This window comes from Pseudomonas jinjuensis (genome assembly GCF_900103845.1).
GTDB lineage: Bacteria > Pseudomonadota > Gammaproteobacteria > Pseudomonadales > Pseudomonadaceae > Pseudomonas > Pseudomonas jinjuensis.
In genome coordinates, this window is record NZ_FNIJ01000005.1 from 1 (window position 1) to 56369 (window position 56369).

A 56369-nucleotide genomic window follows, 5' to 3' on the forward strand; every position below is an offset into this window, starting at 1 on the left:
CCCAACCCCCGTCGTCCTCGCGAACGCGGGGATCCAATGGGCCGTGTAGGAGCGGGCCATGCCCGCGAATCGCGCGCATGGCGCGCTTCTACCGGTCGGGGTACGGCTCTGTTTTCGTAGGAGCCAGCTTGCTGGCGATCAATTGGTTTCCCTGTGCACAGCGTTGCCGGCTGATACCTCGGATCGCCAGCAAGCTGGCTCCTACAGGTTCGGTGTGCTGCGGGGATGAGGGTGGATGGCGCTTTTCCATCCACCATTGCGGGGCCGCATGCGCGGCCATGGTGGATCGATGGAGCGTGATCCACCCTACAGTCCGTGCCGTGCGTATAGCGAGTGCCGAAACCTGTAGGAGCGGGCCATCGTGCGTCCTTTTCAGAACAGCTTCAGCACGTTCAGGTACAGCCGCGGCGCCTTGCCGTTGTCGTTGTCCAGCTCTTCGGCGGAGACCTTGCGGGTGAGCGGGAAGGCCACTTCCGGCGAGATGTAGAAGTCCTGCAGCACCTCGAAGTGAATGCCCAGGCCTGCCGACGACAGGCTCTCCGAGCCGGTGTAGTCGGGGTCGTTGTTCCACACCTTGCCGACGTCCCAGAAGCCGTAGTACTGCGTGGGCACCGGATGGTCGGCGATTTCGTGGTGGCGGTTGTACTGCAGCTCCACCTTGCCGGCCAGGCCGTTGTCGCCGGCGATCTCCGAGGGGTCGTAGCCGCGGCCGAACTGGCTGCCGCCGACGCCGAACTGTTCCGGGGTGAGCAGGGCGTTGCCGAACGCCGTCTGCCCGGTGAATGCCAGGTAAAGGTTCAGGCCGTCGGTGATGACGCTCAGGTCCTGGATGCGCTGGGCGTCGAACTGCACCTTGACGAAGTCGGTCTCGCCGCCGAAGCGCGAAGGGTTGAGACGGTCCTCGTCGCTCGCGCCCATGATGCCGAGGCCCTTGCTCAGCTCCGCCTTGAACAGGTTGGCGCCGCCGTAGCGGTCGGTGAAGTCGTAGGCGGCGCCCAGGCGGATGGCGCGGATGCGGTCGTCGCTGGAGGGCGGCAGGTCCGGGTTGTCGAGGTATTCGGACTTGCCGTTGAACCAGGTGAAGGCCGCCGACGTCCTGAAGTTCTCGTCGCGGCTGCGAATCCACGGGTGGATGACGCGTACCGCGAAGGTGTCGCCATTGCTGTTGGCGTTGAGGAAGCTCAGGGTGTCGGCGTTGCCGTCGTTGTGCTGGGCGAGGACGCTCAGCACGGTTCCGTCGTCGCGGATGGGCAGCTCGTACTGGCCTTCGTAGAACGACATCTTGTCGCCTTCCAGCGAACGGCCGTAGCGGATCGCCAGATGGTCGCCGAGATCGAAGGGGTCGTTCAGGCCGACGCCGCCGTACATCTGCCACGGGCCGAAGTAGCGGCTGTCGCGGTTGTCGATGCCGACGAAGCCTTCCCAGCGGCGCTGCTGGTTGTCGATGGCGAGATCGGTGCCGGCCTTGCCCTGCGAAGCCACCAGGGTGCCGCGCGTCTCGTTGCCGGAGATGTCGTTCATCAGCAGCAGGTTGCGCTCCAGGGTCTCGCCCTTGAGCGGGACTTCCTTGCGGATGTTCTCGGCATAGCGCTCCATCGCCCGGTTGCTCGGGCCGTTGATGGTGACCTGGTTGACCTGGCCTTCGATGACCCGCAGGTGCAGCACGCCGTTGTCCAGGCGCTGCACCGGGACGAAGGTGCGCACCAGCACGAAGCCGGCCTTGCGGTAGCGCTGGGTGATCCGCTCGGCCACGGCGTTGACTTCCGCCAGGCTGACCTTGCGGCCTTCCAGGGTCGCCAGCAGCGGCTGGAAGGTGTGCGGCGGATAGCTGGTGGCGCCGTCGAGAATCACCTTGTTCACGTGGAAGGTGGCGCCCGCCGGAGCGGTCATCGTCGGCGGGGTCTCCTCCTGCAGCAGCGGCTGGGCGGACGATGCCGCACCGGGCTGCGCCTGGAGAGTGCCGGGTATTTCCGTGGGCGATACGCGCCGGCCGCTGGCGTCCGGCGTTTCCACGCGGCCGGGGTTGAGCGTCGTCAGCGGCGAGGCCAGGGCGCTGCCGGCCGGCAGGGTCAGGGCAGCGAGGCCGGCGCAGATGGCGGCAGCCAGTGTCTTGTGCAGGAAAGCGGGGGACTTTTTCATTTCATTTGCCTCCCTCGGTCTTCTTCCCGAGGTCGCGCGGAATCACGCTGCGGTTCCAGTCGGGCAGCTGGAAGCGGCCCTCCCTGAGCAGGCCGTTGGCGTAGTTGATGAGGTCCGTCTTGTCGGGCAACTGCTCCTCGGGCGAGCCGTAGGCGCGCGGCTTGCAGACCAGCTGCACGCTGTAGGTGCGCACTATCGCGGGGGTCGCGGTGTGGCTGGCCGATACCGACTGCGGCGACTCGATGGGCGAGCAGCGTTCGCTGGTCGCACCCTGGGTGAGGGCGGGGATGGCCTGCCAGGCTTGCGGGGCCGGAATCGGACCGGGGGTGGGGCCTGGATCAGGGATCGGACCGGGGTTCGGGTTGGGACCTGGGTCAGGGATCGGGCCGGGATTCGGATTGGGACCCGGATCGGGGTTGGGACCGGGATTCGGATCAGGAGTCGGGTCGGGTGCGACCGGTCCGTCGATGCGCAGGTTGCCGTCGATGAAGGTCACGGTGTAGTTGGCGCTGACCAGCCGCGTGCCGTCCTTCTCGAAGATCCGGTAGTTGCCGGCGGCTTCGCCGGGATCGCGATCCAGGGTGAAGGCGCGCTCGTCATCGGCGAACTTCCAGCCCTGGGCCTGGTAGGTGAGGGCGGGGTCCTGCTGGCCGACCTGCTTGGCCTTGTTGTCGACGGTGACTACCAGCGGCGCCGGATCGATGGTGAGCGTGGCGTCGCCGAAGCTCACGTCATAGCGTCGGGAGATGTGGCTATCGGAGCCGACGCTGTGGTTGTTGGCGATGGTGTAGGTGCCGACGTCGCTGGTCGGCGTCGCCGTGGTCGTGGCGGGGCCGGCGGTGATGTCGCTGCGGCCGAGCTGGCCGTCGACGAACTTGTCGACGTCGCGCACGGCCTGCGCGGCGGAGTTCAGCGTTTCAGCCGAATGATCCAGTTGCGGATTGGCCTCGCCGTAGGTGCGGCGCTTGTCGTTGGCATCGATCGCCAGCGTCGCCTTGTCGCTGCTGATCTGCACGCCGTCGGCGGCGGTCACGGAGTTGAAGTAGTGCGCAATGGCCGTTTCGTGCAGCGGGCCGACGGCGGGCTGCCCGTCGACGGTACCGAACCAGCCGGTCTGGTCCACGAACAGCCATCCCAGAACCGCCTCGATGCCGGTGGTTTTTCCGGGCAGGGAGAACACCACCTGCTGGGTATGGTCGGTCGCCTGGTTGTGCTGGATTTCCGCGTCGTTCTGCGCACCGTGGATGTCCCAGCCGATCACGCCCCAGCCGTCGTTCAGATTGCCGGCGAAGTCCGAAACCGCGAGGGTGCCGCCGTTGGCGTTGATCAGGAAGCCGGTCGGTACCGAATTCTGAACCTGGCCGTTGAGGGTGATCCTGGTGAGGCCGTCGCGCGAGCCATCCGGTTCGAGCTTCCACTGGTTCCCAGCCTTGTCCGTGAAGCTCAGGCCATGGACGAGGTAGTCGGAACTGTCCAGGTAGTTGAGCATGTCCTCCTGGCTGATCGGCATCCAGCCACCTTTTCCGTCCGGCCGCACGTAGCGGGACGCCTCGAACAGCACGGCATCGAATTCCTCGCCGTTGTAGCTCAGGTTGAATGTGCTGTATGGGCTGCCGGGGCCTGCGGCGCTATCGGCGACGATCTGCTGGCTGCCGAGATAGACCATCTGCCGCGCCCGCACTTCGCCGAGCGATTCGGCGTTGTACGGCGATTGCACGGTGGACGTCTGGTCGACCGTGCCGCTGGCGTTGGTCTGGGAGAAGCGGAACTTGCCGTTGGTGGCGCGGCCGGCGATGACGCGGGTGGAGTTCAGCGCGCTGTCGAGCTTGACGCCGCCGCCCCAGGCCGCGGTCTGGTCGGCGATCACTGCGGTATTGGCGTCCTGGAGCACCGACGCGCTACCGCTGGTCTTCAGCCAGGCGATGCCCTTGCCGAGGTCGATGATCGCGCGCCTGTTCCAGGCGCCCGTGCTGGTGTCGCCGGGGGCTCCGTCGATCAGGCGGATGTCGCCGGTCGCGGAGATGAACAGGTTGCCGTCCCGCAGCAGGATCGGCGCCGTGATGTGCACCGAACCGCTGTCGCTGGTCGGGTCCATGCCTTCCACGTAGCTGGAGAAGGGTGCCACCGTGCCGTTGGCGATCAGCGCCAGGGTATAGGGCTTGTTGCTGCTGCCATCCTTGCCGACGAGGGCGGCGACGATCGGCGCGTCGATGTTGATGCGGTTGCTCGCCAGGAGCTGCACGTTGCCGGTCTTCAGGCCTTCGGCGATGGCCTGGTTGGAGATGGTCCAGGCGTTGCCGGAGCCGGTGGCATTTCCGTTCGTGTCGAGGCCGGCATTGGTGGTCGTATCCACCACGCTGATGGTGTCCGGGTCCAGCAGCCAGGTGCCGCCGGTCTTGCCGCCGCTGGTGTCGACCCTGGCGTCGGCGGTGACCTGCAGCTGCCTGCCGGAAGTCTCGACCACGCCGCCTTTCTCGCCGCCTTTCGCGCTGGCATTGCCGGCGAAGCGGGTCTGGCCGGTGGACCAGGCGACCACGGTGCCGCCATCGGTCTTGCCATCGGCCTTGAGCTGCGCACCTTTCCCCACTGTGGTGGTTTTCGCCTGCTGCTCGCTGCCCTTGCCCTGGAAGTTGCCGCCGACCAGTACCCGGCCGCCCTTGTCCCGGGTGCCGGAGGCGTCGAGCTTCGCGCTGCCGGCGACGCTGACGTCGTCGCCCAGCACCTTGATGCTGCCGCCTTCGCTGCCCTTGGCCGACAGCGTGCCGCTGACGCGGGTGTGCTCGGCATTGCCGAGCACGATGGCGCCGCCCTGTTCGCTGACCGAGTCGGCGACCACCGAGCCGCCGACGCTGACCACCGACTCCAGGTGCCTGGCCGCGCGCTGGGCGCTCATCGCCACCACGCCGTTGCCCACGTCGATCTGGCCGTCGTTGTGGACGCCGCCCTTGACGTTCGGATCGACGGATTCCTTCTCGCCGGGCGTGCCGTCCACGGCCACGCTGATCAGGCCGTCGCCGTGGAAGTCGAGCGTGGCCTTCGGACCGGTCGCCAGGTGCACCTGGCCCTTGCGCGCCTGGATGACGCCGGCGTTCTCCACCTGCGCGCCGAGCAGCGCCACCAGGCCGTGATCCTCGACGTTGATCCGGCCCTCGTTGCGCACCTTGCCGGACAGCTGGAGATGCAGCTTGCCGGTGTCCCTGAATTCCTGGAGCTGTTCGTCGGTGATGCGGCCGGCCGCAGCCGTGAGCGCCGCGGTGGAGACCTTCGAGTCGGGGCCGAACCAGATGCCGTTGGGGTTGAGCAGGATCAGCTTGCCGTTGGACGTCAGCATGCCGTAGATCTTCGACGGATCGGTGCCGGTGACACGGTTCAGCACCACCGAGGTGCCGTCGGGCTGGGTGAAGCGCACGGTGTTGTCCGGGCCGATGCTGAAGCTCTTCCAGTCGATGGTGGCGCGACGCTGGTTGGTCATCACCTCCATGCTCTTGCCGTCCGGGGAAATGCTGATCGACCCGGGTACGACGGACTGCACTTGCGGCAGGTCGGCGGCGCTGGCCAGCGGCATGACACCTGCCGCTGCGGCGGCGATGGCCAGCCAGAGCAGGTTGCGTCTGATGAAGCCGCCATGGGGCGTGCGGCAGGGGAAATCGGAGTGGGATTGGGTGGTCATTGGATTGCCTCCGGGACGGCGAAGCCGTATGGGAGGCAATGCTCGGGGAGAGCGTCTGACCGAACGATCAGATAATTAGGAAGTTTCTGTAGTGCGATTCCTACAGCGTAATGGCGTCACGGGGACTGGAGCGCCTGGGCGAGACGCAGCACGACCCGGATGGTCTGGCGTCCGTCATCCCATTCGCACAAGGTCAGGCTTCCGTTCATCAGCCTGGCCAGCCGCCCGGAAAGTGCCAGCGCCAGGTCCGACTGGTCCGGCCAGGGCTCGTGGAAGACTCCGCCTGGCATGGGCTCGTCACCGATCTCCAGGCACCAGTGCTGTTCCGTATGCAGGGTCTGCTGCAGCTGCCAGCCCATGTGCTGGGCCGAACCGGCATGTGTCTCGATGTAATGCAGCAGTGCGAGCAGCATCTGCCGATAGCGCTGGACATCGACCCAGGCCATGGCACCGCGTCCGGCGCCGTTGACGCTGACCGGCAGCGAGCCGCGTTCGCGGCGCTTCCGGTTGCATTCGTCGACGATCTTCCCGCTGAGTTCTCCGAGTTCGGCCACGCGGGGCACCAGCATCAGGCTGCCGCGCTCGATGCGGACGATGTCCAGCAGCGTGTCCAGGAACAGCTGTATTTCCATGAGATAGCGGCGCACCTCGTCGAGGCTGGCGGCATGCTGCGCCGGGACTTCGAGCTGCCGGACGAGGTGCAGGGCTGCCTCCACCTTGCGCAGCAGGGCTTCGCCGGAATCATTGAGGAACAGCGTGCGGTTTCGTCTCACGGCGATCAGGTTCTGCCTGGAATCGGACAGGGCTGCCAGTTCCGTGTCGTGGTCGGTGATATCGACGGACGAGCAGAGCATGCCGAGCATGGCGCCTGCCTCGTCCCGATAGGGCACGCCCCAGGCGCGGAGCACCGTGCGCTTGCCGTTCAACTGGAATTCGATTTCGGCGTCGTAAGGCTGCTCCCGCGACACCGCGTCGAGGTAGCGCTGGTGCAGGCGTGACGCTTCCCGTGGGTCGAGGCCCGGAATGTCCGGGAGTGTCGTGCCTATAGCGGAATCGCCGGTGAGGCCATGGACCTCCTGGAATTTCCGGTTGCACGCCAGCAGGACACCATCCTTGTCGCGCAGGGATACCGGCATCGGCATGGCATCGAACAGCTGGCGGAACAGGTCGTGACAGGATTCCTGCCGGCCTTGTCCCGCAGCGGCGCCGCCGCCCGCCATGGGCTTGAGCAGGCCGTTGCGCCAGGCGAATTCCACCAGTTCGGCCAGGGAGCCGACATTCAGCTTCTGATGCAGGCGGGCCTTGTAGGTGCTGACGGTGCGATCGTTGAGCGCCAGGTCGTCGGCGATCTGCCGGTTGCTCCAGCCATTGGCCAGGTAGCGCAGCACCGTCAGCTCGCGGGGCGACAGGCTGCCGAGCTGGTCGCCTTCGGAACGCAGGTCGAGCCCTGGCGCCACGGTGCCCAGGGTGCGTTCGGGGAAGAAGCGATGACCACGGAGCAGGGCGCGGATGGCGTCCTTGAGAATCTCCACGTCCGCCTGCTTGGCGACGAAGCCGGAGCAGCCGGCCTGCAGGCAAAGGCTGGCGTAGTGTTCGTTGCTCCTGCCGGTATAGATCAGCACCGGCACGGCATTGCCTTCGTGGCGCAGCTGGCGGGCGACCTCCAGGCCGCCCAGGCGCGGCAGGGTGAGGTCGAGGATGAGCAGCGCGGGGGCCTCGCGCTGGCTGTGCAGCAGGGCGTCACGTCCGTTGTCGAATTCGACGACTACCCGGTGGCCGTCTTCCTCCAGGCAATGGCGCAGCGCCTGGCGGACCAGCGGGTATTCGTCGGCGATGATGACGTCGGCCATCTCCCGGCCTCCTTGGTGGGCTTCCCGATCCCAGCATAGAAGCTCGGGCTGGAGCCGTGGGGCATGGGGCCTGCGTGGCTGCTCATGGCCCGCTTGACGGCATACCTGTAGGAGCCAGCTTGCTGGCGATCCGGACTTGCCGGCGACCACCGAGCCGCCGATTGGCATGGATGATCGCCAGCAAGCTGGCTCCTACGAAGAGCAGCGTCTCGGCGTGGCATGCGGGGCAGGTGCAACCCACCGATGGTTCGCGAGCAAGCTGAGCTCCTACAAGGGTGGCATCCAGCGTGGATCGGGCACCGGACGCTCCTGCGTCCCGCAGCCCTGTAGGGCGGGTGCAACCCGCCTTCACTGAGGCCGGCGATACAGCTCCGGCCGCAGCAGGTCGAGATAGCGGAACGCCTCCCGTGTCCGCTCCACGCGAGCGCGGTCGAGATCGGCGACCAGCAGCTGTTCGGGCTGGCTGCCCAGCGCCAGTACCTCGCCGTCCGGCGCGACGATGCTGCTCAGGCCGCAGTAGTCGATCCCGCCTTCCTTGCCGTGGAAGTTGGCGTAGGCGAGGAACACCTGGTTCTCGTAGGCGCGGGCGCGCACCACCACTTCGGCGACGAACTCGTACGGGCGCATGTTGGCGGTCGGCACCAGCACCAGGTCGGCGCCGGCGGCGGCCAGGCTGCGCACGGTCTCGGGGAATTCGACGTCGAAGCAGATCAGCAGGCCGATGCGCCAGCCGTCCAGCTCGAACACCGCCGGCGGCTGGTCGGAGGCGCTGAACTGGCTGCGGTCCAGCTCGCCGTAGAGGTGGGTCTTGCGGTAGTTGGCGCGCTGGCTGCCAGTGCGATCGATCAGTTGCACGGAGTTGTAGATCGCACCGTCTTCGCCACGCTCCGGATAGCCGTAGAGAATCCCGATGCCGATTTCCCGGGCGAGCAGGGCGACCGCGTCGGCGGTCGCTCCGTCGGCCGGTTCGGCCAGGGCGGCTACCCGCGCGGCGCCGATGTTGTAGCCGCTGGCGAACATCTCCGGGCAGACCAGCAGGTCCGCCCCCTGTTCCGCTGCCTGGTGGGCGGCCTGTTCCAGTCGCCGCAGGTTGCCGGTGACATCGTTCGGTAATGGCGGACATTGGAACAGGGCCAGGCGCATGGGGTGGTTCTCCTTCAGTCGGGCAGCACGATGGGGCCGAGTTCGGCGAAGCGGTCGCCCGGGCCGGGGTTCTGCGGATGGGAGGTGCCGCCGAAGTGCTTCATGATGCCCCATACGGCGTTCAGCGAGGTCTGCACCGCGCCTTCCACCCAGGCCGGGGTCCAGGACACGTCGTCGCCGGCGATGAAGATGCCGCGCTGTTCGGCGGGCATGTCGTCCTGCATGAAGTGGGCGTACATGCGCTGGTTGTAGCGATAGTGGCCCGGCAGCGCGCCCTTGAAGGCGCCGAGGAAGTGCGGGTCGGCCTCCCAGGACACGGTGATCGGGTTGCCGATGACGTGGCCGGCGATGTCCACCTTCGGGTAGACCTTCTTCAGCGCGTCGAGGGCCAGTTGCACGCGCTTCTCTACCGGATGCGGCAGCATCTTCATGGCGTCGCTCATCCATGAGTAGGACAGGCAGATCACCCCCGGCTTGTCGTCGCCGTTGTCGAACAGGTAGGTGCCACGGGTCAGGCGGTCGGTGAGGGTCATGCTCATCAGGTCGCGGCCGGTCTGCGGGTCCTTGTCCTTCCAGAACGGCCGGTCGACCATGACGAAGGTCTTCGACGACTGCATGTAGCGGGTGCGGTCCAGGGCCATCCACATCTTCTGCGAGAACAGCGATTCCTCGCATTCGATCTGGGTGGTCAGCAGCCAGGTCTGGCAGGTCGCGAGGACCGCGGCGTAGTGGCGGGTGTCGCCCCAGTAGTCGGTCACGGCGAAGCGGCCGTCGGCGTCGCGGGCGATCTTCTTCACCCCCGGGCGCGGCGCGCCGTTGTGCAGCGCGGCGAGGGAAGTGCCGGCCGGCCAGTGCGCGCATTGCTCCGGCACGTGGTTCCAGATGCCGCGCGGCACCTGCTCGACGCCGCCGACGACGAGATGCTGGTTGTCGTCGCAGTTGGTCATCACCACGCGGAAGATTTCCAGCATGGAGTTGGGGAAGTCGGAGTCCCAGCCGCCGGTGCCGAAGCCGACCTGGCCGAAGATCTCGCGGTGCTGGAAGCTCAGCCTGGAGAACGCCTTCGAGCTGGCGACGAAGTCGTAGAAGGTGCGGTCGTCCCACTTCGGCACCAGTTCGTCCCACAGCGCCTTGAGCTTGACCGTGTCGCGCTCGCGGATGGCGTCCTGGACTTCGCCGAAGCGCGCGCCGTCTTCCAGCGCGTCGGCCCAGGCCTGGGCGACTTCGCGGAAGATTTCCGGCAGGTCGTCGAGCTTCTCGGCGTAGTGGCTGACGCCTTCCAGGTCCACCACGGTGCTGCCCGAGGCCGGGGTCAGCGGGTTGGGGAAGGGCCTGGTTTCCAGGCCGAGCATGTCGACGTAGTGGTAGAAGGCCGTGCTCGATACCGGGAAGCGCATGCCGCCCAGCTCGGCGATGATGCCCTCGGCGCCTTCGAAGGGCTCGGAGCGCAGGCGGCCGCCCATCTTCGACGCTTCGTAGACCACCGGCTTGAGGCCCAGCTTCATCAGTTCGTAGGCGGCCACCAGGCCGGAGATGCCGGCGCCGACGATGGCCACTTCGGAACCGTGGGCGGATGGCGGAATGCTGCCTAGGCCGGCCGGGTGTTCGATCCAGTCGTCGAAGGGGAAGGGGAAGTCCGGGCCGAAGATGGTGACGGGCTTCTTGCCGTGGCTGTCGGGATGGCGATTCTTCTTCATTGGATTCTCCCAGCTGGATGGGCGCCGGTCCGGGCTTTCAAGCATCGTCCAGGGCGCAAGGCTTTGCATGGTCGCCCGGCGCAACCGGCGTGCGGGCCGATGGACGGGCAGGGAGCCGCAAGGAGCGGCTCAATGTCGGGCCACACTATTCCAGAGGGCTTCGTTGAAATGAATCCGCGAATCTGTCATATGGACGAGTAATTTCTTACAGATTGATCAGAGAGTTCTGCAAAATGACGAAAAGCGCCGACGCGGCCCTGCTGAACCTGCTGCGCGCCAACGCCCGCGAGTCGGTATCGGAGCTGGCGCGCAGGCTCGGGGTGTCGCGTTCCACGGTGCAGAGCCGGATCGAGCGCCTGGAGCAGCAGGGCATCATCAGCGGTTATTCGATCAGGGTCTCGGACAGCTACGCGCAGTCGCTGGTGCGCGCCCATGTGCTGGTGACCGCGCTGCCCAAGCTGTCGCACCAGGTGGTGCAGGCGCTGGAGAAGATCCCCGAGGTGAAGACCCTGCATTCGGTGAGCGGCAACTTCGACATGATCGTGATCGTCGAGGCGCTGTCGATCCGCGACCTGGATGCGCTGCTGGATCGCATCGGCGCGCTGGACGGGGTGGAGCGGACGATGTCGTCGATCATCCTGTCGACGCGGATCGATCGGTGAGGGGAAACGTCATGCCGCTGCAGGAGCGGGCCATGCCCGCGATTTCATCGACGCGGGAGCGTCGAGGGCGGCATTCCCACGCAGGAGCGTGGGAACGATAAGGGTGGTGACGTTGTAGGAGCGGGCCATGCCCGCGACCCGGTCATGCCTGTCGCGGGCATGGCCCGCTCCTACAGGTTCCTCAGGCCCGGGCGCTGGCCGCCCTGGCCGTCATCTTCTCGATGATCTTCTGCTCGCCTTCGAGGATTTCCTGCAGGGTAGGGCGCGCCACCACGCGCTGCACCAGCGCCGCCAGGCCCGGCCAGCGGCTGGCGTCGACGTTCTCGCCGCCGTGGCGCATGTTGACCAGCTGGGTGACCAGGGCGATGTCCGCCAGGCTGAAGCGGTTGCCGACCAGGTAGTCCTGGCCATCCAGGCTGCGCTCCAGATAGTCGAAGTGGCGCGGCAGCTTTTCCTGCAGCGCGCTGGCGACCGCGGTTTCATCGCATTCCTTGCCCATCAGCGGCTTGAGCAGACGGTTGCGGAATACGGTGAAGGTCGACAGCGGGGCGACCTCGTAGTCGGCGTACTTCTCCAGCCAGCGCACCCGCGCGCGGGATACGGCGTCTTCGCCGCACAGCGGGGCGAGCTCCGGATTGCGTTCCTCGAGGTAGTGGCAGATCACACTGGAATCGGCCAGCACCAGCTCGCCATCCTTCAGCGCCGGAATGCGTCCCAGAGGGTTGAGTTCCAGATACCACTCCGGCGGAGTGAACGGCTGGACGTTCTCCAACTGGTAGTCCAGGCCCTTTTCGGCGAGGAAAAGGCGGACCTTGCGGACAAAGGGCGACAGCGCGGCACCGAAAACGGTAATGCTCATCGAGGGGCTCCTGGTTTGGAGGTGGCCGGGGGAATCGGGATTTCGACGCTTCAATCGTCGTAAAGGTTCTTCTTCTTCCACAGATCGTCCTCGTCGAGGGCGCGCAGCCCGTCGGTCAGGACGCTGTCTTCTTCCGTGGTCGGCCGGGCGCTTTCCAGCACCATGGCGTTGGCGCGTTCGAGCTGCTGCTGGAGCTGCTGCAACTGGGCCTGGTAATGGCCGACCTCGGCCTGCTTGCCGAGATACTGCACGCCGCGCTCGAACGCCAGCCGTGCCTGGCGCGGCTGGCCCTGCTGCAGCGCCTGGTGGCCGAGATTACCGAAGAATTCGATGTGCAGCAGCGTCAGCAGGTGGCGGATTTCCCGCTGCCAGTGCTGCAACTCGTTGCCGGGCAGCTGGCCTTCCTGGGAGAAGCGGCCGAGCTGGGTATGCAGCGCCTCCAGCAGGAAGCGCACCGCCTTGGCCCGGGTCTCGCTGAGAACCGGCTGCGGAGCGTTCTTCACCGCAATGGAGTCGCCCTGGGCGACCAGCGCCTTCAGTTCGGCGATGCGCTCCGCGAGCTGGGCGTTGTCCTTGTCCAGCGCCAGCAGGCGTTCGCCGAGGTTCAGTTCGAAGCGGCCGAGCAGCAGCTTGAGTGCGGGCGACATGAACTGGCCGGGCAGCGTTTCGGATATTTCTGAGCAGCGCCGTGAGCGGTCGAGGAGGTCGGCCTTCTGGCGGGCCTGTTCCAGCTTGCGGTTCTCGACCAGATGATTGACGTAGCCGATGGCGATCAGGATGGCGATGCCGATGACTACCAGAGCGGTAATGAGGAGGGGCGACACCGTGGCAGGCTCCCGGACGACTTTTTTCAGCGAGTGTAATGTCTTGCTGCCATCGCTGATAGCGCCAGCTCACTTTTTGTTCAGAAGTCTTTGATTTAAAAAAATTTTTCTGGAAGGGTTGACGACCTTTCGGCGGCTCCCTAGAATGCGCGCCATTCCGACGCAATGCTGAACGCAAGCGTAGGAATCTGGAAAGTCTGTTGTAAGTTCCAGGCCGCGTCCCCTTCGTCTAGTGGCCTAGGACACCGCCCTTTCACGGCGGTAACAGGGGTTCGAGTCCCCTAGGGGACGCCAATGCGGGAATAGCTCAGTTGGTAGAGCACGACCTTGCCAAGGTCGGGGTCGCGAGTTCGAGTCTCGTTTCCCGCTCCAAATTCTCGGTCAGCGCCACTGGCGATGGCTGAAAAGAAATGGCGTCAACATCCGCGAAAGCGGATGCGCAACAAGTCGATGCGGGAATAGCTCAGTTGGTAGAGCACGACCTTGCCAAGGTCGGGGTCGCGAGTTCGAGTCTCGTTTCCCGCTCCAAATAGTGATCTGTGGATTTCGACTGGAATCTGCAGATCATTCAGAAAAGGGCCGAAAGGCCCTTTTTTCGTTCCGGCGCCGTCTGCCGGAATCCATAACTGCCCCCTGAATCTCCGCCTTATCCGACGTCCACAGGCACTCCGTCTGTTCGGGCGCGCATCCCTGCGCCGGTGCCCTCAATGCGGGCGGACGGCGCGGACCTCGCGGGCGGTGCAGCCGAAGTGCTGGCGGAAGGCGCGGGTGAACTGGGCCTGGTCGGCGAAACCCCAGCGGAACGCCAGTTCGCCGATGGACAGGTGGCAGTGCGGGTCGCGCAGCTGGCGGTGCACCGCCTCCAGGCGCTGCTGGCGCACCCATTCGCCGAGGGTGTAGGGCGTGGTGGAGAACAGCTTGTGCAGGTAGCGCAGCGACAGGCCACAGGCGCTGGCGATGGATTGCGGCGAGAGTTCGGGGTCGCCGAGGTTCTGCCGCACGTACTGCTCGACGCGCGTCAGGTGCAGGGTGCCGAGGTTGGAGCCTTCGCTGCCGAGCACACGCTCGTCCTGTTGCAGCGCCAGCAGCAGGGTCGACATCGCCTGCTCCAGCAGCAGATGGCGGGCGGCGCTCGGGCAGGTTTCGAAGTGCCGCGCGCAGAGGTCCAGCTGCTCGACGAAGATGCGCCCCAGGCCCTGGGTGGCGTCGAAGCAGTAGCGGGTGTAGCGCTCGTGGCCGCGCAGGTGGCCCTTGAGGGCGCGCTCGGGCAGCTTGAGCACCCAGAGGTCGTTCTCCGCGCCGTAGTGGAAGCGATAGGGCGCGTCGCCCCGTTCGACGATGAAGCCGCCGGGGCCGCAGCTCAGCTGGCGGCCGTCCTGCTCGAAATGCACGTCGGTGCGGCTCGGCACGGTGACCAGATAGAAGGCGTCGTGGTCCTGGCCGATCTGCGCCTTGCTGCGCGAATAGCCGAGCTGGCTGGAGCGCAGGCGCGAAAGGCTGACCGGCGTGCTGGGCGTGCTCCAGCGCTGCAGGTGGCCATCGAAGGGCTGATCGGCGGCGAATTCGAGGCTCAGCGCGAAGTAGGTGTCGCTGATGGCCTCGGCCCAGCGCGCCTGGCGTTCGGGCTGTGCCCAGCTGTGGGTCGATAGTTCTGTGGGCATGGTTCGTCCTTTTTCAAAGAGGCAGCATTGAAAAAAGGAACTGCAAGCAAGCTACTCAAGCAGCTCTTGTTATTGTGCAAACAGCCCGGCAGCGCGAGGCTGCCGGGCTGGTATCACGCCGATGATCGACGTCCGCCAGCGCCAGATCAAGCGCCGCGTGTCACCCGGTAGGTGGCCGACGGCTCCAGGGTGGCCTTCCAGCCCGGGGGCACCACGATATTGGTGGTGTCTTCCTCGATCACGCAGGGGCCCTGTACGGACTGCCCCGGCAGCAGGCGGTTGCCGTTGAACACCGGGGTGGACTGCCAGTCGCCGTCGGCGCTGAAGAGCATCGGGCGCAGGCTGTCCGGCGTCGCCGCCGGCGGCTCGGCCGGGCCTTGCAGCTCCGGCTGCGGCGGGCGCGGCAGGTGGCCGATCACCGAGCATTCCAGGTTGACCAGTTCCACCGGGCTGTCCGGCTCGCTGTAGGAGTAGAGGGTCTGGTGGCGCCCGTGGAAGGACTCGATCAGCTCGGCCAGCCCGGCGGCATCCAGTTCGTGGCGCGCCAGCTCCACGCTGCACTCGTGGATCTGCCCCAGGTAGCGCATTTCCAGGGTGTAGTGGCAGCTGCTGGCCTGGTCGCCGAAGCCGTCCTCGCGCAGGTTCGCCAGGCCCTGCTGGCGCAGGTCGGCGAGGGCGCGGTTGAGTCGCGGCAGGTCCACGTGCTCCGCGTCCAGGCGCATCGACAGGCTGGTGAGCTGGTCGTAGCGCACGTCCGAGAGGATCTGGCCGAAGGCGCACAGGCCCGAGGCCACCTTGGGAATCAGCACGGTCTGCATGCCGATCTCCTCGGCCAGGCGCACCACGTGCATGCCCGCCGCGCCGCCGGCGCCGATCAGGGCGAAGTCGCGCGGGTCGTGGCCGCGTTCGATGGACACGCGGCGGATGCCGTTGACCATGTTCAGGTTGACCAGGGTGGTGATGCCGAAGGCCGCGCGCTCGACGCTGATGCCCAGCGGGTCGGCGATCCTGCTGCGGATGGCGTCCAGCGCGGCCTGGCGGTTCAGGCGGATGCTGCCGCCGAGCAGCGCGCCATCGGGCAGGTAGCCCAGGGCCAGGTTGGCGTCGGTCACGGTCGGTTCGGTGCCGCCCTTGCTGTAGCACACCGGCCCCGGCTTGGCGCCGGCGCTGCGCGGACCGACCTGGAGCATGCCGAACTCGTCGAGGTGGGCGATGGAGCCGCCGCCGGCGCCGAGGGTTTCCACCTGGATCATCGGCACGCCGATGCGCTGGCGGAGGAAGTCCACGTCCTTGCTGAAGTTGGTGCGGCCGGCGTTGGTCAGGGTGATGTCGAAGGAGGTGCCGCCCATGTCCACGGTGATGACGTTGTCGATGCCGAAGGGACGGGCCACCGACAGGCCGGCCTGGGGCGCCGAGGCCGGGCCGGAGTTGATCGCGTTCACCGCGCGCTCGCGCATCAGGTGGCCCGGCGCCAGGCCGCCGTTGGACTGGAAGTAGCGCACCGGCTGCTGCGCGCCGAGTTCCTCGAAGAGCGCGTCGATGCGCTTCACGTAGCGCGCCATCACCGGGCTCAGGTAGGCGTTGACCACCGTCGTGGAGGTGCGGGTGTATTCGCGGATCTGCGGGAACACCTCGTAGCCGGTGCAGACGAACACGCCGGGCAGGGCGGCGCGCACCAGTTCGGCGGCGCGCTTCTCGTGGCTGGGGTTGCGCACCGACCAGACGAAGGAGATGGCGACCGCCTCCACGCCCTCGGCGCGGAAGTACTCGATGGCCTGGTGCACGGCGCGTTCGTCCAGCGGGCTGTGCTCGCGGCCGTCGCCGAGGATGCGGCCGCCGATGGGGCGGCGCAGGTGACGCGGCACCAGCATGTGCGCCGGCGGGTAGTGGGCGTCGTAGCGGTAGCCTTCTTCCTTGTGGCCGAGGCGGATTTCCAGGCTGTCCTCGTGGCCCTCGGTGCAGAGCAGGCCGACCTTGACGCCGGTGCGCTCGATCAGCGCGTTGAGGGCGACGGTGGTGCCGTTGATGCACAGGTCGCTGCTGGCGATCACCTCGGCCGGGGTGCGGCCGGTGGCGTCGGCGATCTGCGCCAGGCCGGCGCGGATGGCCAGGGTGCCGTCCTGCGGGGTGGAGGGGGCCTTGAACAGCTGCACGCCGCCGTCACGGTCGGCCAGGATGAAGTCGGTGAAGGTGCCGCCGGCGTCGATGCCCAGGCGATATTGGTTGCGCATGTCGGATCTCCGGTCAGAACTGGCCGCGGGCGGCGCGGGTGGCGGTTTCGTCGAGGTGGCCTGCGGCGTCGAGGATCACGCCGTACTCCAGGGCCGCGCCCTGGGGCGAGACCAGGCCGTTGCGGACGTCCTGCAGGACCGCGGCGACGGGGCGGCGCAGCGGGTCGCCGTAACCGCCACCACCGGGGTTGATGTTGATGATCCGCTCGCCGGGCTGGATGCTGAGCATCGGGTTCTGGGTGTAGTGGTCTTCCTCGCCGTCGGCGTGACGGTGGATCAGGCGGCCGAGCTTGGGCTCCACCAGCGCATTGCGCGCCCCGGCGGCGCCGGCGGTGGGCAACTGGCGGCCTTCGCCGAAGCCGACCACGGTCATGGCGTGCTCCAGCGGCTCGATCTCCAGACGGGTCCCGGAGCCGCCGCGGAATTCGCCGGCGCCGCCGCTGTCGGCCATCAGGCTGTAGCGGTGGATCAGCACCGGGTAGGCGTGTTCCAGCAGCTCGATGTCGCCGCTCATCAGCGCGCCGAAGCAGCACAGCGGGCCGCAGGCGTGCCAGCCGTCCATCACCTTGTTGGCGCCGGCGCCGGCGATGATCGAGGCCAGCACCATGGTGACGTACTCGCTGTTGCCGTTGCGCGGATCGTGGCCGGCGATGTTGATGCCGCTGGCGTGGCCCCAGGAGGCGGTGACCCGCTGCGGCGAGGCCTGCTCCAGGGCCAGGCGCACGGCGTCGGCCAGGGTTTCCATCGGCGTGGTGGTGCAGTTGACGTGGGGCGCCGGTTCCTCGGCGTTGCACAGGGTGCCCCTGGGGCCCACGTCGACGGTCACGCAGCGGTACAGGCCCTCGTTATAGGGTGGGGCGACCTGGGCGAACATCATCAGGCCGAGATAGACGCCGGAGACCGAGTTGCCCTCGTAGGAGTTGATGAAATAGGGCACCTGGGGCGGGCTCTCGATGCGGATGTGCGCCTCGTCGCCACGGATTTCCACGTGGGCGGTGATGGCCAGCTCGCCCAGCCCGTGGCCGGAGTCTTCCAGCACGGCGGTGCCGCTGTAGCGGCCGTCCGGCACGTCCCGCAGCAGGGCGCGCATGTGCCGGTCGGCCATGTTCTTCAGCTCGGCGATGCAGGCGCGCACCTGCTCCACGCCGTACTTGTCGAGCAGGTCCAGCAAGTGGCGCTCGCCGACCTTGCAGGCGCCGTACTGGGCGTTGAGATCGCCCTCCTGGTAGGGGCGGGCGCGCATGTTGGTGAGCATGAAGTTGATCACGTCCTCGCGGCGCTTGCCCTTTTCCCACAGCTTGACCGGCGGGATGCGCAGGCCTTCGGCGTAGATCTCCCTGGCATCGGGGTTGTAGCCGGCCGGCACCGGGCCGCCGACGTCGGTGAGGTGGCCCTTGCACACGGTCCAGAAGACCAGCTCGCCCTTGTAGAACACCGGCTTGTACATGCAGCAGTCGAGGATGTGGCTGCCCTTGTAGGCCGGGTCGTTGTGATAGATCACGTCGCCTTCGGCGATGTCGTCGCCGAAGAATCCGGCCACGCACTTCATCGCGGGAATCAGCGAGCCCAGGTGGATCGGGATGTCCTGGCCCTGCAGGATCATCTCCGGAAGATGGTCGAACAGGGAGTTGGAATAGTCATGGGCCAGGTTGAACACACTGGAACGGCCGGTCTTTTCCAGGGTCAGGGTCATCTCGCGCTGCGCTGTCTCCAGCGCGCCCCGGACAACCGCAAGGGTGATCGGATCAACTGTTTTCATAGGTCACCAACGTTTCTTCTTGTGCTTCGGGTGGAGCCGCCTGCGGCGGCCCGTGGTGGAAAGGCTACGGCCGGGACGGGGTGGCTGGCTTGTCGCTGGGTGTACCCCTTGTTGCGTTTGGGCGCACTCGGCGGAGCGCGCCCCCGCCGGGGTCAGAAGTAGTAGCCGATGTTGCTGTACAGCTGGTTCTCCCACTGGTCGGTGCCGCCCGCGCCCAGGCTCTGGGTGTAGCTGCTGCCGCCGATGTACGGGTCGTTCTTGCCGTGCAGCCACTCAAGGGCGATCCACAGCGGCCCGAGGGTGAAGGAGCTGCCGGCGATGAAGCGCTGGGAGTCCTGGAAGTCGCGCTCGTCCTTGTCGAACAGGCTGTAGTTGGCATACAGCCTGATGCCCGACAGCCAGCCGTACTGCCCCGGCACGCTGTAACTGAGGTCGGCCACGTAGAGGTTGCCCTTGGCCGCCACGTTGAAGGTGCCGTCGAAGCTGCCGAAGCTCACCAGGCGGTCGTCGCCGGGGTTCTCCGGGGTCATCCGCTGGCGCGCGGCCTGAAGCTGGACGCCCCAGGGGCCGTGCTGCGCGGTGGCGTGCAGGGCGGCGGCGACGCGCTGGCCGTCGCGGTGGGTGTCCTGGTTCTCCAGGGTGGAGGCGAGCAGGGAGGCGCCCACCTCGCCGCTCCAGCCGTCGGCCTGGTAGGCCCGCGCGACGCGGCCGACGAGGATGTCCTGCTCGTGGTTGTCGCTGCCGTCCAGCACATAGTCGTCGGCGCTGGCCACGCTGGTGCCGTAGGTGCGGCCGCCCCGGCTGGTGCCCCGGCCCTGTTCCGCCGGGATCGGGTAGTAGGCCGCCTGCAGGTCCCAGTCGCCGCGTCTGGCCAGGTACTTGAAGCCGATGTCCTGGGTGTCTTCCAGGCCGATCACGTTACCCAGGGTCTCGAAGAAGGTACTGCCGAAGTAGGGCGCCAGGCCGAAGGGCACGGCGGTCTGGCCCACCTGCAGCTGTTGCTCCGGGGTGAAGCGGTAGCCGATCCAGGCGTATTCGGCGAAGGCGATGTCGCCCACCCTGTCGGTGTACTCGTAGGGATAGGCGTCGCCGTAGAAGCGGTACTTGGCGGCGGCGATCCAGCTGTCCGAGTGGTAGTCGGCGGTAAGGAAGAAGGTGTCGAAGCTGAACTTGGAGATGTCCCGGTCGGGGTCGTAGTCCAGCCGGCCGCGGATGGCGCCACCGAGGTCGAGGTTGTCGGTGATCTCCACGGCGGCGGCGGGCTGGGCCAGGCCGAGGGCGAGCAGGGTTGCGCAAAACGAGGTAAGCCGAGTGCATTGCGGGTGCATGAGCCGCTCCGGTGTTCTTGTTGTTGTGGTGAGGTGAGGAGGCCGCCCGGGTGGGCGGCAGGGGATCAGCCCAGGTCGCCCTGGGGCTGGCCGCGGCGCAGCAGCAGGGGCGCCGCGAGGTAGCCGAGGAAGGCGGTGATGAAGGCGGCCGGTGCCGAAGCGGTCGCCAGGGTGGCGTCGCCGGACAGGTGCAGGCCGATGCCCACCGCCGCCGACAGCAGCCAGGCCAGCAGGCCCCGGGCGCGGAACGCGGGCAGGCCCTCCAGCCGGTAGCGGGCGCCGCGGGAACCCAGCAGGTGGGCGAGGGTGATGGCGACCCAGCCGACGATGAACAGGCTCTGGTAGGCCAGCGCCTGGAGGATGTAGCTGAACACGTCGAACAGCATCAGCAGGTAGACCACCACGCCGGTCAGCAGCGCCCAGGCCACGTAGGGCACCTTCGCCAGGCCCAGATGGGCGCAGAAGGCCTGGAGGTTGGTGGCGGCGAGGAAGAAATTGCCGGTGTTGATGCGGGTCTGGCTGATCCACACGAAGAGCAGGCCGCCCAGGCCCATGAGCTGGATGATCGCCAGCACCACCGAGACTTCGGAGAGGCCGCCTTCGGTGGGGATGGTGGCGGCGAGGAAGATGCCGACCAGGCCGTTGAGCAGGAAGGCCACGGTATAGAAGGGCATGCCGAAGTTGATCCGCGCGTGGTAGCGGCTGTCTTCCTGCTTGCCGAAGCGGGCGTAGTCCCAGGTGTACATCATCAGCACCCAGACGCCCATGAAGTAGGTGAAGCAGTTCCACCAGCCGTTCGGCACCGGGCCGCCTTCGGGGGCCAGGGCCAGCCAGGCCGGGGAGTAGCCGTACTCGTCGATGGCCATGACCACGGCGGCGACCAGTCCGGCCAGGTAGAAGGGCAGCAGCACGCCGTTGAGCTTGTCGAGCCAGCGCATGGCGTTGCCGAAGATCAGCAGCACGCTGTAGACCACCACGACGAGGAACGCCGCGTGCAGCTCGAAGCCCGGCAGGTAGTGATGCAGCGCCACCGCCATCACCGAGCCTTCGAAGACGCTGTAGTAGATCGCCGTGGCGCTGAAGATCAGCGTCGCCAGCGCGGCGCCGGTGCGGCCGAACAGTACCTGGGAGAACTGTGCGACGGACAGCCCGCTGGCGATGGCATGGCGGGCGATGATGGCGTTGATGACGCCGTAGCTGACCACCGACAGCACCAGGCCGATCAGCGCGTTCAGCGTGCCGTAGCCCATCGCCAGGGCGGCGGCGACCACCAGGTAGAACATCGCGCTGCAGATGCCCCACCAGGCCATGGTGAGGGAGCCGCGGCTTAGCCGATGCGCCTCCGGGACCGGTTGTTCAGGGGTTGATTGGGAGTTGGAAAGTGCTCCAGCCATGACCGTTATCCTTCTTGTTGTGGGGTGAGGGGCTCCAGAACAGTAAGGAAACGCGGCGAACCGGGATTGGCGTTTGGCGCACGTGTTTTTGCGTTTGAGTGTACATCGGTCGTGATCGGCGCCGATCACGACGGGACTGCAGGGCTTTGGACCGGGGTTATCGCGTGCCCTGGCCGATGCCTTCGGCGTGCATGATCTCGGCGATGATCGGAACGGGGGTCATCAGGTGCGTGCGCATCATTTCGCTTGCGCGCCTGGCGTCGCGGGCGAGGATCGCGTCGACCAGCGCCGCGTGCTCCTGACGCTTGAGCTCCAGGGCCTGTTCGGAGAATACCGTCTGCGTCAGCCACAGGTGGCGATAGCGCTCGGCCTGGTCGAACAGGTAGGTGCGCGCCTGCAGCAGGTGCTTGGAGCCGCAACCGGAGGCGATGGCGGTGTGGAAGGCCTTGTGGCGCTCGTCCCAGACATCCAGGCGCTGCTCGCGGGTCTTCACCTCCACCACCTTGGCCAGGGTATGGGAGCTGGCGAGCACCGAGGCTTCCCAGGCGTCGTCGCCGCGCTCGATGGCCAGGCTGACGATCATTGCCTCCAGGTTGGCGCGGGCATCGTAGATGTCCCTCATCTCGTCCAGCGACATGGATGCGACGCGATAGCCCTTCTGGCTGATGGCGACCACCAGGTGCTCGGCGACCAGTTGCGAGAGGGCCTCGCGCAGCGGCCCCACGCCGAGGTCGTAGCGCTCCTTCAGGGCGCTCATCAGCAGCTTCTCACCCGGCTTGAAAACGCCGCGGATGATGTCCTTCTTGAGCCGCTCATACCCGCTGAAGGCCGAGTTCTGACGAGGGGCGAGTGCTTCCAAATCCAGCTCCTGTGGGGTTTTGCCCCGGATCATACCCAAATGTCGGATAGACGAAAAACAATAGACAAGGCTGTGTTTTGTTGTCGTTTTATAAAAATGTAGACATTTTTAGTTTATGGCGATATTTTCCCTCCTGCCCGCCTGATCCAGGTCAATGCCGGACGGCGCCAACCCACCTTTGCCAGGACACCGCCATGAACGCCTTCACCTCCATCCAGGACCTCGTCATGCCCCTGCCGCTGGAAACCCGCGGCTACTCGGTAGCGCCTTCGGCGCAGTCGCCGCGCCTGCTCGAGCTGACCTTCGCCCGCGAAACCGTGGAGGCGTTCGTCGAGGCGGTGGCGCAGTGGCCGGTGCAGGCGCTGGAGTACAAGTCGTTCCTGCGTTTCCGCCTCGCCCAGATCCTCGACGAGCTGTGCGAAGGCACCCTGCGCCCGGTGCTGCTGAACACCATCCTCGACCGCGCCAGCGGCGGCATGCTGGTCAAGCCCGAAGGCCTGGATGACGTGGCCCGGGCCGAGGACATGGTGAAGTTCTCCACCGCCGTGGCGCACCTGATCGGCCGCTCCAACTACGACGCCATGAGCGGCCAGTTCTATGCCCGCTTCGTGGTGGTCAACAGCGACAACTCCGACAGCTACCTGCGCCAGCCGCACCGCGTCATGGAGCTGCACAACGACGGCACCTTCGTAAATCAGATCACCGACTACGTGCTGATGATGAAGATCGAAGAGAAGAACATGGAGGGTGGCAATTCCCTGCTGCTGCACCTGGACGACTGGAGCGAGCTGGACGAGTTCTACCGCCACCCGCTGGCCCGCCGCGAGATGCGCTGGACCGCGCCGCCGAGCAAGAAGGTCAGCGAGGATGTGTTCCACTCGGTGTTCGACTGCGACGCCGAAGGTCGCCCGACCATGCGCTACATCGACCAGTTCGTGCAGCCGAAGGACTTCGAGGAAGGCATCTGGCTGAACGCCCTGTCCGAGTCCCTGGAAACCAGCCCGGCCAAGCTCTCGGTGCCGGTGCCGCAGGGCTGCTTCCTGCTGATCAACAACCTGTTCTGGCTGCACGGCCGCGACCGCTTCACCCCGCACGAGGGCCTGCGCCGCGAGCTGATGCGCCAACGCGGCTACATCGCCTACCAGAAGCCGCTGTACCAGCGCGGCCAGTAAGTCCCCGGCGTCACCCTTCCCACGGGAGCGAGCCTGCTCGCGAAGGTCCGCGCACGGCCTTCGCCTGCCGGCCCGCTCCTGTGGGGCTTCTTCAGCTGAGCCAGTGCGCGAGGTAATTGGCTGTGTACGATTTCATCATCATCGGCGGCGGCATCGTCGGCATGTCCACCGCGATGCAACTCACCCAGGTCTACCCGGACGCGAAGATCCTCCTGCTGGAGAAGGAATCCGGCCCGGCGCGCCACCAGACCGGGCACAACAGCGGCGTGATCCACGCCGGCGTCTACTACACCCCCGGCAGCCTCAAGGCGAAGTTCTGCCTGGCCGGCAACAAGGCCACCAAGGCCTTCTGCGACAGGCACGGCATCCGCTACGACGAGTGCGGCAAGCTGCTGGTGGCCACCAGCGAGCTGGAGATGGAGCGCATGAAGGCGCTCTGGGAACGCACCGCCGCCAACGGCCTGGAGCGCTACTGGCTGAGCGCCGGCGAGCTGCGCGAGCGCGAGCCGAACATCGTCGGCATGGGCGGCATCTTCGTGCCCTCCAGCGGCATCGTCAGCTACGCCGAAGTCACCGCCGCCATGGGCCGCGAGTTCCAGGCCGCCGGTGGCGAGATCCGCTACGGCGCCGAAGTCGTCGGCCTGGACGAGCGCGCCGAGGAAGTGCTGGTGCGCACCACCGGCAACGAATTCCGCGGCCGCTACCTGGTCACCTGCTCGGGCCTGATGGCCGACCGCATCGTGCGCATGCTGGGCCTGCAGCCGCAGTTCATCATCTGCCCGTTCCGCGGCGAGTACTACCTGCTGCCGAAACAGCACAACCAGATCGTCAACCACCTGATCTACCCGATTCCCGACCCGTCCATGCCGTTCCTCGGCGTGCACCTGACGCGGATGATCGACGGCACCGTCACCGTCGGCCCCAACGCCGTGCTGGCGATGAAGCGCGAGGGCTACCGCAAGCGCGACATCAGCCTCTCCGACATGTTCGAGACCCTGACCACCCCCGGCATCCTCAAGGTGCTGGCGAAGAACCTGCGCCCCGGCCTGACCGAGATGAAGAACTCGCTGTTCAAGGGCGGCTACCTGAAGGAAGTGCAGAAGTACTGCCCGGGCATCGTCAAGAGCGACCTCACCGAGTACCCGGCCGGCGTGCGCGCCCAGGCGGTCTCGCGCGACGGCAAGCTGATCGACGACTTCCTCTTCGTCAATACCAGGCGCAGCGTCAACGTCTGCAACGCGCCGTCGCCGGCCGCCACCTCGGCCATCCCGATCGGCGCGCACATCGTCGAGAAGGTCCGCGAACAGGTCACCGCGCTCGGTGGCAACTTCGTCAAGGCGACCACCCCGGACAACAACCTGCGGGCCGCCGGCTGAGCCGCCCGCCACCCATAACGAGGAAGAACCCGTGCAACTCAAAGACTCCAGCCTGTTCCGCCAGCAGGCCTATATCGACGGCGCCTGGGTGGATGCCGACAGCGGCCAGACCCTCAAGGTCAACAACCCGGCCACCGGCGAGACCATCGGCAGCGTGCCGAAGATGGGCGCCGCCGAGACCCGCCGCGCCATCGAGGCCGCCGACCGCGCCCTGCCGGCCTGGCGCGCGCTGACCGCCAAGGACCGCGCCAACCGCCTGCGCCGCTGGTTCGAGCTGATGATCGAGAACCAGGACGACCTGGCCCGCCTGATGACCATCGAGCAGGGCAAGCCGCTGACCGAGGCCAGGGGCGAGATCGCCTACGCCGCTTCGTTCCTCGAGTGGTTCGCCGAGGAAGCCAAGCGCGTCTACGGCGACATGATCCCCGGCCACCAGCCGGACAAGCGCCTGATGGTGATCAAGCAGCCCATCGGCGTCACCGCGGCCATCACCCCGTGGAACTTCCCCTCGGCGATGATCACCCGCAAGGCCGGCCCGGCCCTGGCCGCCGGCTGCACCATGGTGCTCAAGCCCGCCTCGCAGACCCCGTACTCCGCCCTGGCCCTGGCCGAGCTGGCCGAGCGCGCCGGCATTCCGAAGGGCGTGTTCAGCGTGGTCACCGGTAGCGCCGGCGAAGTCGGCGGCGAGCTGACCGGCAACCCGATCGTGCGCAAGCTGACCTTCACCGGTTCCACCGAGATCGGCCGCCAACTGATGGCCGAGTGCGCCAGGGACATCAAGAAGGTGTCCCTGGAGCTGGGCGGCAACGCGCCCTTCATCGTCTTCGACGACGCCGACCTGGACGCTGCCGTAGAAGGCGCGCTGATCTCCAAGTACCGCAACAACGGCCAGACCTGCGTCTGCGCCAACCGCCTGTACGTGCAGGACGGCGTGTACGACGCCTTCGTCGACAAACTCAAGGCTGCCGTCGCCAGGCTGAATATCGGCAACGGCCTGGAGCAGGGCATCACCACCGGCCCGCTGATCGACGCCAAGGCCGTGGCCAAGGTGCAGGAACACATCGAGGATGCCGTGAGCAAGGGCGCCAGGGTCGTCGCCGGCGGCAAGCCCCATGCCCTGGGCGGCACCTTCTTCGAGCCGACCATCCTGGTCGACGTGCCGAAGAACGCCGCCGTCGCCAGGGAAGAGACCTTCGGCCCGCTGGCGCCGCTGTTCCGCTTCAAGGACGAGGCCGAGGTGATCGAGCTGTCCAACGACACCGAATACGGCCTGGCCGCCTACTTCTACGCCCGCGACCTGAGCCGCGTGTTCCGCGTCGGCGAGGCGCTGGAGTACGGCATCGTCGGCATCAACACCGGAATCATCTCCAACGAGGTCGCCCCCTTCGGCGGCATCAAGGCCTCGGGCCTGGGCCGCGAAGGTTCGAAGTACGGCATCGAGGACTACCTGGAAATCAAATACCTGTGCATCGGCGTGTAACGCGCGTCCGCCCACCCATTCCTGACCTGGAGACAGCATGAACAGCAACCAGAGCCTGCAACAACGGCGCATGGCCGCCATCCCGCGCGGCGTCGGCCAGATCCACCAGATCTACGCCGAGCGCGCCGAGAACGCCACCATCTGGGACGTGGAAGGCCGCGAGTACCTGGACTTCGCCGGCGGCATCGCCGTGCTCAACACCGGCCACCTGCACCCGAAGGTGATGGCCGCCGTGCAGGAGCAGATGGCCAGGCTGACCCACACCTGCTTCCACGTGTTCGGCTACGAGGGCTACGTGGCCCTGGCCGAGAAGATCAACGGCATGCTGCCGGGCGACTTCGAGAAGAAGACCCTGCTGGTGACCACCGGCGCCGAAGCGGTGGAGAACGCCATCAAGATCGCCCGCGCCGCCACCGGCCGCAGCGGCGTGATCGCCTTCACCGGCGCCTACCACGGCCGCACCCACTACACCCTGGCGCTGACCGGCAAGGTGGTGCCGTACTCCGCCGGCCTGGGCCTGATGCCCGGCGGCGTGTTCCGCGCGCAGTACCCGAACGCGCTGCACGGCGTGTCGGTGGACGAGTCCATCGCCAGCATCGAGCGCATCTTCAAGAACGACGCGCAGCCGCGCGACATCGCCGCGATCATCCTCGAGCCGGTGCAGGGCGAGGGCGGTTTCAACCCGGCGCCGAAGGACTTCATGCAGCGCCTGCGCGCCCTCTGCGACGAGCACGGCATCGTGCTGATCGCCGACGAAGTGCAGACCGGCGCCGGGCGTACCGGCACCTTCTTCGCCATGGAGCAGATGGGCGTCGCCGCCGACCTGACCACCTTCGCCAAGTCCATCGCCGGCGGCTTCCCGCTGGCCGGGGTGGCGGGCAAGGCCGAGCTGATGGACGCGGTGGCCCCGGGCGGCCTGGGCGGCACCTACGCCGGCAACCCGGTTTCCTGCGCCGCCGCCCTGGCGGTGATCGAAGCCTTCGAGGAAGAGAACCTGCTGGACCGCGCCAAGGCCGTGGGCGAGATCCTCGGCGCCGGCCTGCGCCGGATCGGCGAGCGCCACGCCAGCATCGGCGAAGTGCGCACCCTCGGCGCCATGGTCGCGGTGGAGCTGTTCGAAGCCGACGGCCAGACCCCGGCCGCCGAGCTGACCGCCAGGATCGTCGCCAAGGCGCGCGACAAGGGCCTGGTGCTGCTGTCCTGCGGCACCTACTACAACGTCCTGCGCATCCTCGTGCCGCTGACCGTCAGCGACGCCGATCTCGAGCGTGGCCTGGCCATCATCGGCGAGTGCTTCGACGAACTGGCCTGACACCTTCAGTCACCCCTGGTCTTTTGCTCAACCCGTCTCTGCCCTGGGTACCGTCCCGGGCAGGACGGGCTTTTTTGCTCCCGCGTCCGGTGATCGCGGGTGCCGATATCGCTCTCACGGGCACGACAAGAACAAAGGTAATGCCATGCAGACACACCAGAACAACTTGAGTCACGGGTTGAAATCGCGGCATGTCACCATGCTGTCCATCGCCGGCGTCATCGGTGCCGGCCTGTTCGTCGGTTCCGGCCGCGCCATCGCCGAAGCCGGTCCCGCCACCATCCTCGCCTACATCCTCGCCGGCGCGCTGGTGGTCCTGGTGATGCGCATGCTGGCCGAAATGGCCGTCGCCTCGCCGGATACCGGCTCCTTCTCCACTTACGCCGACCAGGCCATCGGCAAGTGGGCGGGCTATACCATCGGCTGGCTCTACTGGTGGTTCTGGGTCCTGATCATCCCCATCGAAGCCAACATCGCCGCCACCATCATCAACAGCTGGGTGCCGCAACTGGATATCTGGGTGTTGTCGCTGGCGATCACGCTCCTGCTGACCGCCACCAACCTGTTCAGCGTGAAGAACTACGGCGAGTTCGAATTCTGGCTGGCGCTGGTGAAGGTCGCCGCCATCGTCGGCTTCATCATCCTCGGCGCCTGCGCCATCTTCGGCCTGTTGCCCGGCTCGGGCGTCAGCGGCGTTTCGCGCCTGTGGGACACCGGCGGCTTCATGCCCAACGGCTTCGGGGCCGTGCTCAGCGCCATGCTGATCACCATGTTCTCCTTCCTCGGCGCCGAGGTGGTGACCATCGCCGCCGCCGAATCCGACGAGGCCGGCAAGCATATCTCCAAGGCCACCAACTCGGTGATCTGGCGGATCACGCTGTTCTACATCCTGTCGATCTTCATCGTCATCGCCCTGGTGCCCTGGAACGATCCGCGCCTGGCCAGCGAAGGCTCCTACGTCACCGTGCTCGACACCCTTGGCGTGCCCCATGCCAAGGCCATCATCGACTTCGTCGTGCTGACCTCGGTGACCAGCTGCCTCAACTCCTCGCTCTACACCGCCTCGCGCATGCTCTACTCGCTGAGCCGCCGCGGCGACGCCCCGGCCTGCGCCCAGGCGACCACCAGCAGCGGCACCCCGATCTATGCCGTCCTGCTGTCCACCGGCGCGGCCTTCCTGGCCGTGATCGCCAACTACCTGGTGCCCTCCAAGGTGTTCGGCTTCCTCATGGCCAGCACCGGCGCCATCGCCCTGCTGGTGTACCTGGTCATCGCCATCTCCCAGCTGCGCCTGCGCAAGCGCATGATGGCCAGCGGCAGGATCCTGAGCTACCGCATGTGGCTGTTCCCCTGGCTGACCTGGGGCGTGATCCTGTTCATCAGCGGCGTTCTGGTGCTGATGCTGTTCCGCCCGGATCACCGCGTCGAAGTGGTTTCCACCATGGTCCTGGCCGTCCTCGTGGTCTGCTCCGGCCTGCTGATCACCCGCCGTCGGGCACGGGAAGAGCAGGGGGCCGCAGTGGCGCAGGGAGTGCGGGGCTAGGTCTTCGGTCGAGCCCGGTCGAACAAAGGCACGCCTTCGGGCGTGCCTTTGTTCGAGACCGGAAAGGGCCGCCTGCAGGTGATGGCCGGACGAATGACCGGGGAAGTGGAAAAGTTGGCGTTGGATCTTGCCAAGCACGATTGGCAAGTCCATAATTGCGCCCGCTGTCGCGCTGGCTGGCGAGAAAAACTCTTATTAATCAAGGAGTTAGGTTAAATCTCGGTTGCCGCGCCAGGCAGCTGAAAGAGGCCGCAAGTCCTTTTTCGATTCTTGCCGCAAGGCAATATGCGGGAATAGCTCAGTTGGTAGAGCACGACCTTGCCAAGGTCGGGGTCGCGAGTTCGAGTCTCGTTTCCCGCTCCAGATCATGATCTGCAGACGGTTCATCGAAGTCTGTAAATCGTTGAAAAAAAGGGCCGAAAGGCCCTTTTTTCGTTCCAGCAGATTCCACTGGAATCCAGGGCCTTGGCCCGGACGGCTGGAAAACCCTGGCCCTCCCTGGCCTCGATGGCCTCTCGAGTGCATACCTCCAGGTGCCTGTCCCGGGATCGCTCCTCGGGAAGCGCGTGCGCTTGACACAGCGGCCCCACCGCCAAGACTGTCCGATAGGAAGACCGGATCTGGTTCCGCACCCGACCCGGTTTGGCGCAACGGGGGCGGGCAGGCCCGGGAGCGAACAAGATGAAAATCCGTATCTATCGTTATCTTCCGGACGAAGATGACGCGCCGCGCATGCAGGACTACAGCTACGACCTGCAGCCGGGCGAGGACATGATGGTGCTCGACCTGCTGGAGCACCTGAAAACCCAGGACCAGACGCTGACCTACCGGCGCAGTTGTCGCGAGGGCGTCTGCGGCTCCGACGGCATGAACATCAACGGCGCCAACTGCCTGGCCTGCATCACCAGCGTCTCGACCTTGCTCAACGGCGGGCAACTGCCGTCCGGACAGCCGATCAGGCCGCTTCGGGGCGATGTGGACATCGTCATACGGCCGCTGCCCGGCTTGCCCGTGATACGGGACCTGGTCGTCGACATGAGCATGTTCTACAGGCAGTACGAGCGGATAAGGCCCTATCTCATCAACGACGAGCCGCCACCTGCCATCGAGCGGCTGCAGTCGCCGGAGGACCGGGAAAAGCTGGATGGGCTGTACGAATGCATCCTGTGCGCGTGCTGCTCGACGCAGTGCCCATCCTGGTGGTGGAACCCGGAGCGGTTCATCGGCCCTGCGGGCTTGTTGAACGCCTACCGCTTTCTTGTCGATTCCCGCGACACGGCTACCGAAGAACGACTGGCGGCCCTGGACGACCCGTTCAGCGTGTTCCGTTGCCGCTCGATCTACAACTGCATTTCGTTCTGCCCGAAAAGGCTCAAGCCGCGGGCGGCCATCGGGCATATCGAGAAGATGCTGCTGAAGCGGGGCACCTGACCGCTCTCCATTCGACGCGGCCCCGGAACGAACTCCGGGGCCGCGTCTTTCTTCACGCCGCCGAAATCATCCGTTCGGCCGGCACGATCAGCTGATAGAGATCCTTCGGATTTTCCGGCAGCGGCACCAGCTCGATGTTCTGGCCGATGTTCAGCCGGCGCGCCGTGTCGTGCAGGTAGCGCAGGGCGGAGAAGTCCTCGAGGGCGAAGCCGACCGAGTCGAACAGGGTGATCTGCTCGTCGGACTGGCGGCCTTCGGCCCGGCCGGTCAGCACCTGGTGGAACTCGGTCACCGGGAAGTCCGCCGGCATCTGCTGGATTTCGCCTTCCGCGCGGGTCTGCGCTTCGAATTCGACTATCACCCGCGCCCGGTCGAGGATCGCCGCTTCCAGCTCGGTCTTGCCCGGGCAGTCGCCGCCCACGCCGTTGATGTGCATGCCGGGTTCCAGCATATCCGCCGTGAGGATGGTGGCGTTGGTCTTGTCCGCCGTCACCGTGGTGACGATATCGGCGCCGCGCACCGCCTCGCGTACCGAGGCGGCGGGGATGACCTTCAGGCCCGGCACGCCGGCGAGGTTGCGCTGCAGTTTCTGCGTCGCCGCCGGGTCGATGTCGAAGATGCGGATCTCGTCGATGCCGAGCAGCTCGTGGAAGGCGATGGCCTGGAACTCGCTCTGGGCGCCGTTGCCGATCAGCGCCATGCGGCGGGAATCCTTCCGCGCCAGGGACTGGGCGACCAGCGCCGAGGTCGCGGCGGTGCGGATGGCGGTGGTGAGGGTCAGCTCGCTGAGCAGCACCGGGTAGCCGCTATCGACGTCGGCCAGCACGCCGAAGGCCATGACGGTGAGCATGTCGAAGCGGATGTTCTTCGGGTGCCCGTTCACGTACTTGAAGGAGTACAGCTTGCCGTCGTCGGTCGGCATCAGCTCGATGACACCCTGGGGGGAATGGTTGGCGATGCGGGCGGCCTTGTCGAAGCTCGGCCAGCGCCGGTAGTCCGCCTCGATGTAGGCGGCCATGGTCCTGATCGCCGGGGCCAGGCCGACCCTGCCGACCAGCTTGCCGACATCTTTCACATCAACATATAGCGTCATGGAGTGCACCCTTCGATCGTGCTTGCACGACCCCTGCTGCGGGCTGATGCGATGGTCCGGGTTCGAAGCCCGACGGCACGCTCATCGTATCGGCCGGGTCGCTTTACTTGGAAGTGCTACCAGTCTATCTACCGGAGTGGGAAATTCTTTGCTTTCGAGTGCGCGCTTTCCGTTCAATCGGGAAAGACCGACCAAATTGGTGCCAAATGAAGAAAAAACATTCCAAAGGCGCGGAGCTCGATGCGACCGATCTCGCCATGCTCGATCTGCTCCAGCGCGATGCCAGCCTGTCCAATGCCGACCTGAGCGAGCGCCTGTCGCTCAGCGTCACGCCCTGCTGGCGGCGGCGCAAACGCCTGGAGGACGAGGGCTACATCGCCGATTACCAGGCCAACCTGGACCGCCACCGGCTCGGCCTGGACATCCTGGCGTTCGTCCACGTGCGTTTCGCTTCCCATGCGGACAATGCATCGGATCGCTTCGAGGAACTGGTGAAGGGACTGCCGGAGGTGCTGTCCTGCCACAAGATCACTGGCGACGCCGATTTCCTGTTGCAGGTGCTGGAGAAGGACCTGGATGCCTACAGCGATTTCGTCGAGAACGTGCTGCGCAGGCAGCCGGGCATCGCTTCGATCCAGTCGAGCCTGGCGCTGCGGGAGATCAAGTCGACCCACCGCATCCGGGTGCCGCGGCCGACCTGATCCTGATAGGGCGGGTCAGTGCTTCGGCGCGTCTTCCGGCAGCGCCAGCAGCTGCTTTTCGCGGTTCCAGTCGAAGGTTTCGCCGCGTTCTTCCGCTTCGAAGCGGCGCTCGTCGAGCTGCTGGTACATGGCCAGTTCGTCGTCGGGCATGAAGTGCAGGCAGTCGCCGCCGAAGAACCACAGCAGGTCGCGCGGCACCAGGTGGGCGATCTGCGGATAACGGTGGAACACCTGGGAAATCAGGTCCTGGCCGAGGTACTGGGCGCCGACCGGGTCGCGTGGCAGCTCGGCCAGCAGTTCGTCGAAGCGTTCGAGGAACAGGCCGTGGTTGTCCTCCGGAACCTGCTCGGCTTCGCCCAGGGCGCCGAGAATGGTGCGCAGGTGCTGGAGCAGGGCGAAATGATGGTCGAGATAGGCGTTGGCCATGGCGGTCCTCCGGGGGGCGAAGCTGAAACGGCAGCGGAGTATATAGGTTCGCGCCGCGGAACGCCGGACGGATCAGCGGAAGGGAGCGGACTGGATCACCCGCTGGCGATTCTGGATGGTCTGCCGCTGCAGGTCGATCTGCTGCTGTTGCTGCTGCAGGCGGAACTGCTGCATGTCGCTCTGCTGGCGCTGGATCATCTGGTCCTGCAACTGGCGCTGCTGGTTCTGGCGCTGCTGGGCGTCGTATTCGCGGTTGAGTTTCTGCTGCTCCACCTGCAGGCGCTGGTCCTCGTACTGCAGGCGGCGCGTTTCCTGGTCGCGCTGGCGCTGGTCGGTCTGCCGGCGCAGGACGTCCTGCTGCCGTTGCGTCGGATCGACCAGGTTCGGCAGCGGCTGGTAGGGGATGGGTTTGCTCGGATACAGCCAGCTGTCGGCCCCGGCACCGGTGGCGGCGCCGATCAGCAGCAGGCCGGCGAGCAGCGAAGGCAGGGGACGCATGGCATCGCTCCGTGGGGCTTGGACTCCAGTGTGCACCCGCCGCGTCCCTGCGGCGTGTCGGGCTGACCGTCGGGTTCCGCCAGCCTCAGCGGGCGCCGAGTTCATCCCTGGCGAAGTCGTCGACGTCGATCACCTGCCGGCGCGCGCGTTCCGCCTGTTGCAGGCGTTCCGCCGCCTCGCTGTCGATGGCGCCGGCCGCCAGCGCGGCGCTGATCGGCGATTCGCCCGGAGCCGGCCGCACCCGGCCGTCGCGCAGTGCCTCGTGCAACTGCTTCTGCGCCGGCGCGGCGTCGCGCAGCAGGTCGTAGGCCACCGCCAGCTTGCCGACCGGGTCCTCCGGATCGCCCGGCAGGTAGGCGCCGGCGAGGATCGCCTGCAGCGCCGGGTCGCCCAGCGGATGGCCGAGGATGCCGGCGATCTCCGCGTCCAGCTTGTCGCCCGGGCCGCGATGGCGGCGGCCCAGAGGCAGCACCAGGGCCTTCAGCGCGCAGCCGAGCCAGCAGTTGGGGAAGTTGTCCAGCAGCCCGGCCAGCGCCGCCTCGGCCTTGCACAGGTTCTCTTCCAGCGCCCAGCGCAGCAGCGGTTGCAGGTACTCCGGGTTGTTCTGGTCGTGGTAGCGCTTGAGCGCCGCCGAGCCGAGGTAGAGGTGGCTCAGCGCGTCCCCCAGCCGGGCGGAGAGGCGCTCGCGGCGCTTCAGCTCACCGCCGAGCAGCATCATGCTGAAGTCGGCGAGCAGGGCGAAGGCCGCCGCCAGGCGGTTCAGCGCGCGGTAGTAGCGGCGGCTGACGCGGTCGCCGGGCACCTGGTCGAAGGCGCCGAAACCGAGGCCGAGCAGCAGGCTGCTGGCCGCATTGCTGACGGCGAAGCCGACGTGCCTGAGCAGCAGCCGGTCGAACTCGCGCTCGGCCTGGGTGGTGTCGTCGCGCTGGGCCAGGGCCATTTCCTCCAGCACGTAGGGATGGCAGCGGATGGCGCCCTGGCCGAAGATCATCAGGTTGCGCGAGAGGATGTTGGCGCCTTCCACGGTGATCGAGATCGGCGCGGTCTGCCAGGCGCGGCCGAGGTAGTTGTTCGGCCCGAGGACGATGCCCTTGCCGCCGTGGATGTCCATGGCGTCGGCGATGCAGTCGCGGCCGCGCTCGGTGAGGTGGTACTTGAGGATCGCCGAGAGCACCGAGGGTTTTTCGCCGAGGTCCACCGCGCTGGCGGTGAGCATGCGCGCGCTGTCCATCATCCAGGCGTTGCCGCCGATGCGCGCCAGGGCTTCCTGTATCCCTTCGAAGGCGCCGATCGGCACGTTGAACTGCTCGCGGATCTGCCCGTAGCGGCCGCTGACGTAGCTGCACGCCTTGGCCGCCGCGGTGCCGGCCGCCGGCAGGGAGATCGAGCGGCCGACCGACAGGCAGTTCATCAGCATCATCCAGCCCTTGCCGATCATTTCCTGGCCGCCGATGACGAAGTCCAGCGGCACGAACACGTCCTTGCCGGAGTTCGGCCCGTTCATGAAGGCGGCGCCCAGCGGCAGGTGGCGGCGGCCGATCTGCACGCCGGGGGTACTGGTCGGAATCAGCGCCAGGGTGATGCCGAGGTTTTCCTCGCCGCCCAGCAGGCGATCGGGGTCATGGCACTTGAAGGCCAGGCCGAGCAGGGTGGCGATGGGGCCGAGAGTGATATAGCGCTTTTCCCAGGTCAGGCGCAGGCCGAGCACTTCCTCGCCTTCCCACTGACCCTTGCAGACCACGCCGACGTCGGTCATGCCGCCGGCGTCCGAGCCGGCCAGCGGGCTGGTCAGGGCGAAGCAGGGGATTTCCTCGCCCTTCGCCAGGCGCGGCAGGTAGTGCTGGCGCTGTTGGTCGGTGCCGTAGTGCAGCAGCAGCTCGGCCGGGCCGAGGGAGTTCGGCACCATCACGGTGGAAGCCAGATCGCCGCTGCGGGTGGCGAGCTTCATCACCACCTGGGAGTGGGCGAGGGCGGAGAAGCCCTTGCCGCCGTATTCCTTCGGGATGATCAGGCCGAAGAAGCCCTGCTCCCTGATGAAGGCCCAGGCGTCCTCCGGTAGGTCCATGCGCCGGCCGAGCTCCCAGTCGTCGACCATGGCGCAGAGCTGCTCGGTGGGGCCGTCGACGAAGGCCTGCTCCTCTTCGCTCAGCTGCGGGCGCGGGTAGTCCAGCAGCTTGTTCCAGTCCGGCCGGCCGCTGAATAGCTCGCCGTCCCACCACACGGTGCCGGCCTCGATGGCCTCGCGCTCGGTGTCGGACATCGGCGGCAGGGTCTTGCGGAACCAGGCGAACAGCGGCGCGCTGAACAGCGTGCGGCGCAGGTCCGGCAGCAGCAGCGAGAGGGTGACGGCGAGCCACGGCAGCCAGAGCAGGATCATCCAGGCGTGGGCATGGCTGAACAGCCCCATGAGGATCAGGTAGACGGCGACGATGCCGAGCGCGAGCGCCGGAGCGACGCGCCGGTGGGCCAGCCAGGCCACGCCGAGGATCAGTACCACCAGCCAGAGCAACAACATGCGGGATTCCCTCTCGATAAGCCGCGCCAGTCCATCAAGCTTAGACGGCTGGCAGCGAAGCGCTCTGGAACGGGCTTGCGCGGCTCTCCCATAGACGCAGCCCGGATGGATGAACGCCATCGATAGTCATCATCGATATGCCAGCCTTTTTTCTTCCGGGCTTCCCCGCTAGGGTGGTCGAATGCGGCGCCGCATGCGCCGTCACTCCATCAACCGGCGGAAGGATTGCAAGGCATGCTGAAGATCTGGGGCAGGAAGAACTCGTCCAACGTGCGCAAGGCGCTGTGGTGCGCCGAAGAGGCCGGGCTGGCCTACGAGCGGGTGGAGGCCGGCGGCGCCTTCGGCGTGGTCAACGAGCCCGAGTACCGGGCGAAGAACCCCAACGGCCTTGTGCCGATGATCGAGGACGGCGACTTCGTGCTCTGGGAGTCCAACGCCATCGTCCGCTACCTAGTGGCGAAATACGCGCCGCAGTTCCAGCCGGTCGACCTGCAGCTGCGCGCCAGCGCGGACCGCTGGATGGACTGGACCACCTCGTCCTTCGCCGGGCCGTTCCGCACCGTCTTCTGGGGCACCCTGCGCACCCCGCCGGAGCAGCGCGACGAGGCCGCCATCGCCGCCGCCCTGGCCGAATGCGGGCGCCTGCTGGCGATCCCCGAGCGGACGCTGGCGACGCAGCCGTACCTGTCCGGCGAGCACTTCGGCATGGGCGACATTCCGCTCGGCAGCTTCATCTACGCCTGGTTCGAAATGCCCATCCAGCGCCCGCAGCTGCCGTACCTGGAGGCCTGGTACGGGCGGCTGCAGCAGCGCCCGGCCTATCGCAAGGCGGTGATGACGCCGCTCACCTGAGATGCAACAAAAGGTTGCAATTAACGGTCTCGACCCTTATCTAGCTGTTCCTTTTTCCGCTCTGCCACGGGAAACCCAATGAGTTCCGCGCTTTCCATCCGTCAATTGACGAAGACCTACGGCAACGGCTTCCAGGCCCTGAGGGGCATCGACCTGGAAGTCGCCGAGGGCGATTTCTTCGCCTTGCTCGGCCCCAACGGCGCCGGCAAGTCCACCACCATCGGCATCCTTTCGACCCTGGTGAACAAGACCAGCGGCAGCGTCAGCGTGTTCGGCCATGACCTCGACCGCGAACCCTACGCGCTCAAGCGCTGCCTCGGCGTGGTGCCCCAGGAGTTCAACTTCAACCAGTTCGAGAAGGTCTTCGACATCGTCGTCACCCAGGCCGGCTACTACGGTATTCCGTCGAAAGTCGCCAGGGAGCGCGCCGAGAAGTACCTGACCCAGCTCGGCCTGTGGGACAAGCGCAATTCCGCCTCCCGCGAACTTTCCGGCGGCATGAAGCGGCGCCTGATGATCGCCCGCGCGCTGGTCCACGAGCCGCGCCTCCTGATCCTCGACGAACCCACCGCCGGGGTGGACATCGAGCTGCGCCGCTCGATGTGGAATTTCCTCACCGAGCTGAACCAGCAGGGCATCACCATCATCCTCACCACGCACTACCTGGAGGAGGCCGAGCAGCTCTGCCGCAACATCGCGATCATCGACCACGGCACCATCGTGGAGAACACCAGCATGCGCAAGCTGCTGAAGAAGCTGCACGTGGAGACCTTCCTGCTCGACCTCAAGGCCTCGGTGCAGCAGCTGCCGGCGCTGGACGGCTACCCGGCGCGGCTGGTGGACGACCATACCCTGGAAGTGCAGGTGGACAAGCAGCAGGGCATCAACGGCCTGTTCACCCAGCTCGGCGCCCAGGGCATCGAGGTGCTGAGCCTGCGCAACAAGACCAACCGGCTGGAGGAGCTGTTCGTGTCGCTGGTGGAGAAGAACCTGTCGAGGGTGGCGGTATGAGCAGCGAGCTGAACGCCAACTGGGTCGCCCTGCAGACCATCGTCTACCGCGAAGTGCGCCGCTTCGTGCGCATCTGGCCGCAGACCCTGCTGCCGCCGGCGATCACCATGGTTCTGTACTTCGTCATCTTCGGCAACCTGATCGGCCGGCAGATCGGCGAGATGGGCGGCTTCACCTACATGCAGTACATCGTGCCGGGGCTGATCATGATGTCGGTGATCACCAACTCCTACGGCAACGTGGTGTCGAGCTTCTTCGGCAGCAAGTTCCAGCGCAACATCGAGGAGCTGCTGGTATCGCCGGTGTCGCCGCACACCATCCTCCTCGGCTACATCGCCGGCGGCGTGCTGCGCGGGCTGGCGGTGGGGGTGATCGTCACGGTGCTGTCGCTGTTCTTCACCAAGCTGCAGATGCACCACCTGGGCATCACGGTGCTGGTGGTGTTCCTGACGGCGACGATTTTCTCCCTGGGCGGCTTCGTCAACGCGGTGTTCGCGCGCAACTTCGACGACATCTCGATCATCCCGACCTTCGTGCTGACGCCGCTGACCTACCTGGGCGGGGTGTTCTACTCGATCCACATGCTGCCGGCGTTCTGGCAGACCGTGTCGCTGGCCAACCCCATCCTGCACATGGTCAATGCCTTCCGCTACGGCATCCTCGGCGTGTCGGACATCCGTATCGGCACGGCCGTCGCCTTCATGCTGGTGGCGACCGTGATCCTCTATTTCTTCTGCGTGCGGCTGCTGGTCAGCGGGCGGGGGATGCGGCAGTAAGCTTCCTCCAATGGTGGGGGATGCCCGAGTAGGGCGAATAACGCGCCAGCGTCATCCGCCGCAAATGCATATCGGCGCATGAAGCGTTCCGCTTCATGCGCCCTACGTTCCGGGAGCCTGGTTGAGCGTAGGGTGGACGTCGCTTTTTACGTCCACCACCCTCCAATGGCGCACAGGTATTTGTAGGAGCCAGCTTGCTGGCGATCCTGGATTCCAGTCCTGCCGCGGAGTCGCCGGTAAACGCGATTGATCGCCAGCAAGCTGGCTCCTACAGGATTGGCGCGGTTGGGAGGGTGATGATGAACCGCGTCGATCCTTCCGCCGACTCGCAACGAATCTCCCCACCATGTGACCGCGCGATGGAACGGCAGATCGCCAATCCCAGCCCGGCGTGTTCGCCCCGTCCTTCCCGGCGGGCCGGGTCGGCGCGGTAGAAGCGCTCGAACAGGCGTGGCAGGCGTTCGGCAGGAATGGCCGGGCCCTGGTTCTCGACGCTGATCCGCCCCGTCTGCAGGCGAACCCGAATTGCCGAACCGTCCGGACTGAAGCGCAGGGCATTGTCCAGCAGGTTGGCCAGCACCCGCCGCAGCATGCCGCGATCGCCGCGCACCTGCATGTGTCCTTCGCGCTCCAGGCGGATTTCCCGGTCCTCGGCCAGCGGCGCGTAGAACTCCAGCAGCGCATCGACCTCATCGGCCAGCTCCAGCGGCTGCAGGTTAGGCGCCAGCAGGCCGTGGTCGGCCTTGGCCAGCAGGAGCATGTCGTTGACCATCGCGGTGAGACGCTGGAGTTCCTCCAGATTGCCGTGCAGGGCCTCGCGGTAGTCCTCCAGCGTGCGCGGGCGCGACAGCACCACCTGGGTCTGGGTCAGCAGGCCGGTGAGCGGTGTGCGCAGTTCGTGGGCGATGTCGGCAGAGAAGCCCGACAGGCGCTGGAAGGCGTCTTCCAGGCGGGCCAGCATTGCATTCAGTTCCTCGGCCAGGCCGCGCAATTCGACTGGCAGACTGCTGCTGTCCAGCCGCGTGGTCAGCGATTGCGCCGAGACGTTCGCCGCCGTCGCACTGATCCGCCGTAGCGGGCGCAGGCTGGCGCGGGCGGCCCAGGCTCCTAGCAGCGCGGTGGCGAGCGCGGCCAGGCCCATGGTCAGCCAGATCAGCCGCTGCATGCGCTGCAGGAAGTGCTGGTGGTGGGTGATGTCGAGCAGCAGGGCCAGGCGGATGCCGTCGGGGCGCGCGGGATCGAGCGGCGCGGCGAGTTCGCGCAGGGCTGGCGCTTCCTCGCCGGGCATGGCGGCCGCGGGCAGGCGTTCGAACCACGGACGGCCATCGGCACCATCGATACGCAGGCCGAGATCGGGATGGCGCTGCAGTTCCAGCAGCGCATTGGCCGAGGGTTGGCGTGCGGACGCGTCGAGCCCGGCGAGCGCCTCGCGGAAGATCGGCAGCTTGCTCGCCAGCAGTTGCCGGTCCAGTTCGACGAAATGCGCTTCGGCGGCGCGATTGAAGATGATCCCGGCGATCAGCGAGACGGCGGCGGTGACCGCGGCGAACAGCAGGCTCAGGCGCGTGGCGAGGGACGGCTTCATGGGTCGCGTTCTTCCAGCACGTAGCCCATGCCGCGCACGGTGTGGATCAGCCGGCGCGGGAAGTCGTCGTCGACCTTGGCGCGCAGGCGGCGGATGGCGACCTCGATGACGTTGGTGTCGCTGTCGAAATTCATGTCCCACACCTGCGAGGCGATCAGCGACTTCGGCAGCACCTCGCCGTGGCGGCGCAGCAGCAGCTCCAGCAGGGCGAATTCCTTGGCGGTCAGCTCGATGCGCCGGCCGCCGCGCTGCACCCGGCGGCGCAGCAGGTCGAGCTCCAGGTCGGCCAGTTGCAGGGTGGTTTCCTGCAGTTGCTGGCTGCCGCGACGGAGCAGGGTGCGCACGCGGGCGAGCAGTTCGACGAAGGCGAAGGGCTTGACCAGGTAGTCGTCGGCGCCGAGTTCGAGGCCGCGCACGCGGTCTTCCACGGCGTCGCGGGCGGTGAGGAACAGCACCGGCACCGCCAGCCCGGCCTGGCGCACGGACTGGAGGATCTGCCAGCCATCGCGGCCGGGCAGCATCACGTCGAGGATCAGCAGATCGTGGGCACCGGAGAGGGCGAGCTGCTCGCCTTCGGCGCCGTCGGCGCACAGGTCGACGGCGAAACCGGCCTCGCTCAGGCCCTGCTGCAGGTAGTGGCCGATGCGCGGCTCGTCTTCGACGATCAGCAGTTTCAATGCGGTTCTCCAGGATGGCGGACGACGGCGATTGTAGCGCCCGGGCGTTGCGGGCCGGGCCAAGCTGACAGAACTGTAATCTTCCTGACAGCGAGGTGGCAGGGGCGGTGGCGCACCATCGCTGCAATCCATCGCTACAAGGACCGATGCCATGCAACTGCGCCCGCTGTTCTCCGCCGCTTTCCTCGCCCTGGCTGCCACCATCAGCCTCCCGGCCCTGGCCCAGCCCGGGCATTCCTACGATTTCGGCAAGCCGGCGAAGGCCGAACAGGCCACCCGCACCGTGGAAGTGGTGATGGGCGAGATGTATTTCGAGCCGAAATCCCTTGACGTGAAAGCCGGCGAGACCGTGCGTTTCGTGCTGAAGAACGAGGGCAGCCTGCTGCACGAGTTCAACCTCGGCCGCGCCGCCATGCACGCCGAGCACCAGAAGCAAATGCAGCACATGCAGGACATGGGCATGCTCACCCCCACCGGCATGCAGCACGACATGGGCCAGATGAACCACGCCATGCCCGGCATGGACCACGGCCAGATGATGATGAAGCACGACGACCCCAACAGCGTGCTGGTGGAGCCGGGCAAGACCGCCGAACTGACCTGGACCTTCGGCAAGGCCACCACGCTGGAATTCGCCTGCAACGTCCCCGGCCACTACCAGGCGGGGATGGTCGGCGAACTGAACGTCAAGCCTTGATGTCGGGGGCGATCATGGGCAAAGGGAGATTGCTGCTGGGCGGCGTCCTGCTCGGCCAGGCGCTGCTGGCCGAGGCGGGCGTCTATGAACTGACCATCGGCGAAGGGCGCCTGCAGCTGTCCGACGGTCCGCGCAAGGCGCTCACCGTCAACGGCCGGACGCCGGCGCCGGAGCTGCGTTTCAGGGAAGGCGAGGAGGTCGAGATCCGCGTGCGCAACACCCTGGACCGCGACACCTCGCTGCACTGGCACGGGCTGATCCTGCCCTATACCCAGGACGGCGTGCCGGGCATCAGCTTCCCCGGGATCAAGCCGGGGCAGACCTTCACCTACCGCTTCACGGTGAAGCAGTCGGGCACCTACTGGTACCACGCGCATTCGGATTTCCAGGAAATCGAGGGGCTCTACGGCCCGCTGGTGATCGAGCCGAAGGGTCGCGAGCCGTATCGCTACGATCGCGAGTACACCCTGCTGCTGGCGGATTGGCACGACACCAAGCCGGAAACCGTATTCGCCAACCTGAAGAAGCAGAGCGACTACTACAACCACAGCCAGCGCACCCTCGGCGATTTCTTCGCCGACGCCAGCGCCAACGGCTGGTGGGCGACGGTCAGGGATCGCCTGGACTGGGGCGGCATGCGCATGACGCCCACCGATATCGCCGACATCGCCGGCTTCCGCTTCCTGGTCAACGGGCTGGACCCGCAGCAGAACTGGAGCGGGCTGTTCAAGCCCGGCGAACGGGTGCGCCTGCGGCTGATCAACGGTTCCGGGATGAGCTACTTCGACGTGCGCATCCCCGGGCTGAAGATGACCGTGGTGCAGGCCGACGGCAACGACGTGCAGCCGGTGACGGTGGACGAGCTGCGCATCGCCGTGGCGGAGACCTATGACGTGATCGTCCAGCCCCAGGACGAGCGCGCCTACACCGTCTTCGCCGAGGCCATGGACCGCAGCGGCTACGCCCGCGCCACCCTGGCGCCGCGCGAAGGCATGCAGGGCGAAATTCCGCCGCTGCGCGAGCGGCCGCTGCTGGGCATGGCGGACATGGGCATGGCCCACGAAGGGATGGATCACTCGGCCATGGCGGGCATGGACCATTCGGCGATGGGGCATTCCGCGCCGACGCCGCGTTCCGACTACGCCCCCGGCAGCGGCCTCACGCCGCAGCCGGCCAATCCGGGCGACCGGCTGCTGGTCTATGCCGACCTCAAGGCGATGCGGCCCTACGCCGACTACCGCGCTCCGGACCGCACCATCGAGTTCCGCCTGACCGGCAACATGGAGCGTTATTTCTGGTCGATGAACGGCAAGAAATACTCCGAGGCCGAGCCGATCCGCCTGACCTACGGCGAGCGCGTGCGCATCCGCTTCGTCAACGACACCATGATGACCCACCCCATGCACCTGCACGGCATGTGGATGCAGCTGGACAAGGGCAACGGCCGTTTCAACCCGCTCAAGCACGTGGTCAGCGTCGCGCCGGGCAGCACCCTGGACGTCGACGTGCCCGCCGACGCCATGGGCGAATGGGCGTTCCACTGCCACCTGATCTACCACATGGCCGCCGGGATGATGCGCAAGGTCATAGTCGAACCCGCGCCGGCCGCCAAGGCGCTCTAGGAGGCAGCATGAAAGGTATTTCGTGGGTTGCCTGCGTCGCAGCCCTGGGCCTGGCGCTGCCCGTGGAAGGCGCCGAGATGGACGACATGCCGCTGGGTTCGCTGCTGATCCAGCGCCTGGAAAGCCGGCTGCATGGCAACGACCATGCGCTCGCCTGGGAAGCCCAGGGCTGGTACGGCACCGACTACCGGAAGCTGCGCCTGAAGCTGGAAGGCGAACGCGACGCCGGCGGGCCGACCACCGACAACGAGGTGCAACTGCTCTACCAGCGCATGGTCGCCGACTTCTGGGACCTGCAGGCCGGCGTCCGCCACGACGACCAGCCCGGACCATCGCGCAGCTATGCCGTGCTCGGCGTGCAGGGGCTGGCGCCGCAGTGGTTCGAGGTGGACGCCAACCTGTTTGTCAGCGAGCGCGGCGATCCGTCGCTGCGCCTGGAAAGCGAGTACGAGGTGCTGCTGACCCAGAGGCTGATCCTGCAGCCGTCGCTGGAATACAACCTGGCCCTGGCCGACGACCGCGATATCGGCGTGGGCGCCGGCGGCAGCGAGCTGGAGCTGGGGCTGCGCCTGCGCTACGAGATCCGCCGGGAGTTCGCGCCGTATTTTGGCTACCAGTGGAACAGGCTGTATGGCCGCAACGGGGATATCGCCCGGAGCGAAGGTGAGGATGATGAAGAGGGGCAATGGGTGGTTGGGGTGAGGATGTGGTTCTGAAGATGGGGGAACGGATGGCGTAGGGCGGGTGCAACCCACCAGTCCACGCGGGAGATGCCCATGGTTCCCACGCTCCCGCGTGGGAACCATCCCGGGCGCTCCCGCGCCCCATTCGACGCGGGAGCGTCGAGAGCTGCATTCCCACGCAGGAGCGTGGGAACGATAATCCTGCCGGGCATCCCAAGGCTGAACTCGCCGCCCGATTTGTATACACTTGTCGCCCGCCGGCGACTCTGCCAGGCGTCGATCGATCCAGCAGGTTCCTTGTCATGCACCATCCCGCCGAACATTCACCGCTGGGCAAGTCCAGCGAGTACGTTTCCACCTATTCGCCCGAGCTGCTGTTCCCGATTTCCCGGGCCACCAAGTGGGCGGAACTGGGGCTGAGCGCCGAGACCCTGCCGTATCGCGGCGTGGACATCTGGAACTGCTACGAGCTGTCCTGGCTGACCCCGTCCGGCAAGCCGGTGGTGGCCATCGGCGAGTTCGCCATCCCGGCCGATTCGCCGAACATCATCGAATCCAAGTCGTTCAAGCTCTACCTCAACTCGCTGAACCAGAGCGCCTTCGAAAGTCCCGAAGCGCTGCGCGTGGTGCTCGAGCGCGACCTCTCCGCCGCGGCCGGCAAGTCGGTCGGCGTGCGCGTGCGTGGTCTCGACGAGGTGGCGGACGAGGGCGTCGCCAAGCTGGCCGGAACCTGCATCGACGATCTCGACGTGACGGTGGAGAGCTACGACCATCCGCGCCCGGAACTGCTGCGCTGCGACGACACGCAGCGGGTGGACGAGGTGCTCTACAGCCATCTGCTGAAGTCCAACTGCCCGGTCACCGGCCAGCCCGACTGGGGCACCCTGGTGGTGGAATACCACGGCCCGGCGCTGGACCCGGCCAGCCTGCTGGCCTACGTGATTTCCTTCCGCCAGCACCAGGACTTCCACGAGCAGTGCGTCGAGCGCATCTTCCTCGACCTGCAGCGCCTGCTGCAGCCGTCGCGCCTGACCGTCCATGCGCGCTATGTGCGCCGTGGTGGACTGGACATCAACCCGTACCGCAGCACGGAAGACGTGCGTCCGGACAACCGCCGGCTGGTCCGCCAGTGATGCGCGGAAACAGGGAATGCCTTTCGCGTAGACCACGCGGAGTCTGAAACCTTATGCGGGGCTCCCCTGATCGAGGGGCTCCTGGGAAGGGAAGAAAACGAGTAGCGCACTGCTTGCCAGCAAGCCTGCCGTACCCAGCCACAGCGCCGCATTGAAAGCCCAGCCAAGTTCAAGCACGAAATTCGCCGCTATAGGGCCAGCAAGTTGGCCGGCTGCGAATGCAGCGGTCATCGCCGCCAACAGCTTTTGTGCGTTGGCGCCGGCCTGCTGACGCGCTTCCTGCAGGCCGAGCAGCGTGATCAGCATGAAGGTGCCGCCCACGCACAGGGCGGCCACTGCGAGTCCAGCCAGGCCCGGCAGCATGATGGGCATCGATACCCCAACGGCCATGACCATTTGAGCGCTGGCCCATGTGTACTTTCGAGGCCAGCGTGTGAGGAAGGCGATACCCAATGTGGAGAGGGCGGCAGTGGTGCCGAAGAGTGGCCAGACCCAGCCAAATAGCGCCGGATCGTCAAGCAGCAAGCGCGCCTGGGATGGCAGGTAGGTGGCTGGAAGAATGTAGCCAAAACCGAAAAGGCCGTAGCACACCACCAGCCGATGAGTGCCTGTCGATTCATTCTCGGCAAGCGCTGGCGGCACATTTGCGTTTGAGTTTTTCACGCCCACCGATGCTTTTTCCGCACGTACGAGCAGCGTCCCCATAAGCGCGAGTGCTGCCAGCACCAGCCAAAGCGTAGCTGCCCCGGCCCCGAACAGAGCGCCGGCGTGGCAGATCAGGCCGGCCAGGGCGATACCTGTTCCCACCCCGGCAAACACAAGTCCGTCGAGGTGCCGCGCGTCCAGTTCCGCCAGGCGGGCCAGCACCGTGGTTGCCGTTCCAACCAGGACCCAGGCACTGGCTGCCCCGGCGATGAAGCGCATGGCGATCCACCATGCGAACGGCCCCGAAAGAGCCATGGCAGCGGTACTCGCGACGACCACCCACAAACCACATCGCATCAGCAGGGCGACAGGCATGCCCCGTCCGCCAGCCAGCACTGCACCCGCGAAATAGCCCAGGTAGTTGGCGCTCGCCAACCAGCCACCGGCTGACAGCGAAAGTCCCAGGTCGGCCTGCATCAAGGGCAATTGGGGTGTGAAGGCAAAACGGCCTATTCCCATTGCCACAGCCAGCGCAATGAGGCCGTTCAGAACAATGCCAAGGGTAGGCGAAGCGGGTGTACGAAATCTGTCCATGCACCATTCTGGCGCGCTATAATTTTCTCTTAAATTGAATAATTAAGAACGACATTTCTTAAAATGAGAAACTTCGATCTAGATGATCTGGCGATCGTTCAAGCGGTAGTGACACATGGTGGCGTAGCGCGTGCGGCGCAGGCGTTGCATCGTGTGCCATCCAACATCACTACCCGAGTCAAACAGCTCGAAGCGCGCATGGGGCTGGAGCTGTTCACGCGTCGTGGCCGCAGCCTGGTGCCGACGGAAGAAGGCCGCTTGTTGATCAGCTACGCAGAACGCTTGTTGCGCCTGGCTGACGAAGCAGAGTCCGCATTGCGCACGGGCAGGTTGCTCGGCACGCTCCGCATCGGTTCGCTGGAAAGCACCGCAGGTAGCCGCCTGCCTCGGCTTCTGGCCCGCTACAACCAGGCCAACCCTGCGGTACGCATCGAGTTGGTGACAGGCACGACTGGGGCATTGATCAGCAGACTAGCCCGCCATGATGTCGAGGCAGCCTTCGTGTCGGAGCCTTTCCATGCCCCTGGAGTCGCTGCCCAGCCAGTATTCAACGAAGAACTCGTTCTCATTACGGCGCCACATATCCGCTCGCTGGCCAGCCTGGCCAAAATGGAAAACATCACGCTGATTGTGTTTGCCAGTGGCTGCTCCTACCGCCGCCTGCTTGAACAGTGGCAGAGCGAACAAGGAGTGGGTGTTTCAGGCGTACTGGAGTTCGCCTCCTACCCTGCGATCGTTGCTTGTGTCGCGGCCGGCACCGGAGTAGCCATCGTTCCACGTTCAGTGCTTGCTGGATTGCATGCCGCGAAATCCGTGCAAGCCCACGAGCTTCCTGCGCATCTGGCTCACAACCGAACTCATCTGATCTGGCATGAAGGGCAAGAGTCTTTGGCTCTGCAGGGGTTGCGTCAATTATTGGAGACGCATGATGTCGCCGAATGACTCCAGGCAATGCCTGCATGGACCCGTGACTCTCATCTTTAGAAACAAAAAACCCGGCCTCGAAGCCGGGTTTTTTGCGCTGGGGAACTCAGATGCCCATGTTCGCCAGGCTCTGCACGATGGAGCGCAGGGTGCCGGCCAGGGTCGGGTGGCTCACTTCGAAGCGCTCCACTGCGAGGTTGATGCCGTCCACCAGGCTTTCGTCGGCCAGCGCTTCCTCGTTGGCCAGCTGGATCTCGATGTCCTCGATCAGCGTCTCTATCGATGCGCGCTCCTCGTCGTTCAGCGGCGGGTCGCGTTCCAGCTGGTCACGCAGGGACTGCAGTTCTTCCCGGAGACGTTGTGTCGGCATGGTGGTTTCCTTCTGCGGTGCATAACCATGATGGAACCCCAGGGGGATATCCATCGCCATGCCTTACAGCTTAACTCGCCTTGCGCAGCCGTGTGGGGTGCTGATTGTCGCGCAGCAGGCGTTCGAGCAGCGGGAAGAAGTGCTCCAGCTCCGGGATGCGCATGGCCGGGTCCTTGCCCAGGTCGTCGAGCCGGCGCAGGGTGATCGCATCCTGCGCGTAGGGCGCGGCGAGGAAGGCGTTCACGGCGCGCTCGTCGAACGGTCCGCCCTGCAGGGCGAGGCTGTGCCGGGAGGCTTCCGAGAGGCTGGCATGGTAGGTCGTGTCGATCGCGCAGAGGTAGCGCTTGGCGGCCACGTGCAGGCGCACCGGCTGCCAGACCGCTTCGGGGAAGCGGTTGCGCAGCAGCCTCGCGCCGAACTCCTCGTGGCGCAGGTCGCTGGCGTCGATCAGCGCCGGGTCTTCGTAGAGGTGGCCGATGTCGTGGAGCAGGGCGGCGGCGACCAGGCTGTCGGCGCATCCCGCGCGTTCCGCCAGGGTCGCGCACTGCAGGGCATGTTCGGCCTGGCTGATCGCCTCGCCGTAGGGCTCCGCACCGTGGCTGGCGAAGCGTTCGGCCAGTTCGTCGAGGAAGCTGTGGCGTGCATTGCGCATGGGGTTCTCCTTGTCGAGGGCCGGCGCCGGCGGGGGCCAGAAGCCTAGCGCCGCAATGTGACGTTGCGGTTAAGCTATCCCGCGCCGCTGGGCGTCATCGGGCGTCGCTATAATCGCAACGCCCCGATCGAGAGAGCCCTGCATGCCGGCCGAGCAACCCCGCCACTACCTGCGCATCCGCGACCAGCTGGCCCTGGAAATCGCCGAGGGCGCGCTGACCCGCAGGCTGCCCGCCGAACGCGAGCTCGCCGAGCGTTTCCACTGCACCCGCATCACCCTGCGCGAGGCGTTGCAGCAGCTGGAGACCGAGGGCCTGGTGTATCGCGAGAACCGTCGCGGCTGGTTCGTCTCGCCGCCGCGCATTCTCTACAACCCGACCCGCACCACCGGTTTCATGGATTACGTGGCCGCCCAGGGGCGCGTGCCGCGTACCGAGACCCTCGGCGCCGAACTCCGTCCCGCCGGCGCCTGGCTGGGCCGGCGCATGGAGCTGGCGGCGGCGCACCCGGTGTTCTTCGTGCAGCGCCGGCGCTGGGTGGACGAGCGGCCGGTGATGCTCGAATGGATCGCGCTGGACGCTTCCTGGTGCCCGGGGCTGCTGGAGATGAATCTGGATACCTCATTGACCCGGCTGCTCCGCGAGAGTTTTGGTAAATCGCCGAACCGCTGCCGCCTGGCCATGCATCCCACCGCGCTGGATCGCGCCCAGGCAGAACCGCTGCAGCTGGCGCCCGGGTCGCCGGCCCTCTATCTGGAGCGGCAAAGCTATGCGGAGGAGGGCAGGATCGTCGAGTTCGACCAGGAGTTCTGGCGACCGGATGCCCTGGAGGTGGTCATCGAGGCCAGCTATCAGGACTGACGTGCCAGGTCGACTGCTCTTCCAGGCTGAAAATTGCCAGCATCTCTATATACTGCGCAGGTTTGTCGGTCCGCTTGGCGGGCCGGAAGGTTCATAAGGAGATAAGTCTGATGCGCTGCGATGGCGTGAACTGGATGCAACGCGGTATTCGTCTGCTGGCGGCTGCCAGCCTGGTGCTGGCTCCCGTCCTGGCCCAGGCGGAGAGCGAGGATGATCCCTGGGAGAGCGTGAACCGGCCGATCTTCGTGTTCAACGACACCCTCGACACCTATGCGCTCAAGCCGGTCGCAGAGGGCTACCAGAAGGTCACCCCGCAGTTCGTCCAGGATGGCGTGCACAACTTCTTCGGCAATATCGGCGACGTGCGCAACCTGGTGAACGACCTGCTGCAGGGCAAGGTGCGCGATGCCGGCGTGGATACCAGCCGCCTGCTGTTCAACACCACCTTCGGCCTGGCCGGCTTCATCGACGTCGCCACCCGCATGGGCCTGCAGCGCAACGACGAGGACTTCGGCCAGACCCTGGGCGCCTGGGGCCTCGGCAGCGGTCCCTACGTCATGCTGCCGCTGCTCGGCCCGAGCACCCTGCGCGACGCGCCGGCGAAGTACCCGGACAGCTTCCTCGGCCCCTATCCGTACATCGACGATGTTTCCGTGCGCAACAGCATTCGCGCGGTGGACGTGGTCGATACCCGTGCGGACCTGCTGAAATCGGAAAAGCTGATCAGTGGCGACAAATACACGTTCATCCGCAATGCTTATCTGCAGAACCGCGAGTTCAAGGTAAAGGATGGACAGGTCGAAGACGATTTCTGACACGCGACAGCCGCGCCCGCCAAGGCGCGGCGCCGGCCTCCGCGGCCCGGCGCCATGCTTGAACCGGCGGGCGGATGGGAGTAGTGTCTGCGCCTTGTCGATACCGACCTGCGTCAAAGTCACCCCCGAAGAGCGCCATTTTTCATCACTTCCGGCGCCGATCTGCCTGGATAACCCATGCACAAAGCCAGTGCCACGCTGCTGATCATCGATGACGACGAGGTAGTGCGAGAGAGTCTCGCGGCGTATCTCGAAGACAGTGGTTTCACCGTCCTGCAGGCGACCAACGGTCTGCAGGGACTGCAGGTTTTCGAACACGAACTGCCGGACCTGGTGATCTGCGACCTGCGCATGCCGCAGATGGATGGCCTCGAACTGATCCGCCGGATCGGCGAGAAGGCCGTGGAAACGCCGGTGATCGTGCTTTCCGGCGCCGGTGTGATGAGCGACGTGGTCGAGGCGCTGCGCCTGGGCGCCGCGGATTACCTGATCAAGCCGCTGGAAGACCTGGCGGTGCTCGAGCACTCCGTGCGCCGCGCCCTCGATCGCGCCAATCTGCGCGCCGAGAACCGCCGCTACCGGGAGAAGCTGGAAACCGCCAACCGTGAGCTGCAGGCCAGCCTGAACCTGCTCCAGGAAGACCAGAACGCCGGTCGCCAGGTGCAGATGAACATGCTGCCGGGCACGCCATGGGAAACCGACGGCCTGGTGTTCGCCCACCAGATCATTCCCTCGCTGTACCTCTCCGGCGACTTCGTCGACTACTTCCGCGTCGACGACCGGCGCATCGCCTTCTACCTGGCCGACGTTTCCGGCCACGGCGCTTCCTCCGCCTTCGTCACCGTGCTGCTGAAATTCATGACCACCCGGCTGCTCTACGAGTCGCGGCGCAACGGCACGCTGCCGGAGTTCCAGCCTTCCGAGGTGCTCGGCCACATCAACCGTGGCCTGATCAACTGCAAGCTGGGCAAGCACGTGACCATGCTCGGCGGGGTCATCGACCTCCAGGCGAACCGCCTCACCTACAGCATCGGCGGCCACCTGCCGCTGCCGGTGCTCTATACCGAAGACGGAACGCAGTACCTCGAAGGGCGCGGCCTGCCGGTCGGCCTGTTCAACGAGGCGACCTACGACGACCACGAGATGGACCTGCCCGAAACCTTCAGTCTCTCGCTGTTCTCCGACGGCATCCTCGATGTGCTGCCGGGCACTACGCTGAAGGAAAAGGAAGCGGCGCTCCCGCAGCAGGTGGCCGCTGCCAAGGGCACTCTGGATGGCTTGCGTCAGGTCTTCGGGCTGGCGAAGTTGTCCGAGATGCCGGATGATATTGCCTTGCTGGTGTTGAGCAGGAACCTTGCATGAGTACCGGTAAAATCCAGTTCGCCGAGCAGGAAGGCTCCTTTGTCCTGAAGTTCGTGGGCGAAGTCCGACTGACCCTGTGTTCGGCGCTGGATGCCACCATCGAAAAAATCTTCGCTGCGCTGAATTTCACGGCGATCATCATCGATCTCACGGAAACCCAGAGCATCGACAGCACCACGCTCGGCCTGCTGGCCAAGCTGTCGATCCTTTCGCGGCAGAAAGTGGGGTTGCTGCCGACCCTGATCACCACCAACCCGGACATCACCCGGCTGTTGCAGTCGATGGGCTTCGACCAGGTGTTCAACATCGTCGACAAGCCGATGCCCTGCCCGGAATGCCTTACCGACCTGCCGCCGCAGGACCAGTCGGAAGATGTGGTGCGCAGCAAGGTTCTCGAAGCGCACCGCATCCTCATGGGGCTCAACGAGTCCAACCGCGAAGCCTTCCACGATCTGGTCAGCGCATTAGAGCGGCCGTAAGCAAGGCTTTGGCTGAATGAAAACCGGCGCCCTTGGGCGCCGGTTTCGTTTTGTGCGGGGTTCGCTATCAGCGCTTGCCGGCCAGCAGCGCTTCCAGCTTCTCCTGGTCGCGGGCGAACAGGCGGATGCCTTCGGCCAGCTTCTCGGTGGCCATGGCGTCCTCGTTCAGCTGCCAGCGGAACGCGCTTTCGTCCAGCACCTGGCGGGCCTCGCCTTCGCCCGGCTGCAGGTTGCGCGGCAGCTCGCCCTGGTCGTCGGCCAACTGGTGCAGCAGGTCGGGGCTGATGGTCAGGCGGTCGCAGCCGGCCAACTGCTCGATCTGCCCGAGGTTGCGGAAGCTCGCGCCCATCACCACGGTCTTGTAGCCGTTGGCCTTGTAGTAGCGGTAGATCCGCGAAACGGACTGCACGCCGGGGTCTTCGGCGCCGACGTAGTCGCGGTTGTTGGCCTTCTTGTACCAGTCGTAGATGCGGCCCACGAACGGCGAGATGAGGAACACCCCGGCGTCGGCGCAGGCGGCGGCCTGGGCGAAGGAGAACAGCAGGGTGAGGTTGGTCTGGATGCCGTCGCGCTCCAGCTCCTCGGCGGCGCGGATGCCTTCCCAGGTCGAGGCGATCTTGATCAGTACGCGGTCCTTGTCGATGCCCTGTTCGGCATACAGGTCGATCAGGCGCCGGGCGCGCTGCAGCGTCGCCTCGCGGTCGAAGGACAGGCGCGCATCCACCTCGGTGGAGACGCGGCCGGGAATCACGCCGAGGATGTCCTTGCCCACCGCCACGGCGAAGTGATCGCAGGCCAGGCCGGCGTCGCCCTGGCCGTCCGCGGTGGCGCGGGCCAGATGCTCGGCGTAGCGGGGCAGGGCGGCGGCCTTCAGCAGAAGCGACGGGTTCGTGGTGGCATCTACTGGTTTGAGACGGGAAATTGCGTCGAAGTCGCCGGTGTCGGCAACCACGGTGGTGTATTGCTTGAGTTGTTCCAGCTTGGAGGTCATGGCGGGTCTTCCGGTTGCGGTCCTTCGACCTTACCCGAGCCCGCCGCGCCGCTCAACGGGACTCAGTGGCCGGCGAGAAGTTCTGTAGCCTGGTCGAGCAATGCCAGGGGATCGGCGGCCTTGTGCACGTCCACCGAGAGCATCTGGCGGAAGCGCCGGGCGCCCGGGAAACCCTGCGCCAGGCTGAGCACATGGCGGGTCACGTGATGCATCGCGCCGCCCTCGGCGATATGCCGCTCGATGTACGGCCGCATGCGTGCCAGCGCCTCGGCGCGGGTGATCGGCGCGGCGTCGTCGCCGAACAGCTCCGAATCCACCCGGGCCAACAGGTAGGGGTTGTGATAGGCCTCGCGGCCGAGCATCACGCCGTCGAAGGTCTGCAGATGCTCGCAGCAGTCCTCGATGGTCTTGATGCCGCCGTTGAGGATGATCTCCAGGTCCGGGAAATCGCGCTTCAGCTGGGCCGCCACCTCGTAGCGCAGCGGCGGGACCTCGCGGTTCTCCTTCGGCGACAGTCCTTCGAGGATGGCGATGCGCGCGTGCACGGTGAAACTGCGGCAACCCGCCTCGCGCACCTGGCCGACGAAATCGCAGAGTTCGGCATAGCTGTCGCGGCCGTTGATGCCGATGCGGTGCTTCACCGTCACCGGCACGGCAACCGCGTCCTGCATGGCTCTGATGCAATCGGCCACCAGCGCCGGATGCGCCATCAGGCAGGCGCCGATCATGTTGTGCTGCACGCGGTCGCTGGGGCAGCCGACGTTCAGGTTCACCTCGTCGTAGCCGGCCTCTTCGGCAAACCGCGCCGCCGCCGCCAGCTCTGCCGGCACGCTGCCGCCCAGCTGCAGCGCCAGGGGATGCTCGCACTCGTCATGGCGCAGGAAACGCTGCCGGTCGCCATGCAGCAGCGCGCCGGTGGTGACCATCTCGGTGTAGAGCAGGGTATGGCGGGAAAGCTGGCGCAGAAAAAAACGACAGTGACGGTCGGTCCAATCCATCATGGGCGCAACCGAGAAGCGGCGACTCACCGAAAGGCGCGTATTTACTGGGTTTGAAGCGGTTTTCATAAGTTTCTCGAATTGCGCGTTTCGGGGGTAAAGAGGGTCTTTGGGGTGTTTCAAGAGTCGGCTCGCCGCAAAACTTGCATGTACCACCGTGGCGACTACCAGCGCTCGCCAGAAGACTGACGGCGCCGCCAGTTGCACGGTCCAGATCCGGCTCAAGAAAAAAGGGGTGGTAGTTTACTCCGAAGCTCAGGCTTTCGCTCGGAAGCAGGGCTGCAGTGGCCTGGGCGAAGCGTCGAGAGACGGAGCTGTCAGAGCCGGGAGCTATCGATCCGGCGCTGCGTGGGGATGTGGATAGTGATTGCCCGTCGAAATCGAGACCTACTAGCCGACAAGTCCTGCTGTTGAACCGCTGGAGCTGGCCGGTTAGCGGACATGGGCAACGCCGAGACAATCGGGGGGCAGGTTCCTAGCGCTTCACGCAGACAAACAATGCATTCCCGGACGTTCCGCCCCAGGGAGTGATGCGTTCGTAGTCATGCTCGAAGACCTGCACCTCGAAGTGCGGCTGCAGCTTGTCTACCGCGTTGAAGCAGAACACGCCGTTATCTTCCAGCGCGCCGTGCACGCTGGCCAGGCACGCCCGCAGTTGCTCCAGCCCGGCGTTGTAGTGGATCGAGTAGAGGAAACAGGTGATCAGGTCCAGCGGCTCATCCACTTGGAAGCCCGCCATGTCCTGCCGGCCGAACTGTGCCTAGGGGCAGCGCAGCCGGGCGATATCCAGCATTGGCTGATTGATATCCAGTGGATGTCCGTCTTGTGCATTTCGCTGATGGCGGGTTTTGGCTTCGCCACCGTGTCGCCGATCCAGAAGCTGGTTCTGGATAAAGCAGCGGCTGCGGGTGCTCCGACCCTTGCTGCCGCAGTGAACATCGGACTCTTCAACCTGGGAAATGCCATCGGAGCCTGGTAGGTGGCTGGGTGATCAGCGCGGGCTTCGGTCTTGTTGTCCCGAATTGGGCCGGTGGCTTCCTGTCTCTCGGCGCTCTGACGCTTGTCCTGATGTCCGGTGCACTGGACAGGCGCGAAGCCATGGGGCTTCCCCGGCAGGCTTGAACGGGAACTGGCGAACGCCCTCACCGGATGGGCGTTGCGGTCTTTACTGCTGAACGAGTGTTCATCTATAAGGATGTTCCCGACGCTCAGAGCACGCCGAGCGTACTGGGAACACCACAGCTTTCTTCCCCGGGGCGGTTCACGCCGCCCCTTCGATGCTCTTCGCTGAATCGGAGTGCCCATGCGTAACCAGCTGTTCAGAACTCGCATTACCGAGATGCTCGGTATCCGTCATCCCATTCTTTGCGGCGGCATGGGCCCCAGCGTGTCAGACGCGCGCTACGTCGCGGCGGTGGTCAACGCAGGCGGGATGGGATTTGTGGTTGCCGCCGGCTTCCCCGATCTGGATGAGTTTCGCGAACAGCTTCGCCGGTGTCGTAGCCTCACCTCGGGAAAAGGGTTCGGAGTGAACCTCTACCTTTCCGGCCAGGCCAACGCGACTGAGCGCCTGCGGCAGCAGATAAGGATTCTTGCTGAAGAAGAAGTGCTCTGTGTCGAGACATCGGGTGGAAGCCCGGAGGATGTTCTGCCAGCGCTGCAAGAAGCGGGTATCAAGGTTCTGCACAAGGTTCCTGCGGTTCGCTACGCGCGCTCAGCCGCGCGTCTTGGCGTGGACGCGGTGATCGTCGTTGGCAACGACTGCGGCGGCCATCCAGGAACCTACGGCATCAGCAGCATGGTTCAAGCATTGGATCGAAGAGAGTTTCGCCGATGGTGCGCCCTGGCGTTCTCCGTGAAGCCTCGCTTCAGGCAATGGTTCGCGAACATTTTCCAACGTCCCCTTCGGGTCGATAAGGCCGATACGTGGGCACTGCGCCAGCCGAGTGCATGGCTCCGCGCATCTCCACGCGGGAGTACAGGCGCATTGTGCAAGCCTGGGTAACTTGCATTGGCCTCGCCCCTGCGATGTACGGCAGGTGCCACCGGTAGAACGGAAGAAGCCGGCCAGAAACAAATTCAGGCCGTCTCGGATTTGCCTCCCAAATGGGCAAGCAAGCTTTGCATCGGAGCGGACAACTCATTCCAGTCCCTGAAGCACAGGCATAACTGTCTTCGTGCCCAATCATCCGTCAACTGAAGCGTTTGCAGGGAATACCGCTGCCTGTAACGCTTGGCTATGCCCTGAGGCAGAATCCCGATTCCTACGCCATGAGCGACCATTTCACATAAGCCTTCGAAGGTTTTCATGTGAATCCGGAGGTCGAGCGTTCTGCCTGCCGCACGAGCGTGGTCGTTGATGTGATCCTGCAGAGCGCTTCCTTGAGATAGACCTACGAAGGGTTGATCCAGGACTTCCGGGAAACTGATTTTGTTGCGCTGCGATAATGGATGCCGCGCAGCCACAATCAAAACCAGGTGGTTCTTCGCAACTGCTTGTAACTGAAGGCCTTGTGCCCTAACTGCATCTGAGACAACGCCGGCCTCGGCCAATCCGGACGCCACCGTGCGGACGATGTCGGTACTGGTGCGTTCCTTGAGATCGATACGCAAACGAGGACGCTCAGCTAACCAGGGGGCAAGCCGGCCGGGAAGAAACTCGGTGAGTGCGGCTGTGTTGGCATAGAGATGAATCGTTCCTCTGGCACCAACAGCGAAGTCCTGAAGCTCGTCTTTCAGGAGCTCCTGCTGCCGAAGGATTAAGCGCGCGTGATGTGCAAGCGCCTCTCCTGCTTCGGTTGTTATGACCCCCCTTGGCCGCCGTTCCAGCAAGGCTATTCCGGCGGCGCTTTCGATACTTCGTAATCGCTCGCTCGCTGAGGCCAAGGCAAGATTCGCGCGAGCTGCTCCGGCTGTGATGCTGCCGGCATCCACGATACATAGGAAGAGCTGGAGATTCGCTAAGTCGAGCCGCATGGGTTTCCGTTCGTTTTGCCTTCGGATTTACCGAAGGCTGAGCTG

Annotated in this window: 47 protein-coding genes, 4 tRNA genes and 2 pseudogenes; 27 read left to right on the plus strand and 26 right to left on the minus strand. The window is 65.9% G+C overall.

Going from position 1 to position 56369, the window contains the following annotated elements; all coding sequences use genetic code 11:
* Window positions 1–372 precede the first annotated feature (372 nt).
* The 5 genes from BLR75_RS08260 to BLR75_RS08280 all read right to left on the minus strand — a co-directional run bounded on the left by BLR75_RS08260 (window position 373) and on the right by BLR75_RS08280 (window position 10499).
* On the minus strand, window positions 373–2139 hold the full coding sequence (locus BLR75_RS08260; RefSeq protein WP_084313222.1) for a ShlB/FhaC/HecB family hemolysin secretion/activation protein: 1767 nt from the start codon (window positions 2137–2139) through the stop codon (window positions 373–375).
* A gap of 1 nt (window position 2140) precedes the next feature.
* Window positions 2141–5809 (minus strand): two-partner secretion domain-containing protein, encoded by a 3669-nt coding sequence (locus BLR75_RS08265; protein ID WP_084313223.1) that lies wholly within the window; start codon window positions 5807–5809, stop codon window positions 2141–2143.
* Window positions 5810–5925: 116 nt separating this feature from the next.
* The gene (locus BLR75_RS08270; protein ID WP_169720272.1) at window positions 5926–7659 is read right to left on the minus strand and encodes a response regulator; all 1734 of its coding nucleotides are present in this window, start codon (window positions 7657–7659) and stop codon (window positions 5926–5928) included.
* Window positions 7660–8007: 348 nt separating this feature from the next.
* Window positions 8008–8802 (minus strand): carbon-nitrogen hydrolase family protein, encoded by a 795-nt coding sequence (locus BLR75_RS08275; protein ID WP_084313225.1) that lies wholly within the window; start codon window positions 8800–8802, stop codon window positions 8008–8010.
* Window positions 8803–8816: 14 nt separating this feature from the next.
* Window positions 8817–10499 (minus strand): flavin monoamine oxidase family protein, encoded by a 1683-nt coding sequence (locus BLR75_RS08280; RefSeq protein WP_084313226.1) that lies wholly within the window; start codon window positions 10497–10499, stop codon window positions 8817–8819.
* Window positions 10500–10732: 233 nt separating this feature from the next.
* On the opposite strand from BLR75_RS08280, the gene BLR75_RS08285 reads away from it, so the two are divergent.
* On the plus strand, window positions 10733–11161 hold the full coding sequence (locus BLR75_RS08285) for an Lrp/AsnC family transcriptional regulator (RefSeq protein ID WP_084313227.1): 429 nt from the start codon (window positions 10733–10735) through the stop codon (window positions 11159–11161).
* Window positions 11162–11342: 181 nt separating this feature from the next.
* Here BLR75_RS08285 and BLR75_RS08290 read toward each other — a convergent pair whose 3' ends face one another.
* Together BLR75_RS08290 and BLR75_RS08295 are read right to left on the minus strand one after the other, a co-directional pair.
* A complete protein-coding gene (locus BLR75_RS08290) occupies window positions 11343–12020 on the minus strand; it encodes a glutathione S-transferase family protein (protein ID WP_084313228.1) in 678 nt (225 codons plus the stop codon).
* A 50-nt stretch (window positions 12021–12070) separates the two neighbouring features.
* Window positions 12071–12844 (minus strand): hypothetical protein, encoded by a 774-nt coding sequence (locus tag BLR75_RS08295; protein ID WP_084313229.1) that lies wholly within the window; start codon window positions 12842–12844, stop codon window positions 12071–12073.
* A gap of 218 nt (window positions 12845–13062) precedes the next feature.
* Here BLR75_RS08295 and BLR75_RS08300 point away from each other — a divergent pair.
* The 3 genes from BLR75_RS08300 (at window position 13063) to BLR75_RS08310 (ending at window position 13372) form a co-directional block, all read left to right on the plus strand.
* Window positions 13063–13138, plus strand: a tRNA-Glu gene (locus BLR75_RS08300).
* 2 nt (window positions 13139–13140) lie between these two features.
* Window positions 13141–13216, plus strand: a tRNA-Gly gene (locus tag BLR75_RS08305).
* An 80-nt stretch (window positions 13217–13296) separates the two neighbouring features.
* Window positions 13297–13372: transfer RNA gene (locus BLR75_RS08310), tRNA-Gly, on the plus strand.
* Window positions 13373–13548: 176 nt separating this feature from the next.
* Here the strand turns inward: BLR75_RS08310 and BLR75_RS08315 are convergent.
* The 6 genes from BLR75_RS08315 to csiR form a co-directional block, all read right to left on the minus strand.
* Window positions 13549–14505, minus strand: coding sequence for an AraC-like ligand-binding domain-containing protein (locus BLR75_RS08315; protein ID WP_084313230.1), 957 nt, complete (start codon window positions 14503–14505; stop codon window positions 13549–13551).
* 146 nt (window positions 14506–14651) lie between these two features.
* Window positions 14652–16736, minus strand: a complete 2085-nt coding sequence (gene capA, locus BLR75_RS08320) for a caprolactamase subunit alpha (RefSeq protein WP_084313231.1) — start codon at window positions 16734–16736, stop codon at window positions 14652–14654.
* 13 nt (window positions 16737–16749) lie between these two features.
* Window positions 16750–18495 (minus strand): caprolactamase subunit beta, encoded by a 1746-nt coding sequence (gene capB / locus BLR75_RS08325; protein WP_084313232.1) that lies wholly within the window; start codon window positions 18493–18495, stop codon window positions 16750–16752.
* A 152-nt stretch (window positions 18496–18647) separates the two neighbouring features.
* Window positions 18648–19823, minus strand: a complete 1176-nt coding sequence (locus BLR75_RS08330) for a porin (protein ID WP_084313233.1) — start codon at window positions 19821–19823, stop codon at window positions 18648–18650.
* A 65-nt stretch (window positions 19824–19888) separates the two neighbouring features.
* On the minus strand, window positions 19889–21217 hold the full coding sequence (locus BLR75_RS08335) for a purine-cytosine permease family protein (RefSeq protein ID WP_084313234.1): 1329 nt from the start codon (window positions 21215–21217) through the stop codon (window positions 19889–19891).
* Between the two features lie 157 nt (window positions 21218–21374).
* Entirely contained in the window at window positions 21375–22076 is a 702-nt protein-coding gene (gene csiR, locus BLR75_RS08340; protein ID WP_174688572.1) for a DNA-binding transcriptional regulator CsiR, read from the minus strand.
* Window positions 22077–22270: 194 nt separating this feature from the next.
* Between csiR and glaH the strand changes: the two genes are divergently transcribed.
* From glaH to BLR75_RS08375, 7 genes are all read left to right on the plus strand, one after another.
* The gene (glaH, locus tag BLR75_RS08345) at window positions 22271–23248 is read left to right on the plus strand and encodes a glutarate dioxygenase GlaH (RefSeq protein ID WP_084313236.1); all 978 of its coding nucleotides are present in this window, start codon (window positions 22271–22273) and stop codon (window positions 23246–23248) included.
* A gap of 122 nt (window positions 23249–23370) precedes the next feature.
* Window positions 23371–24624 (plus strand): L-2-hydroxyglutarate oxidase, encoded by a 1254-nt coding sequence (gene lhgO, locus BLR75_RS08350; protein WP_084313237.1) that lies wholly within the window; start codon window positions 23371–23373, stop codon window positions 24622–24624.
* Window positions 24625–24655: 31 nt separating this feature from the next.
* Window positions 24656–26104, plus strand: coding sequence for an NADP-dependent succinate-semialdehyde dehydrogenase (gene gabD / locus BLR75_RS08355; RefSeq protein WP_084313238.1), 1449 nt, complete (start codon window positions 24656–24658; stop codon window positions 26102–26104).
* Between the two features lie 37 nt (window positions 26105–26141).
* Window positions 26142–27416, plus strand: coding sequence for a 4-aminobutyrate--2-oxoglutarate transaminase (gene gabT, locus BLR75_RS08360; protein ID WP_084313239.1), 1275 nt, complete (start codon window positions 26142–26144; stop codon window positions 27414–27416).
* 145 nt (window positions 27417–27561) lie between these two features.
* Window positions 27562–28959, plus strand: coding sequence for a GABA permease (gene gabP, locus BLR75_RS08365; protein ID WP_084313240.1), 1398 nt, complete (start codon window positions 27562–27564; stop codon window positions 28957–28959).
* 287 nt (window positions 28960–29246) lie between these two features.
* Window positions 29247–29322, plus strand: a tRNA-Gly gene (locus BLR75_RS08370).
* A 318-nt stretch (window positions 29323–29640) separates the two neighbouring features.
* The gene (locus BLR75_RS08375; protein WP_084313241.1) at window positions 29641–30390 is read left to right on the plus strand and encodes a succinate dehydrogenase iron-sulfur subunit; all 750 of its coding nucleotides are present in this window, start codon (window positions 29641–29643) and stop codon (window positions 30388–30390) included.
* Window positions 30391–30442: 52 nt separating this feature from the next.
* On the opposite strand, the gene BLR75_RS08380 is transcribed toward BLR75_RS08375, so the two are convergent.
* Window positions 30443–31483: an ornithine cyclodeaminase gene (locus BLR75_RS08380; RefSeq protein WP_084313242.1), complete on the minus strand. Its 1041-nt coding sequence runs from the start codon at window positions 31481–31483 to the stop codon at window positions 30443–30445.
* Window positions 31484–31689: 206 nt separating this feature from the next.
* On the opposite strand from BLR75_RS08380, the gene BLR75_RS08385 reads away from it, so the two are divergent.
* Window positions 31690–32184: an Lrp/AsnC family transcriptional regulator gene (locus BLR75_RS08385; protein ID WP_084313243.1), complete on the plus strand. Its 495-nt coding sequence runs from the start codon at window positions 31690–31692 to the stop codon at window positions 32182–32184.
* A 15-nt stretch (window positions 32185–32199) separates the two neighbouring features.
* On the opposite strand, the gene BLR75_RS08390 is transcribed toward BLR75_RS08385, so the two are convergent.
* The 3 genes from BLR75_RS08390 to BLR75_RS08400 form a co-directional block, all read right to left on the minus strand.
* Window positions 32200–32610 (minus strand): PA2817 family protein, encoded by a 411-nt coding sequence (locus BLR75_RS08390; protein WP_084313244.1) that lies wholly within the window; start codon window positions 32608–32610, stop codon window positions 32200–32202.
* 72 nt (window positions 32611–32682) lie between these two features.
* Window positions 32683–33108: a PA2816 family glutamine-rich protein gene (locus BLR75_RS08395; protein WP_084313245.1), complete on the minus strand. Its 426-nt coding sequence runs from the start codon at window positions 33106–33108 to the stop codon at window positions 32683–32685.
* Window positions 33109–33193: 85 nt separating this feature from the next.
* Complete coding sequence (locus BLR75_RS08400) at window positions 33194–35623, minus strand: acyl-CoA dehydrogenase (protein WP_084313246.1); 2430 nt, start codon at window positions 35621–35623, stop codon at window positions 33194–33196.
* Between the two features lie 234 nt (window positions 35624–35857).
* Here BLR75_RS08400 and BLR75_RS08405 point away from each other — a divergent pair, with 234 nt between their 5' ends.
* From BLR75_RS08405 to BLR75_RS08415, 3 genes are all read left to right on the plus strand, one after another.
* Window positions 35858–36475 (plus strand): glutathione S-transferase family protein, encoded by a 618-nt coding sequence (locus BLR75_RS08405; RefSeq protein ID WP_084313247.1) that lies wholly within the window; start codon window positions 35858–35860, stop codon window positions 36473–36475.
* Between the two features lie 78 nt (window positions 36476–36553).
* Window positions 36554–37486 (plus strand): ABC transporter ATP-binding protein, encoded by a 933-nt coding sequence (locus BLR75_RS08410; protein ID WP_084313248.1) that lies wholly within the window; start codon window positions 36554–36556, stop codon window positions 37484–37486.
* Window positions 37483–38262 (plus strand): ABC transporter permease, encoded by a 780-nt coding sequence (locus tag BLR75_RS08415; RefSeq protein WP_084313249.1) that lies wholly within the window; start codon window positions 37483–37485, stop codon window positions 38260–38262. Before BLR75_RS08410 ends, BLR75_RS08415 begins: the two co-directional genes overlap by 4 nt.
* 268 nt (window positions 38263–38530) lie before the next feature.
* Here BLR75_RS08415 and BLR75_RS08420 read toward each other — a convergent pair whose 3' ends face one another.
* Both BLR75_RS08420 and BLR75_RS08425 read right to left on the minus strand, forming a co-directional pair.
* Window positions 38531–39847, minus strand: coding sequence for a heavy metal sensor histidine kinase (locus BLR75_RS08420; protein WP_084313250.1), 1317 nt, complete (start codon window positions 39845–39847; stop codon window positions 38531–38533).
* On the minus strand, window positions 39844–40524 hold the full coding sequence (locus BLR75_RS08425) for a heavy metal response regulator transcription factor (protein WP_084313251.1): 681 nt from the start codon (window positions 40522–40524) through the stop codon (window positions 39844–39846). Before BLR75_RS08425 ends, BLR75_RS08420 begins: the two co-directional genes overlap by 4 nt.
* Window positions 40525–40675: 151 nt before the next feature.
* Between BLR75_RS08425 and copI the strand changes: the two genes are divergently transcribed.
* The 4 genes from copI to queF all read left to right on the plus strand — a co-directional run bounded on the left by copI (window position 40676) and on the right by queF (window position 44659).
* On the plus strand, window positions 40676–41221 hold the full coding sequence (gene copI / locus BLR75_RS08430) for a copper-resistant cuproprotein CopI (protein WP_084313252.1): 546 nt from the start codon (window positions 40676–40678) through the stop codon (window positions 41219–41221).
* Window positions 41222–41235: 14 nt separating this feature from the next.
* Window positions 41236–42843: a copper resistance system multicopper oxidase gene (locus tag BLR75_RS08435; RefSeq protein WP_084313280.1), complete on the plus strand. Its 1608-nt coding sequence runs from the start codon at window positions 41236–41238 to the stop codon at window positions 42841–42843.
* An 8-nt stretch (window positions 42844–42851) separates the two neighbouring features.
* Window positions 42852–43559, plus strand: coding sequence for a copper resistance protein B (locus BLR75_RS08440; RefSeq protein ID WP_084313253.1), 708 nt, complete (start codon window positions 42852–42854; stop codon window positions 43557–43559).
* 269 nt (window positions 43560–43828) lie between these two features.
* Window positions 43829–44659, plus strand: a complete 831-nt coding sequence (gene queF, locus BLR75_RS08445) for an NADPH-dependent 7-cyano-7-deazaguanine reductase QueF (RefSeq protein ID WP_084313254.1) — start codon at window positions 43829–43831, stop codon at window positions 44657–44659.
* Window positions 44660–44710: 51 nt separating this feature from the next.
* Here queF and BLR75_RS08450 read toward each other — a convergent pair whose 3' ends face one another.
* Complete coding sequence (locus BLR75_RS08450; RefSeq protein WP_084313255.1) at window positions 44711–45898, minus strand: YbfB/YjiJ family MFS transporter; 1188 nt, start codon at window positions 45896–45898, stop codon at window positions 44711–44713.
* A gap of 63 nt (window positions 45899–45961) precedes the next feature.
* Here BLR75_RS08450 and BLR75_RS08455 point away from each other — a divergent pair, with 63 nt between their 5' ends.
* The gene (locus BLR75_RS08455) at window positions 45962–46840 is read left to right on the plus strand and encodes a LysR family transcriptional regulator (protein WP_084313256.1); all 879 of its coding nucleotides are present in this window, start codon (window positions 45962–45964) and stop codon (window positions 46838–46840) included.
* An 88-nt stretch (window positions 46841–46928) separates the two neighbouring features.
* On the opposite strand, the gene BLR75_RS08460 is transcribed toward BLR75_RS08455, so the two are convergent.
* Window positions 46929–47192, minus strand: coding sequence for a DUF4404 family protein (locus BLR75_RS08460; RefSeq protein ID WP_084313257.1), 264 nt, complete (start codon window positions 47190–47192; stop codon window positions 46929–46931).
* A gap of 70 nt (window positions 47193–47262) precedes the next feature.
* Window positions 47263–47844, minus strand: coding sequence for a phosphonate degradation HD-domain oxygenase (locus BLR75_RS08465; RefSeq protein ID WP_084313258.1), 582 nt, complete (start codon window positions 47842–47844; stop codon window positions 47263–47265).
* Between the two features lie 142 nt (window positions 47845–47986).
* Here BLR75_RS08465 and BLR75_RS08470 point away from each other — a divergent pair, with 142 nt between their 5' ends.
* From BLR75_RS08470 to rssC, 4 genes are all read left to right on the plus strand, one after another.
* The gene (locus tag BLR75_RS08470) at window positions 47987–48703 is read left to right on the plus strand and encodes a UTRA domain-containing protein (RefSeq protein WP_084313259.1); all 717 of its coding nucleotides are present in this window, start codon (window positions 47987–47989) and stop codon (window positions 48701–48703) included.
* A 110-nt stretch (window positions 48704–48813) separates the two neighbouring features.
* Window positions 48814–49518, plus strand: a complete 705-nt coding sequence (locus BLR75_RS08475) for an MlaA family lipoprotein (protein WP_084313260.1) — start codon at window positions 48814–48816, stop codon at window positions 49516–49518.
* A 177-nt stretch (window positions 49519–49695) separates the two neighbouring features.
* Window positions 49696–50880 carry a two-component system response regulator RssB gene (rssB, locus tag BLR75_RS08480; RefSeq protein ID WP_084313261.1) on the plus strand — a complete coding sequence of 395 codons (1185 nt, stop codon included), beginning with the start codon at window positions 49696–49698 and terminating at the stop codon, window positions 50878–50880.
* Window positions 50877–51359, plus strand: a complete 483-nt coding sequence (rssC, locus tag BLR75_RS08485) for an anti-sigma factor antagonist RssC (protein WP_084313262.1) — start codon at window positions 50877–50879, stop codon at window positions 51357–51359. The genes rssB and rssC overlap by 4 nt, the downstream gene beginning before the upstream one ends.
* Before the next feature lie 67 nt (window positions 51360–51426).
* Here rssC and tal read toward each other — a convergent pair whose 3' ends face one another.
* Both tal and dusA read right to left on the minus strand, forming a co-directional pair.
* On the minus strand, window positions 51427–52350 hold the full coding sequence (gene tal, locus BLR75_RS08490) for a transaldolase (RefSeq protein WP_084313263.1): 924 nt from the start codon (window positions 52348–52350) through the stop codon (window positions 51427–51429).
* 62 nt (window positions 52351–52412) lie between these two features.
* A complete protein-coding gene (gene dusA, locus BLR75_RS08495; RefSeq protein WP_084313264.1) occupies window positions 52413–53417 on the minus strand; it encodes a tRNA dihydrouridine(20/20a) synthase DusA in 1005 nt (334 codons plus the stop codon).
* 88 nt (window positions 53418–53505) lie between these two features.
* Between dusA and BLR75_RS26975 the strand changes: the two are divergent.
* Window positions 53506–53698, plus strand: a pseudogene (locus BLR75_RS26975) (site-specific integrase); the annotation flags it as partial.
* A 125-nt stretch (window positions 53699–53823) separates the two neighbouring features.
* Here BLR75_RS26975 and BLR75_RS08505 read toward each other — a convergent pair.
* Window positions 53824–54159, minus strand: a pseudogene (locus BLR75_RS08505) (class I SAM-dependent methyltransferase); the annotation flags it as partial.
* Here BLR75_RS08505 and BLR75_RS27330 point away from each other — a divergent pair.
* Together BLR75_RS27330 and BLR75_RS08515 are read left to right on the plus strand one after the other, a co-directional pair.
* Window positions 54073–54327, plus strand: a complete 255-nt coding sequence (locus tag BLR75_RS27330) for a hypothetical protein (RefSeq protein ID WP_217633605.1) — start codon at window positions 54073–54075, stop codon at window positions 54325–54327. The pseudogene BLR75_RS08505 and the gene BLR75_RS27330 overlap by 87 nt on opposite strands.
* A gap of 324 nt (window positions 54328–54651) precedes the next feature.
* The gene (locus BLR75_RS08515; protein WP_084313265.1) at window positions 54652–55353 is read left to right on the plus strand and encodes an NAD(P)H-dependent flavin oxidoreductase; all 702 of its coding nucleotides are present in this window, start codon (window positions 54652–54654) and stop codon (window positions 55351–55353) included.
* Between the two features lie 74 nt (window positions 55354–55427).
* Here BLR75_RS08515 and BLR75_RS08520 read toward each other — a convergent pair whose 3' ends face one another.
* Window positions 55428–56324, minus strand: coding sequence for a LysR family transcriptional regulator (locus tag BLR75_RS08520; protein WP_084313266.1), 897 nt, complete (start codon window positions 56322–56324; stop codon window positions 55428–55430).
* Window positions 56325–56369 lie beyond the last annotated feature (45 nt).

Coding starts and splice junctions, on each gene's coding strand:
- BLR75_RS08405 (WP_084313247.1), top strand. CDS start 35,858: ATGCTGAAGATCTGGGGCAGGAAGAACTCGTCCAACGTGCGCAAGGCG.
- BLR75_RS08375 (WP_084313241.1), top strand. CDS start 29,641: ATGAAAATCCGTATCTATCGTTATCTTCCGGACGAAGATGACGCGCCG.
- BLR75_RS08390 (WP_084313244.1), bottom strand. CDS start 32,610: ATGGCCAACGCCTATCTCGACCATCATTTCGCCCTGCTCCAGCACCTG.
- BLR75_RS08465 (WP_084313258.1), bottom strand. CDS start 47,844: ATGCGCAATGCACGCCACAGCTTCCTCGACGAACTGGCCGAACGCTTC.
- BLR75_RS08435 (WP_084313280.1), top strand. CDS start 41,236: ATGGGCAAAGGGAGATTGCTGCTGGGCGGCGTCCTGCTCGGCCAGGCG.
- BLR75_RS08515 (WP_084313265.1), top strand. CDS start 54,652: ATGCGTAACCAGCTGTTCAGAACTCGCATTACCGAGATGCTCGGTATC.
- rssC (WP_084313262.1), top strand. CDS start 50,877: ATGAGTACCGGTAAAATCCAGTTCGCCGAGCAGGAAGGCTCCTTTGTC.
- glaH (WP_084313236.1), top strand. CDS start 22,271: ATGAACGCCTTCACCTCCATCCAGGACCTCGTCATGCCCCTGCCGCTG.
- BLR75_RS08410 (WP_084313248.1), top strand. CDS start 36,554: ATGAGTTCCGCGCTTTCCATCCGTCAATTGACGAAGACCTACGGCAAC.
- BLR75_RS08265 (WP_084313223.1), bottom strand. CDS start 5,809: ATGACCACCCAATCCCACTCCGATTTCCCCTGCCGCACGCCCCATGGC.
- capB (WP_084313232.1), bottom strand. CDS start 18,495: ATGAAAACAGTTGATCCGATCACCCTTGCGGTTGTCCGGGGCGCGCTG.
- BLR75_RS08470 (WP_084313259.1), top strand. CDS start 47,987: ATGCCGGCCGAGCAACCCCGCCACTACCTGCGCATCCGCGACCAGCTG.
- BLR75_RS08270 (WP_169720272.1), bottom strand. CDS start 7,659: ATGGCCGACGTCATCATCGCCGACGAATACCCGCTGGTCCGCCAGGCG.
- gabT (WP_084313239.1), top strand. CDS start 26,142: ATGAACAGCAACCAGAGCCTGCAACAACGGCGCATGGCCGCCATCCCG.
- BLR75_RS08520 (WP_084313266.1), bottom strand. CDS start 56,324: ATGCGGCTCGACTTAGCGAATCTCCAGCTCTTCCTATGTATCGTGGAT.
- BLR75_RS08285 (WP_084313227.1), top strand. CDS start 10,733: ATGACGAAAAGCGCCGACGCGGCCCTGCTGAACCTGCTGCGCGCCAAC.
- copI (WP_084313252.1), top strand. CDS start 40,676: ATGCAACTGCGCCCGCTGTTCTCCGCCGCTTTCCTCGCCCTGGCTGCC.
- queF (WP_084313254.1), top strand. CDS start 43,829: ATGCACCATCCCGCCGAACATTCACCGCTGGGCAAGTCCAGCGAGTAC.
- dusA (WP_084313264.1), bottom strand. CDS start 53,417: ATGAAAACCGCTTCAAACCCAGTAAATACGCGCCTTTCGGTGAGTCGC.
- BLR75_RS08440 (WP_084313253.1), top strand. CDS start 42,852: ATGAAAGGTATTTCGTGGGTTGCCTGCGTCGCAGCCCTGGGCCTGGCG.
- gabP (WP_084313240.1), top strand. CDS start 27,562: ATGCAGACACACCAGAACAACTTGAGTCACGGGTTGAAATCGCGGCAT.
- BLR75_RS08460 (WP_084313257.1), bottom strand. CDS start 47,192: ATGCCGACACAACGTCTCCGGGAAGAACTGCAGTCCCTGCGTGACCAG.
- BLR75_RS08400 (WP_084313246.1), bottom strand. CDS start 35,623: ATGTTGTTGCTCTGGCTGGTGGTACTGATCCTCGGCGTGGCCTGGCTG.
- BLR75_RS08415 (WP_084313249.1), top strand. CDS start 37,483: ATGAGCAGCGAGCTGAACGCCAACTGGGTCGCCCTGCAGACCATCGTC.
- tal (WP_084313263.1), bottom strand. CDS start 52,350: ATGACCTCCAAGCTGGAACAACTCAAGCAATACACCACCGTGGTTGCC.
- BLR75_RS08450 (WP_084313255.1), bottom strand. CDS start 45,898: ATGGACAGATTTCGTACACCCGCTTCGCCTACCCTTGGCATTGTTCTG.
- rssB (WP_084313261.1), top strand. CDS start 49,696: ATGCACAAAGCCAGTGCCACGCTGCTGATCATCGATGACGACGAGGTA.
- BLR75_RS08290 (WP_084313228.1), bottom strand. CDS start 12,020: ATGAGCATTACCGTTTTCGGTGCCGCGCTGTCGCCCTTTGTCCGCAAG.
- BLR75_RS08380 (WP_084313242.1), bottom strand. CDS start 31,483: ATGACGCTATATGTTGATGTGAAAGATGTCGGCAAGCTGGTCGGCAGG.
- BLR75_RS08475 (WP_084313260.1), top strand. CDS start 48,814: ATGCGCTGCGATGGCGTGAACTGGATGCAACGCGGTATTCGTCTGCTG.
- BLR75_RS08385 (WP_084313243.1), top strand. CDS start 31,690: ATGAAGAAAAAACATTCCAAAGGCGCGGAGCTCGATGCGACCGATCTC.
- capA (WP_084313231.1), bottom strand. CDS start 16,736: ATGCGCAACCAATATCGCCTGGGCATCGACGCCGGCGGCACCTTCACC.
- BLR75_RS08335 (WP_084313234.1), bottom strand. CDS start 21,217: ATGGCTGGAGCACTTTCCAACTCCCAATCAACCCCTGAACAACCGGTC.
- BLR75_RS08420 (WP_084313250.1), bottom strand. CDS start 39,847: ATGAAGCCGTCCCTCGCCACGCGCCTGAGCCTGCTGTTCGCCGCGGTC.
- BLR75_RS08280 (WP_084313226.1), bottom strand. CDS start 10,499: ATGAAGAAGAATCGCCATCCCGACAGCCACGGCAAGAAGCCCGTCACC.
- BLR75_RS08455 (WP_084313256.1), top strand. CDS start 45,962: ATGAGAAACTTCGATCTAGATGATCTGGCGATCGTTCAAGCGGTAGTG.
- BLR75_RS08315 (WP_084313230.1), bottom strand. CDS start 14,505: ATGCCCACAGAACTATCGACCCACAGCTGGGCACAGCCCGAACGCCAG.
- BLR75_RS08395 (WP_084313245.1), bottom strand. CDS start 33,108: ATGCGTCCCCTGCCTTCGCTGCTCGCCGGCCTGCTGCTGATCGGCGCC.
- BLR75_RS08260 (WP_084313222.1), bottom strand. CDS start 2,139: ATGAAAAAGTCCCCCGCTTTCCTGCACAAGACACTGGCTGCCGCCATC.
- BLR75_RS08330 (WP_084313233.1), bottom strand. CDS start 19,823: ATGCACCCGCAATGCACTCGGCTTACCTCGTTTTGCGCAACCCTGCTC.
- BLR75_RS08275 (WP_084313225.1), bottom strand. CDS start 8,802: ATGCGCCTGGCCCTGTTCCAATGTCCGCCATTACCGAACGATGTCACC.